52 protein-coding genes (2 of these 52 running past the window's edge) are annotated in these 57671 nt (G+C 59.1%); 31 read left to right on the plus strand and 21 right to left on the minus strand.

The window, feature by feature from the left end:
- Positions 1-748: the start of a phosphoenolpyruvate synthase gene (gene ppsA, locus B195_RS16550; protein WP_003441160.1), read on the minus strand. The gene continues 1628 nt to the left of window position 1, outside the view; only the first 748 of its 2376 coding nucleotides appear in the window; its start codon is at positions 746-748; the stop codon falls past the left edge of the window.
- A gap of 176 nt (positions 749-924) precedes the next feature.
- On the opposite strand from ppsA, the gene B195_RS16560 reads away from it, so the two are divergent.
- Complete coding sequence (locus B195_RS16560) at positions 925-1743, plus strand: pyruvate, water dikinase regulatory protein (protein WP_003441157.1); 819 nt, start codon at positions 925-927, stop codon at positions 1741-1743.
- 69 nt (positions 1744-1812) lie between these two features.
- Here the strand turns inward: B195_RS16560 and prpD are convergent, their stop codons facing one another.
- Complete coding sequence (gene prpD, locus B195_RS16565) at positions 1813-3297, minus strand: 2-methylcitrate dehydratase (RefSeq protein ID WP_003441141.1); 1485 nt, start codon at positions 3295-3297, stop codon at positions 1813-1815.
- A gap of 143 nt (positions 3298-3440) precedes the next feature.
- Entirely contained in the window at positions 3441-4379 is a 939-nt protein-coding gene (locus B195_RS16570) for an iron-sulfur-binding ferredoxin reductase (RefSeq protein ID WP_003441138.1), read from the minus strand.
- Positions 4380-4698: 319 nt separating this feature from the next.
- Between B195_RS16570 and B195_RS16575 the strand changes: the two genes are divergently transcribed.
- The gene (locus tag B195_RS16575; protein WP_003441135.1) at positions 4699-6222 is read left to right on the plus strand and encodes a fumarate hydratase; all 1524 of its coding nucleotides are present in this window, start codon (positions 4699-4701) and stop codon (positions 6220-6222) included.
- A 132-nt stretch (positions 6223-6354) separates the two neighbouring features.
- Here B195_RS16575 and yiaY read toward each other — a convergent pair whose 3' ends face one another.
- Positions 6355-7503 (minus strand): L-threonine dehydrogenase, encoded by a 1149-nt coding sequence (gene yiaY / locus B195_RS16580; RefSeq protein WP_003441132.1) that lies wholly within the window; start codon positions 7501-7503, stop codon positions 6355-6357.
- Between the two features lie 150 nt (positions 7504-7653).
- Between yiaY and B195_RS16585 the strand changes: the two genes are divergently transcribed.
- Entirely contained in the window at positions 7654-8679 is a 1026-nt protein-coding gene (locus tag B195_RS16585) for a DUF4917 family protein (protein WP_003441129.1), read from the plus strand.
- 40 nt (positions 8680-8719) lie between these two features.
- Here the strand turns inward: B195_RS16585 and B195_RS16590 are convergent, their stop codons facing one another.
- Positions 8720-9262 carry a helix-turn-helix domain-containing protein gene (locus tag B195_RS16590; RefSeq protein WP_003441127.1) on the minus strand — a complete coding sequence of 181 codons (543 nt, stop codon included), beginning with the start codon at positions 9260-9262 and terminating at the stop codon, positions 8720-8722.
- Positions 9263-9411: 149 nt separating this feature from the next.
- Here B195_RS16590 and B195_RS16595 point away from each other — a divergent pair, with 149 nt between their 5' ends.
- Together B195_RS16595 and B195_RS16600 are read left to right on the plus strand one after the other, a co-directional pair.
- Positions 9412-10194: an aldolase gene (locus tag B195_RS16595; RefSeq protein WP_003441123.1), complete on the plus strand. Its 783-nt coding sequence runs from the start codon at positions 9412-9414 to the stop codon at positions 10192-10194.
- Positions 10195-10225: 31 nt separating this feature from the next.
- Positions 10226-11113 (plus strand): dihydrodipicolinate synthase family protein, encoded by an 888-nt coding sequence (locus B195_RS16600; RefSeq protein ID WP_003441121.1) that lies wholly within the window; start codon positions 10226-10228, stop codon positions 11111-11113.
- Positions 11114-11213: 100 nt separating this feature from the next.
- On the opposite strand, the gene B195_RS16605 is transcribed toward B195_RS16600, so the two are convergent.
- Positions 11214-11546 carry a YegP family protein gene (locus B195_RS16605; protein ID WP_003441118.1) on the minus strand — a complete coding sequence of 111 codons (333 nt, stop codon included), beginning with the start codon at positions 11544-11546 and terminating at the stop codon, positions 11214-11216.
- A 174-nt stretch (positions 11547-11720) separates the two neighbouring features.
- Here B195_RS16605 and B195_RS16610 point away from each other — a divergent pair, with 174 nt between their 5' ends.
- From B195_RS16610 to B195_RS16620, 3 genes are all read left to right on the plus strand, one after another.
- Positions 11721-12260 (plus strand): RNA polymerase sigma factor, encoded by a 540-nt coding sequence (locus B195_RS16610; RefSeq protein ID WP_003441114.1) that lies wholly within the window; start codon positions 11721-11723, stop codon positions 12258-12260.
- On the plus strand, positions 12257-13195 hold the full coding sequence (locus B195_RS16615) for a FecR domain-containing protein (RefSeq protein WP_003441111.1): 939 nt from the start codon (positions 12257-12259) through the stop codon (positions 13193-13195). Before B195_RS16610 ends, B195_RS16615 begins: the two co-directional genes overlap by 4 nt.
- Before the next feature lie 115 nt (positions 13196-13310).
- Positions 13311-15857 (plus strand): TonB-dependent receptor, encoded by a 2547-nt coding sequence (locus B195_RS16620; RefSeq protein ID WP_037001426.1) that lies wholly within the window; start codon positions 13311-13313, stop codon positions 15855-15857.
- Between the two features lie 82 nt (positions 15858-15939).
- Here the strand turns inward: B195_RS16620 and B195_RS16625 are convergent, their stop codons facing one another.
- The 6 genes from B195_RS16625 to B195_RS16650 all read right to left on the minus strand — a co-directional run bounded on the left by B195_RS16625 (position 15940) and on the right by B195_RS16650 (position 20324).
- Entirely contained in the window at positions 15940-16245 is a 306-nt protein-coding gene (locus tag B195_RS16625) for a ribbon-helix-helix domain-containing protein (RefSeq protein ID WP_003441106.1), read from the minus strand.
- 15 nt (positions 16246-16260) lie between these two features.
- Positions 16261-16842: a DJ-1/PfpI family protein gene (locus B195_RS16630; protein ID WP_003441103.1), complete on the minus strand. Its 582-nt coding sequence runs from the start codon at positions 16840-16842 to the stop codon at positions 16261-16263.
- Between the two features lie 116 nt (positions 16843-16958).
- Positions 16959-18176 (minus strand): SAM-dependent methyltransferase, encoded by a 1218-nt coding sequence (locus B195_RS16635; RefSeq protein WP_003441101.1) that lies wholly within the window; start codon positions 18174-18176, stop codon positions 16959-16961.
- A 107-nt stretch (positions 18177-18283) separates the two neighbouring features.
- Positions 18284-18898 (minus strand): TPM domain-containing protein, encoded by a 615-nt coding sequence (locus B195_RS16640; protein ID WP_003441098.1) that lies wholly within the window; start codon positions 18896-18898, stop codon positions 18284-18286.
- Positions 18899-18926: 28 nt separating this feature from the next.
- The gene (locus B195_RS23200; RefSeq protein ID WP_003441095.1) at positions 18927-19667 is read right to left on the minus strand and encodes a YgcG family protein; all 741 of its coding nucleotides are present in this window, start codon (positions 19665-19667) and stop codon (positions 18927-18929) included.
- A gap of 48 nt (positions 19668-19715) precedes the next feature.
- Entirely contained in the window at positions 19716-20324 is a 609-nt protein-coding gene (locus B195_RS16650; RefSeq protein WP_003441093.1) for a LemA family protein, read from the minus strand.
- 265 nt (positions 20325-20589) lie between these two features.
- On the opposite strand from B195_RS16650, the gene bglX reads away from it, so the two are divergent.
- The 5 genes from bglX (at position 20590) to codA (ending at position 30562) form a co-directional block, all read left to right on the plus strand.
- A complete protein-coding gene (gene bglX, locus B195_RS16655) occupies positions 20590-22881 on the plus strand; it encodes a beta-glucosidase BglX (protein ID WP_003441090.1) in 2292 nt (763 codons plus the stop codon).
- A 697-nt stretch (positions 22882-23578) separates the two neighbouring features.
- Positions 23579-26452, plus strand: coding sequence for a ribonucleoside-diphosphate reductase subunit alpha (locus tag B195_RS16660; RefSeq protein WP_003441086.1), 2874 nt, complete (start codon positions 23579-23581; stop codon positions 26450-26452).
- Positions 26453-26838: 386 nt separating this feature from the next.
- Positions 26839-28104, plus strand: coding sequence for a cytosine permease (gene codB / locus B195_RS16665; RefSeq protein WP_003441082.1), 1266 nt, complete (start codon positions 26839-26841; stop codon positions 28102-28104).
- On the plus strand, positions 28101-29324 hold the full coding sequence (locus B195_RS16670) for a PucR family transcriptional regulator (protein ID WP_003441067.1): 1224 nt from the start codon (positions 28101-28103) through the stop codon (positions 29322-29324). The genes codB and B195_RS16670 overlap by 4 nt, the downstream gene beginning before the upstream one ends.
- Positions 29321-30562 carry a cytosine deaminase gene (codA, locus tag B195_RS16675; protein WP_003441064.1) on the plus strand — a complete coding sequence of 414 codons (1242 nt, stop codon included), beginning with the start codon at positions 29321-29323 and terminating at the stop codon, positions 30560-30562. The genes B195_RS16670 and codA overlap by 4 nt, the downstream gene beginning before the upstream one ends.
- 172 nt (positions 30563-30734) lie before the next feature.
- On the opposite strand, the gene flgE is transcribed toward codA, so the two are convergent.
- From flgE to B195_RS16705, 6 genes are all read right to left on the minus strand, one after another.
- A complete protein-coding gene (flgE, locus tag B195_RS16680; RefSeq protein WP_003441061.1) occupies positions 30735-32063 on the minus strand; it encodes a flagellar hook protein FlgE in 1329 nt (442 codons plus the stop codon).
- A 20-nt stretch (positions 32064-32083) separates the two neighbouring features.
- The gene (flgD, locus tag B195_RS16685; RefSeq protein ID WP_003441059.1) at positions 32084-32809 is read right to left on the minus strand and encodes a flagellar hook assembly protein FlgD; all 726 of its coding nucleotides are present in this window, start codon (positions 32807-32809) and stop codon (positions 32084-32086) included.
- 15 nt (positions 32810-32824) lie between these two features.
- Positions 32825-33268 (minus strand): flagellar basal body rod protein FlgC, encoded by a 444-nt coding sequence (gene flgC / locus B195_RS16690; protein WP_003441056.1) that lies wholly within the window; start codon positions 33266-33268, stop codon positions 32825-32827.
- Positions 33269-33271: 3 nt separating this feature from the next.
- Positions 33272-33679, minus strand: a complete 408-nt coding sequence (gene flgB, locus B195_RS16695; RefSeq protein WP_003441054.1) for a flagellar basal body rod protein FlgB — start codon at positions 33677-33679, stop codon at positions 33272-33274.
- A 245-nt stretch (positions 33680-33924) separates the two neighbouring features.
- Entirely contained in the window at positions 33925-34752 is an 828-nt protein-coding gene (cheR, locus tag B195_RS16700; RefSeq protein WP_003441051.1) for a protein-glutamate O-methyltransferase CheR, read from the minus strand.
- Between the two features lie 13 nt (positions 34753-34765).
- A complete protein-coding gene (locus tag B195_RS16705; protein ID WP_003441049.1) occupies positions 34766-35728 on the minus strand; it encodes a chemotaxis protein CheV in 963 nt (320 codons plus the stop codon).
- A gap of 160 nt (positions 35729-35888) precedes the next feature.
- Between B195_RS16705 and flgA the strand changes: the two genes are divergently transcribed.
- From flgA to B195_RS16725, 4 genes are all read left to right on the plus strand, one after another.
- Positions 35889-36557, plus strand: coding sequence for a flagellar basal body P-ring formation chaperone FlgA (gene flgA, locus B195_RS16710; protein WP_235972521.1), 669 nt, complete (start codon positions 35889-35891; stop codon positions 36555-36557).
- A gap of 151 nt (positions 36558-36708) precedes the next feature.
- Positions 36709-37035 (plus strand): flagellar biosynthesis anti-sigma factor FlgM, encoded by a 327-nt coding sequence (gene flgM / locus B195_RS16715; RefSeq protein ID WP_003441043.1) that lies wholly within the window; start codon positions 36709-36711, stop codon positions 37033-37035.
- Positions 37036-37094: 59 nt separating this feature from the next.
- Positions 37095-37562: a flagella synthesis protein FlgN gene (locus B195_RS16720; RefSeq protein ID WP_029612370.1), complete on the plus strand. Its 468-nt coding sequence runs from the start codon at positions 37095-37097 to the stop codon at positions 37560-37562.
- A 92-nt stretch (positions 37563-37654) separates the two neighbouring features.
- Positions 37655-38392, plus strand: coding sequence for a flagellar brake protein (locus B195_RS16725; protein ID WP_003441037.1), 738 nt, complete (start codon positions 37655-37657; stop codon positions 38390-38392).
- Positions 38393-38493: 101 nt separating this feature from the next.
- Here the strand turns inward: B195_RS16725 and B195_RS16730 are convergent, their stop codons facing one another.
- Positions 38494-39825 carry an MFS transporter gene (locus tag B195_RS16730; protein WP_003441035.1) on the minus strand — a complete coding sequence of 444 codons (1332 nt, stop codon included), beginning with the start codon at positions 39823-39825 and terminating at the stop codon, positions 38494-38496.
- A 99-nt stretch (positions 39826-39924) separates the two neighbouring features.
- The gene (locus B195_RS16735; RefSeq protein WP_177412990.1) at positions 39925-41166 is read right to left on the minus strand and encodes a glutamine synthetase family protein; all 1242 of its coding nucleotides are present in this window, start codon (positions 41164-41166) and stop codon (positions 39925-39927) included.
- A 406-nt stretch (positions 41167-41572) separates the two neighbouring features.
- Between B195_RS16735 and B195_RS16740 the strand changes: the two genes are divergently transcribed.
- From B195_RS16740 to B195_RS16790, 11 genes are all read left to right on the plus strand, one after another.
- Positions 41573-42583, plus strand: a complete 1011-nt coding sequence (locus B195_RS16740; RefSeq protein WP_010655882.1) for a LacI family DNA-binding transcriptional regulator — start codon at positions 41573-41575, stop codon at positions 42581-42583.
- A 149-nt stretch (positions 42584-42732) separates the two neighbouring features.
- Positions 42733-43575 carry an inositol monophosphatase gene (locus B195_RS16745; RefSeq protein ID WP_003440998.1) on the plus strand — a complete coding sequence of 281 codons (843 nt, stop codon included), beginning with the start codon at positions 42733-42735 and terminating at the stop codon, positions 43573-43575.
- 116 nt (positions 43576-43691) lie between these two features.
- The gene (locus B195_RS16750; RefSeq protein ID WP_003440995.1) at positions 43692-45068 is read left to right on the plus strand and encodes an MFS transporter; all 1377 of its coding nucleotides are present in this window, start codon (positions 43692-43694) and stop codon (positions 45066-45068) included.
- 208 nt (positions 45069-45276) lie between these two features.
- Positions 45277-46002, plus strand: coding sequence for an oligogalacturonate-specific porin KdgM family protein (locus B195_RS16755; RefSeq protein ID WP_178092389.1), 726 nt, complete (start codon positions 45277-45279; stop codon positions 46000-46002).
- A 37-nt stretch (positions 46003-46039) separates the two neighbouring features.
- Complete coding sequence (locus B195_RS16760) at positions 46040-47344, plus strand: histidine-type phosphatase (protein ID WP_003440989.1); 1305 nt, start codon at positions 46040-46042, stop codon at positions 47342-47344.
- Between the two features lie 150 nt (positions 47345-47494).
- Complete coding sequence (locus tag B195_RS16765; protein WP_003440986.1) at positions 47495-48787, plus strand: histidine-type phosphatase; 1293 nt, start codon at positions 47495-47497, stop codon at positions 48785-48787.
- Positions 48788-48904: 117 nt separating this feature from the next.
- On the plus strand, positions 48905-49840 hold the full coding sequence (locus B195_RS16770; protein WP_003440985.1) for a LysR substrate-binding domain-containing protein: 936 nt from the start codon (positions 48905-48907) through the stop codon (positions 49838-49840).
- A gap of 142 nt (positions 49841-49982) precedes the next feature.
- Entirely contained in the window at positions 49983-51437 is a 1455-nt protein-coding gene (gene tcuA, locus B195_RS16775; protein WP_003440983.1) for an FAD-dependent tricarballylate dehydrogenase TcuA, read from the plus strand.
- Positions 51424-52581, plus strand: coding sequence for a tricarballylate utilization 4Fe-4S protein TcuB (tcuB, locus tag B195_RS16780; RefSeq protein WP_003440982.1), 1158 nt, complete (start codon positions 51424-51426; stop codon positions 52579-52581). The genes tcuA and tcuB overlap by 14 nt, the downstream gene beginning before the upstream one ends.
- 47 nt (positions 52582-52628) lie before the next feature.
- The gene (locus tag B195_RS16785) at positions 52629-53930 is read left to right on the plus strand and encodes an MFS transporter (RefSeq protein WP_003440980.1); all 1302 of its coding nucleotides are present in this window, start codon (positions 52629-52631) and stop codon (positions 53928-53930) included.
- An 86-nt stretch (positions 53931-54016) separates the two neighbouring features.
- Entirely contained in the window at positions 54017-54268 is a 252-nt protein-coding gene (locus B195_RS16790) for a hypothetical protein (protein ID WP_003440978.1), read from the plus strand.
- 9 nt (positions 54269-54277) lie between these two features.
- Here the strand turns inward: B195_RS16790 and B195_RS16795 are convergent, their stop codons facing one another.
- A complete protein-coding gene (locus B195_RS16795) occupies positions 54278-55039 on the minus strand; it encodes a FadR/GntR family transcriptional regulator (RefSeq protein WP_003440976.1) in 762 nt (253 codons plus the stop codon).
- 238 nt (positions 55040-55277) lie between these two features.
- Here B195_RS16795 and B195_RS16800 point away from each other — a divergent pair, with 238 nt between their 5' ends.
- From B195_RS16800 to B195_RS16810, 3 genes are all read left to right on the plus strand, one after another.
- The gene (locus tag B195_RS16800) at positions 55278-56018 is read left to right on the plus strand and encodes an SDR family oxidoreductase (protein WP_003440974.1); all 741 of its coding nucleotides are present in this window, start codon (positions 55278-55280) and stop codon (positions 56016-56018) included.
- A 110-nt stretch (positions 56019-56128) separates the two neighbouring features.
- Positions 56129-56977, plus strand: a complete 849-nt coding sequence (locus B195_RS16805; RefSeq protein ID WP_003440970.1) for a fumarylacetoacetate hydrolase family protein — start codon at positions 56129-56131, stop codon at positions 56975-56977.
- A gap of 14 nt (positions 56978-56991) precedes the next feature.
- On the plus strand, positions 56992-57671 hold the 5' portion of the coding sequence (locus B195_RS16810; protein WP_003440967.1) for an L-fuconate dehydratase. Its footprint extends 598 nt past the window's final position; only the first 680 of its 1278 coding nucleotides appear in the window; it begins with the start codon at positions 56992-56994; its stop codon lies beyond the right edge, outside the window.

Here is a 57671-nt window from a genome sequence, read left to right on the forward strand (position 1 = left end):
TCGCCGGGCGACCGGCTTCCAGAGTCTGCTTGTGGACGTAGAACTCGTCCGGGTTGACCGCGCCCTGCACAACGGTTTCGCCCAGGCCGTAGGCGCCGGTGATAAACACTACATCACGGAAACCCGACTCGGTGTCCAGGGTGAACATCACACCCGCGGTGCCGGTTTCGGAGCGCACCATGCGCTGCACACCTGCCGACAGGGCGACCAGTTTGTGGTCAAAACCCTGGTGCACGCGGTAAGAAATCGCACGATCGTTGAACAAGGAGGCAAATACCTCTTTGGCCGCACGGATCACGTTCTCGACACCACGGATGTTCAGAAAAGTTTCTTGCTGACCGGCAAAGGAGGCATCCGGCAGATCTTCGGCGGTGGCCGAGGAGCGCACGGCAACAGCCATGTCCGGGTTGCCCTGGGACAAGGTTGCGAAAGCGGTACGGATTTCTGCGTTGAGCTTTTCCGGGAACTCGGCTTCCATGATCCATTGACGGATCTGGGCACCGGTGCGGGCCAGGGCGTTCACGTCATCGACATCCAGCGCGTCCAGCGCCGCATGAATCTGATCGTTCAAGCCGCTCAGCTCAAGAAAATCACGATATGCCTGGGAGGTGGTGGCAAAACCACCGGGAACCGAAACACCAGCGCCTGCAAGATTACTGATCATCTCGCCGAGGGATGCGTTCTTGCCCCCCACATGCTCTACATCATGGACGCCGAGCTTATCGAGGGAAACTACGTACTCTACCAAGGTGATCTCTCCACTAACTGTGTTGGAAAAGCTCAGGGCGCTGAATGCTCATCTGGGGGGCATCGCAGCGATTGTGGCCTGGACCTGGAAAATAAGTGACACTGCCGGCCATGTAGCGCGACAAATCGCACCTATCATATCCAACAATCGTCACCAGCTTAAGGCCCAAGGCGCAAATGAAACGATCTGCTTTCTTTATCTCCGATGGCACCGGCATTACTGCCGAAACCCTGGGCCAAAGTTTGTTGGCACAATTTGAAAATGTGACCTTCAGCAAGTTCACACGGCCCTATATAGACAGCGTGGACAAAGCGCGGGCAATGGTACAACAAATCGACAACGCCGCCGAAAAAGACGGACTTCGGCCGATTATCTTCGACACTATCGTCAATCAGGATATTCGCGAGATCCTCGCCACCTCCAATGGCTTCATGATCGATATTTTCTCCAGCTTCCTTGCACCACTGGAGCAAGAGCTGGATGAGCATTCCTCGTACTCGGTGGGCAAATCCCACTCCATCGGCCACAACTCCAATTACATGGAGCGAATCGAAGCCGTGAACTTTGCCCTCGACAACGACGATGGCGCCCGCACCCACAAGTACGACAAAGCCGACCTGATCCTGGTGGGCGTGTCACGCTGCGGCAAAACCCCGACCTGCCTTTATATGGCAATGCAATTCGGCATTCGGGCGGCCAACTACCCGCTGACCGATGACGACATGGAAAGCCTCAAGTTGCCGGCGGCCTTGAGCGCCCACAAACATAAACTCTTCGGCCTGACCATTGACCCTGACCGCCTGACCGCCATTCGCAACGAGCGCAAACCCAACAGTCGCTATTCAAGCTACGCCCAATGCGAGTTTGAAGTGCGCGAGGTCGAGTTACTGTTCCAGCGCGAAAACATTCCCCACATCAATTCCACGCATTTTTCGGTGGAAGAAATCTCGGCCAAAATCCTGGTCGAAAAAGGCGTGGAGCGACGTTTCAAATAACCCCGGCCCTTACTCTGTGGGAGCTGGCAAGCCAGCTCCCGCAATCATTGCTCTGGGGCTACAGCGGGTTTACATCACCAACAAATCCACAAATGTATGAACCGGTGTCGCCTCCAGCGCCGCCTGGTCCTTGCACAGCGCAAAAATCTGCTTGCAACGCTGGCCCACAAAGCGCGTCGCCAAATTGGCCTTGAACTTGTCTTCCAGCAACGGAATACCTTCGGCACGCCGCCGACGATGGCCAACCGGATACTCCACCACCACTTGCCCGGTGCTGCTGCCATCGCTGAAAAACACCTGAATCCCGTTGGCAATCGAGCGCTTGTCGGCCTCCAGGTATTCGCGGGTAAAACGCGGCTCCTCAACAATCACCATCTTCTCGCGCAACTGATCGATGATCGGATGCGCCGCGTGAAAATCATCCTCGTACTGCTCCGCCACCAAATTGCCAAAGGCCAGCGGCACAGCCGTCATGTATTGAATGCAGTGATCCCGATCCGCTGCGTTGGCCAATTTGCCCTGCTTGGAAATGATCCGAATCGCTGATTCGTGGGTTGTAATCACAATTTTTTCGATCTCATGCAGACGATCCTTGACCTGCGGATGCAAGGTTACCGCCGCTTCACAAGCGGTTTGTGCATGAAATTCGGCCGGAAAACTGATCTTGAACAGCACGTTTTCCATCACATAAGTGCCATAGGGCCGGGACAGGCTGAACTGACGCTGGCCTTCAGGCTTGAGCGCCAGATCCTTGTTGGTATGGCTGAACAGCACATCGTAAAAACCCCACTGCGGCGCCGTCAGCACCCCGGGAACCCCCATCTCGCCGCGCATCGCGATATCCGCCAGACGCACGCCACGACTCGACGCATCCCCGGCCGCCCAGGATTTTCGCGACCCGGCATTGGGTGCATGGCGGTAGGTGCGCAGCGCCTGGCCATCGACAAAGGCATGGGACAATGCCGACAGCAACTGCTCGCGGTCAGCCCCCATCAGCTTGGCGCAGACCGCCGTCGAAGCGACTTTCACCAACAGCACGTGATCGAGTCCTACACGGTTGAAGGAGTTTTCCAGGGCAATCACCCCCTGAATCTCATGGGCCATAATCATGGCCTCAAGCACCGCCCTCACCCTCAGCGGCGCTTCGCCATTGGCCACCCGCTTTTGCGACAGGTGATCGGCCACCGCCAGAATGCCCCCCAGATTATCCGAAGGATGACCCCACTCCGCCGCCAGCCAGGTGTCGTTGTAATCCAGCCAGCGCACGATGCAGCCGATGTCCCACGCCGCCTTGACCGGGTCCAGCCGCAACGAAGTGCCCGGCACACGGGCACCAAAGGGCACCAGCGTGCCCTCGACTATCGGCCCCAGGTGCTTGGTGCACTCCGGAAAACGCAACGCCAGCAAGCCACAGCCCAAGGTGTCCAGCAGACAGTGGCGGGCAGTGTTCAGGGCTTCGGGCGAAGTGATGGTGTAAGTCAGGACGTAATCGGCAATGTCCTGCAAGACGCGGTCATAGTCGGGACGATTGTTGAGGTCGACGTTGGCACTCATTGATAATTGCTCCAGTGCGGATAATTAAAAGGTGTGTTCCATCCTCAGGCTCGGCGTGATCATGCGGGTCTGGAGCGCCCGCTCAAGTAGGTTTCTACAGTCAGACAGCCTCCCACTGTAGAGGGCTTAAGTCGTACTTGCGTTCAGCTGCGGGTTAAAAAGGCGTCTGCCAGCAGCCGGTTGCGCGCCAGCCCCGCCAGAAACAAACGCTTGGCGAAGGCCTCGACACTGTCGGGGTGACCGCAGACCAAAGCATGGGTCTGGCGCGAATCCACCCTCAGCCCGGCCAGAAAGTCCGCTAACCGGGCACGTTCGACCCACTCGACCTGCAGATTTGGCTCAGCGGCCGCCAGCGCCTGCAGTTCAGCCTTAAGGTAGTGTTCAGCGGCATCCCGGGCCACATGGATCAGACGGATCGGCCCTTGATGGTCCTGACGCAGCGCCTCGCGCAGTACGCCATACAACGGCCCCAGCCCGGTGCCGGACGCCAGCAGCCAGAGCGGCTGCTCCTGCCAGTCGGGGTCGTAACGCAGGGCGCCGCCACGCAGCTCCCCCAACCGCAGCGGATCGCCAACCCGCAACTGACGTGCGGCGCTGACAAACTCACCGGCATGGGCGCAATCGAGGTGGAATTCCAGAAACCGCTCTTCATCCGGCAGGCTGGCTAGCGAATACGGACGCGCGACACCGCTGGCTGTCCACAACACCATATGCTGACCGGCGCGATAACGCAGCGAACGCCCGGGCAACAACCGCAAGCGCAACACCGTCGGGCTCAACCAGTCGACACTCAGCACCTCGGCGGGCAAGCCATCGCGGATCGGATCGAAGGCTTCAAGCTGCAAGTCCTCCACCACCTGACACTGACAGGCCAGGCGCCAGCCTTGTTCGCGCTGGGCGCGGCTCAATGCATCGGGCTTGAGATCGGCCGGCTCGCCACGCACACAACGCACCAGACAGGCATGGCAACTGCCGGCACGGCAGCTGTAAGGCACCGCCACACCGGCCTGATTGAGGCTATCGAGCAAATTGGCATCCTGGGGAACCGACCAGCGCCGGTCAGCGACGTGTAACTCGGGCACTTCATATGTCCTGTAAGAGATTCAGTGCTGCATGATAATCCGATAAGCCTGTAGCCGCTGCCTGCCACAGGCCGCGCAGCGGCCCCGAATGTGAAAAGCCAAGGTCCGGCGCAGCCTTCGCCAGCGGCTACAAATACCCCCGACCTTCGTTTATACCCCCCGCAGGTGTATCAAGTCGTACGCCGGGTTATACTGCCGCGCCTTTTTTGTACCGGCCCTCCGTGCCCGGTATGCCCAGCAAAGATGTTTTCGACAGACCGATAGACCCAGGTCGCAAACACCTTATTGAATGTTCCCGTCTTATAGAGGAGCGCGACCCATGACCGTGATCAAGCAAGACGACCTGATTCAGAGCGTTGCTGACGCCCTGCAGTTCATTTCCTACTACCACCCCGTGGACTTCATCCAGGCCATGCACGAGGCTTACCTGCGCGAAGAATCGCCAGCGGCCCGTGACTCGATGGCGCAAATCCTGATCAACTCGCGCATGTGTGCCACCGGCCACCGCCCGATTTGCCAGGACACCGGCATCGTCACCGTATTCGTGCGTGTGGGCATGGATGTGCGCTGGACCGGCGCCACCATGGGCCTGGACGACATGATCAACGAAGGCGTGCGTCGCGCTTACAACCTCCCGGAAAACGTCCTGCGGGCTTCGATCCTGGCCGACCCGGCCGGTGCTCGTCGCAACACCAAGGACAACACCCCGGCAGTTATCCACTACTCCATCGTTCCGGGCAACACCGTGGAAGTGGACGTAGCAGCCAAGGGCGGCGGCTCCGAAAACAAGTCGAAAATGGCCATGCTCAACCCGTCCGACTCGATCGTTGACTGGGTACTCAAGACCGTTCCGACCATGGGTGCAGGCTGGTGTCCACCGGGCATGCTCGGCATCGGTATCGGCGGCACGGCTGAAAAAGCAGCGGTAATGGCCAAGGAAGTGTTGATGGAATCCATCGACATCCACGACCTGATCAAGCGCGGCCCGTCCAGCCGTATCGAAGAGATGCGTATTGAGCTGTTCGAGAAGGTCAACCAGCTGGGCATCGGCGCCCAGGGCCTTGGCGGCCTGACCACCGTGCTCGACGTAAAAATCATGGACTACCCGACCCACGCCGCTTCCTTGCCGGTGTGCATGATCCCGAACTGCGCGGCCACCCGCCATGCGCATTTTGTGCTCGACGGTTCCGGCCCGGCCGAACTCGAGGCACCACCGCTGGACGCCTACCCGCAAATCGTCTGGGAAGCAGGTCCATCGGCACGCCGTGTAGACCTGGACACCCTGACCCCGGAAGACGTGCAAAGCTGGAAGCCGGGCGAGACCGTTTTGCTCAACGGCAAAATGCTCACCGGTCGCGACGCTGCGCACAAGCGCATGGTCGAAATGCTCAACCGCGGCGAAACCTTGCCGGTCGACCTCAAGGGTCGCTTCATCTATTACGTGGGCCCGGTTGATCCGGTCGGCGACGAAGTAGTGGGGCCTGCCGGTCCGACCACAGCCACGCGGATGGACAAGTTCACCCGCCAGATCCTGGATCAGACCGGCCTGCTGGGCATGATCGGCAAATCCGAGCGCGGCCCGACCGCTATCGAAGCGATCAAGGACCACAAAGCCGTGTACTTGATGGCGGTTGGCGGTGCAGCGTATCTGGTGGCTCAAGCCATCAAGAAATCCCGCGTAGTCGCCTTTGCCGAACTGGGCATGGAAGCGATCTACGAGTTCGACGTAAAAGACATGCCGGTTACCGTGGCTGTCGACAGTAAAGGCGAGTCGGTGCACATCACCGGCCCGGCAATCTGGCAGAAGAAAATCAGCGAAAGCCTGGCCGTTGAAGTGCAGTAAGCCCTTCTAAGCCAGACACAAAAAAACGGCCGGGTTAATCACCCGGCCGTTTTTTTATGCCACTTCACTGTAGGAGCGAGCTGGCTCTCGAGCTTTTCGTTGCTGCGCTAAAAAGTGCGCTCCTGCAGGATGTTAAAACGCGTTACGGAAGATTTCTTCAATCTGCCCCTGATCTGCCTTGCGCGGGTTGGTAAAACCACAGGCATCTTTCAGCGCGTTGGTTGCCAGAATCGGGATGTCATCCAGCTTGGCCCCCAGATCCCGCAGCCCCGCCGGAATTTCAACATCCTTGGCCAGGGTCCGAATCGCCGCAATGGCTGCTTGCGCACCCTCCTCCGGACTCAAACCCCGTACATCGGCGCCCAGCGCGTGGGCCACGTCGGTCAGGCGAGCCGCACACACATGAGCGTTAAAGGTTTGCACATGGGGTAGCAGTACCGCGTTGCACACCCCGTGCGGCAAGTCATAGAAGCCACCCAACTGGTGCGCCATGGCGTGCACAAACCCCAGCGACGCATTGTTGAACGCCATGCCCGCCAGGAACTGCGCGTAGGCCATGTTCTCCCGGGCGGTCAGATCCTTGCCGTCGGATACTGCCTGACGCAAGTTCTGACTGATCAGCTCCATGGCTTTAATTGCACAGGCATCGGTAATCGGGTTGGCCGCCGTCGACACATAGGCTTCAATGGCGTGGGTCAGCGCGTCCATACCGGTCGCAGCCGTAAGCCCCTTGGGCATTGCCACCATCAGTTGCGGGTCGTTGACCGACAGCAGCGGTGTTACGTTGCGGTCGACAATTGCCATTTTCACATGGCGCTCTTCGTCAGTAATGATGCAAAAACGCGTCATCTCACTGGCCGTACCCGCCGTGGTGTTGATCGAAACCAGCGGCAGTTGTGGTTTGGCCGACCGATCGACGCCTTCGTAATCACGAATATGCCCGCCGTTGGTGGCGCACAGCGCAATCCCCTTGGCACAGTCGTGGGGCGAACCGCCGCCCAGCGAGACAATAAAGTCGCATTGATGCTGCTTGAGGACCTTCAGGCCCGCCTCTACGTTGCCAATGCTCGGGTTCGGCTTGGCGCCGTCGAAAACCACCGAATCGATATCCTGCAAGCCCAGCTTTTCTGCGATCAGCGTCGCTACCCCGGCCTTGGCCAGCCCGGCATCAGTCACGATCAGCGCCTTGCGAAACCCATAATTGCGAATCGCGCTCATCGCTTCATCCAGACAACCGTTACCCATTATGTTCACGGCGGGAATAAAAAATGTGCTGGTCATGGCGAGTCCTCTAAGGCGGGGTGCAGCCCGCGACGCTGAATAAATCCATGTGCATAGCTTCAACCTGTTTTGGTACACCAATGTTGATCTGGCTCAACACTTGAGCGTGATAAAGTCCTGCTTTGCCCCCGCCTTGAGACGATATTTGCCATGACCCCCTTCCAGGAATTTGATGCAGAACTAGAAGACTGGAATGCACTGAGCACCGGCACAGCGTGCAGCGGACTGCTGATTGGTAACGGCGCAAGCATGGCCGTGTGGCATGACTTTTATTACGACTCGCTATTCGAAAAAGCCAAAAGCGTCGCCGAAAAGCCCCTCAGCCAGACCGAACTCAGCGTGTTCGAAGCACTGGGTACGCGCAATTTCGAGCACGTGTTAAGTGCACTCAAAACCGCAAGCAAGGTCAACAAGGCCCTGGCCATCAACTCGGCTTCGCCGCGCAAACGCTACTACGCCATCAAGGAAGCCTTGATCAACAGCACCCAGGACGTACATATCCCCTGGCGCCTGATGCAACCCGAAACCCTGGCATGCTGGAACCAGGAGCTGGCGCGCTACGCCACGGTGTACTGCTCCAACTACGACCTGCTCACCCCCTGGGCTGTGATGCAGGCGCCAAAACAGTTCAATGACTTGTTCGACAGCCCCGGGGCTACCTTCGAACTGGGTGCAGCACTGGGCAAGAGCAAATCCACCCGCGTGCTTTACCTGCACGGCGGCCTGCACTTGGTGAAAAACCAGGAAGGCAAGGCGCGCAAGATCAACGCCACACCACCCGTGCTGCTAAGTAACTTCGCGATTAATCACTCGATCAGCGCCCTGGACGATGTGCCGCTGTTTGTCAGCGAAAGCAACAGCGACGACAAGCGTAAATCCATTCGTCACTCAGATTACCTGTCGTTTTGCCATGAACAGTTGATGACCCACAAAGACAGCTTGTGCATCTTTGGTCACAGCCTGGGAGAGCAGGATCAGCACCTGATTGATGCCCTGCGCCAGGCGCCGCTGAAAACCCTGTGGATCTCGATTTACCCGCGCAACGAAGCCTTTATCCGCTTTCAGAAGCACCACTACGCGGCGCTATTTGCAGACAAAAAGCTGACATTACGCTTCTATAATTCGAAAACCCACCCGCTTGGCTACACCAGGCACTCGGTGCCGGTGGAGGTCTGAATCCGTTCCCCTCCCGCAACGGGAAAAGGGCCCGCAATCCCTAGTCATTCCTGCTATTGACCACCACCAGCAACTGCGCCTGAACCTGCCCCACCGAACGTAAACGGTGGGGCTTTTGGGCGTTGAAATGCAAGGCATCGCCCTTCTGCAAAATGACCCGCTCAGTCATGAAGTCCACCTCTACTGCCCCCTCATGCACGAACAAAAACTCTTCGCCCGCATGCTCCTTGAAGCTGGGATCGGCGAATTCGAAAGGGGGGAACATCATGAACGGCAACAGGTTGCGCTCGCTGACCTGATGCGCCAGCACTGCATAACCGGGTGACTGCCCGGTGCCCGACAGCAACTGGCGCTGATCACTTCTCACCAGGCTGTAGTTGTCCAGCCGTGCGCTGTCCTCCGAGAACAGCTCCTCGACGTTCACATTCAGCGCCCTGGCCAATTTAAGCGCCGCGGCGATCGACGGCGTATTAAGCCCGCGCTCAACTTTGGACAGGTAACTCTTGGTCATGCCGGATTTTTCGGCCAGCACCTCAAGGGTAACGCCCAGTTTTTTTCTGAGTAATTTCAAGCGGATAGACATGTATAGCAATTAATCCATCAAAGGAGACGCGGGTTTCTCTTGCCAATGACACTTTGTGTCATATAGCCTCTTAAGTGTCATATGCGCTGCCCCGCCACTTTCCAGGCTACGGGGCAGGCAATCCGGCAATCACTGCAAAGGACACCGACATGGCCAAGACATTAGCACTCCCGAAAGAGCAGCTGGTCAAGCAAGCGCTTGTACAGATGCAAAATACGCTGGCGGATAATACGTGGACTGACCGGCAAAAGCTGGCCCTGACCTGCCGCATCCTCTTTGAAAACGGCCACGACTCTGGTCTGGCCGGGCAAATCACGGCTCGCGGGCCACAACCCGGCACCTATTACACCCAACAACTGGGCCTGGGATTCGACGAAATAACTGCCGGCAATCTACTGCTGGTCAATGAAGACCTGGAAGTACTCGAAGGCCACGGCATGCCGAACCCGGCCAACCGCTTTCACAGCTGGGTCTACCGCGCCCGCCCGGATGTGAACTGCATCATCCACACTCACCCGACCCACGTAGCCGCACTGTCGATGCTGGAAGTGCCGCTTGAGGTGTCGCACATGGATCTCTGCCCGCTGTACGAAGACTGCGCTTTTCTGCAAGGTTGGCCGGGGGTGCCGGTGGGTAATGAAGAAGGTGAAATCATCACCCGGGCGCTGGGCGCCAAACGCGCGATCCTGCTCTCGCACCACGGCCAGTTGTCGAGCGGGGCCAGCATCGAAGAAGCCTGCGTGATCGCGCAACTGATCGAGCGCGCCGCCAAGCTGCAACTGCTGGCGATGGCGGCCGGCACTATCAAACCCGTCGAGCCGGCGCTGGGTCGCGAAGCCCATGACTGGATCAGCCGTCCTAAACGTCACGCTGCCGCATTCAATTACTACGCCCGGCAAAACCTGCGTCGTCATGCCGATTGCCTGAACTGAGCCCACCTACCTGTTGAAACGGAGATACTTCATGTCGACCTCAAACATTCACGGCATCATCGGTTACACCATCACCCCGTTTACCGCCGACGGCGAACAGATTGACCTGAGCGCACTGGGACGCTCCATCGACCAACTGATCGACAGCGGTGTTCACGCCATTGCCCCCCTGGGCAGCACCGGCGAAGGCGCGTACTTGAGCGACGCCGAATGGGATCAAGTCAGCCAGTTCACCCTGGCCCATGTCGCCAAAAGGGTACCGACCATAGTCAGTGTGTCCGACCTGACCACCGCCAAGGCTGTGCGGCGCGCGCGCCTTGCCGAGCAATATGGCGCCGATGTGGTGATGGTCTTGCCGGCCGCCTACTGGAAACTCAGCGAAGCCGAAATCCTCGCTCACTACCGCGCCATTGGCCACAGCATCAGCACTCCGATCATGCTCTACAACAACCCGGCCACCAGCGGTACGGACATGTCGGTCGAATTGATCCTGCGCATTTTCAATGCGGTTGAAAACGTCACCATGGTCAAGGAAAGCACCGGCGACATTCAGCGCATGCATCGCCTGCAACAGCTGGGCGAGGGGCAGATCCCGTTTTATAACGGTTGCAACCCGCTGGCACTGGAAGCGTTCGCGGCCGGAGCCAAAGGTTGGTGTACGGCTGCACCGAACCTGATTCCGGCACTCAATCTGGGGTTGTATGAAGCGGTACTGGCCAACGACCTGAAAACAGCCCGCGAGCTGTTCTATCGCCAATTGCCACTTCTGCAGTTCATTCTAAAAGGTGGCTTGCCCGCAACTATCAAGGCAGGCCTGCGCCTAACCGGCATTGAGGCTGGAGACCCGCGCCTGCCGGTATTTCCACTGTCTGAAAGCGCCGTTTCACAATTGCAGCAAATCTTGAAAATCCTGCGCTGACGCTCCCGCAACACCCGGCCTGCTGCCGAAAATGACACTGATGTTTTGCCCTTGAAAACCCAGTGACACCTTCGCCAGCAGGCTCAAACCAACGGGGTCATCAAAACTTTTCTTTGATCTGCGTGGTCGGCCCGTTGGTTTTGACGCTGGCTATGCCTTTGTCCCGTGCCGCCTCGGCGCTGTACTGCTCGCTGGTACCAATGATCTGGTGATTCGCCGCCTTGAGGTTGAAGTACGGCTTGCCGTCTTTGGCGACCTTCTTCTCATAGCGCTCATCATGGGGGCTATTGGCCTGCACCGAGGCAATCCCGGCTTTGGCCGCCGCCAGGGTGGTGTAGTGCTCACTGACCAGAATCGTTTCGGCGTTTGCCGCCTTCAAGACAAAACGGAACTGTCCGTTGCTGGTTTTGCTCAACTCGTACCAACCTGACATAACCACTCTCCTGCTGTAGTAGGGATTTTTCCCTTCTTCAGTAAAGCGGCCACAGGGTATTTAGCCATTTATCCGCCGCAATAAGCGCAAAGATGAATTTCCAGCGAGACAAATAGCAATAATTCTCGATACCATTCGCGACTTGTTTGCATCGCTGCATCCTTAAGGATCTTCATGTCCCGCTTCAAACCTGACCCGCCAGTGGCCGAATCCTTGCGTGAGTTCTACACACAGATTCTGCACTTCCTGCGCAAACGCACGGACAACGCCAGCGATGCAGCTGACATGACCCAGGATGTATTCACCCAATGGCTGGGTTATCAGGACCGGGCCAAAGTCGAGCAGCCGCGGGCCTTTCTGTTCCAGATGGCGCGCAATCTGTTACGCGATCACTGGCGTCGCCAACAGGTACGCCAAGCGGTGCACAGCGAACAGAGTGCGGGTCAACCCGAGCCCCTGACCGACGAGAGGGATGAGCCGATGGCTGGCGCACAACGCCTGCAATATCTCGAGCAACTCAAAGCCGTGCTCGCAGAACTCTCGCCCAGACGCCGCGAAGCCCTTATGCTGCATCGTTTTGAAGGCTTGAGTCAGGCGCAGATTGCCGAACGTATGGGGATCTCCGTCAGCATGGTGGAAAAGCACATTGCCTTTGCCTTGCTTCACTGCAAGCGACATTTACAACGGGACAGCGGCAAGGAGCAGCCACAATGACCCCTTTTCAAATGACCGCTCACGAGAGCATCGACGCACAGGCGGCCACCTGGTTTGCGCGTAATCGCAATCAACCCGACAGCAATTGCCGCGAGCAATTCAACAGCTGGAAGGCCGTCCCTGCCCATGCCCGGGCATATGCCGAATTTGAGTCTCTGTGGGCCGATCTCGGCGAACTCAAGCAGTTGAATAAACCCGTGCCCCTGCCCCGGCGCCGTCGCTCAGTGCTTGCCCTGGCAACGGCCGCAGCAGTGTTATGCGCCGTGTTTGCACTCAATATCGGTACCCCGGTACAGCTGCATCAACAACAGATCGCAACCCAGAGTCAGGACGCAAAAACCGTCAGACTGCCCGACGGCAGCACCTTGACCGTCAATGCCAACACCCGTTTGCGCATCGACTTCAGCGCCAGTCAGCGGGACATCTATCTGGATCGGGGCCAGCTCTATATCGAAGTGGCCGCCAATAAGGAACAGCCGCTGGTGGTACACGCCGGCCATGCGCGGGTACGGGTCGTCGGCACAGGTTTTGATGTGCGCCGCAGCCAGCGTCAATTGGTGGTGAGTGTCGCCCACGGGCAAGTCGCGTTTATCCCCGATGGCAAGTCGGCCGCCTTGCTGGGCGCCTCACAGCGTGCCACTTACGACTACGCCAAAGGCTCGCTTGAGGAGCAAAGTCTCAGCCCGGGTGAAGTGGCTGACTGGCGCAGCGGGCATCTGTCCTTTCGCAATCGTGAACTGGCCAGCCTGGTGGACGAGCTGGACTTATACCGCCCCGGGGTGATCGAGCTGGCAGACGGCCCGCTTGGCCGCTACAAGGTCTCGGGCAATCTGGATGTCAGTGACCCCTTGGCGCTGGTCAAGGCTTTACCCGCGCTGATCCCGGTGAAAAATCACCTGCTGGATAACGGAAAAATCCGTATCGAGCCCCGCTAAAAAACATATGCGAATATTTTTCATTCGCATATGTGGTTTTCTCTTTGTGCCGCGTCTTCCTTCGGTCTGCTAACGCATGTCTTTTTTGGCCTTTGTTGCCGCACCGGGGGATTTCATGTTTCGCGCACCACATCACTTCTCGCACTTGTGCACACGTACTGGATTGCTCGCTGCGTGTATGGCGGTCAGCCTGCACGCCCATGCCGAATCGATCCAGTTGCAACTGCCGGCGCAATCGCTGGCCAGCTCATTGAGTGATGTGGCACAGCAGGCAAAAATCCAGCTGCTGTTTGACGAAGCCTTGTTACGCAATGTACAAGCCCCGGCCCTAAGTGGCACTTTCAGCCCGCAAGAGGCGATCAACCGGTTGCTCAAAGGCACGGATTTCAGTCTGATCCAGGTCGACCGCACCTATGTTGTGCGCCCCCGGGAAGAAGGCATCACCACCAGCAACAGCCTGGAGCTGGGCGCGGTCAGCGTGGTGGGCAACGGCAACGAAGTCGACTCCAGCAACGTCGGCAAGTCGACCATGACCCAAACCGAAATCAACAGGTATCAGGCCAATAACATTCCCAGCCTGCTGGCCACCTTGCCGGGCATCAACCTCGGCGGCTCCCTGAAACCGGGCGGCCAGACCATCAACATCTGGGGCATGGGCGAAGCCGAAGACGTCCAGATGACCGTTGATGGCGCGACCAAAAGCGGTTTTGAGCGCTACAAGCAAGGCACGATCTTCATCGAACCTGAACTGATCAAACGCCTTGCAGTCGAAAAAGGCCCCCACGATTTCCGCACCGGCAATGGCGGTTTTGGTGGCGTCGTGCACATGGAAACCAAAGACGCACCGGACCTGCTGGAAGAAGGCAAAGACCTGGGCGCCATGCTCAAGTACGGTTACAGCAGCAACGACCATCAACAGGTCTACAGTGGCGCCGCCTACGGCCGGACCGAGGATGGCCGCGCCGATGCGCTGGTGTACTACACCAAACGCGACGGCGATGACATGAAGCTCGCGGATAACATGCCCAACCCCGGCAATGTCTACCCGGTGAACCCCTTGCGCCTGCCCAATACGGCCCAGGACCTGGATGCGCAACTGCTCAAGCTCAACCTGCACCTGACCGACGAGCACAGCGTCGCAATGTCCTACTCGCAATCGAACAACCACTTGTGGGTCCCGTTCTCGGCTGTCAGCTACCCGGCGCCGCCGAGCCAGGCCAACATCGATAAATACGGTTACGACATTGCTTCGCAGCGCTACCTGTCCACCCGTTCGACCGTCGACACCACCTGGTCGGCCAAATACAACTACGAGCCCATCGATAACCCTCTGCTTGATCTGGAAGTGAAGTACTCGCACTCCAACACCGAGCAGACCGACGAGCGCGGCGAACAGGCCTTCATCCAGCCCACCAGCGGCGGGCGCAAGATGGAAACCGGCTACACCGATGACATGCTCCAGATCGAAAACATCAGCCTGTTTGCCACCGGCCCCCTGGACCATGCAGTCACCACCGGCGTGCAGTTTCGCAAGCATGAACGCGATGTGAACATGTGGATGCCGGGCAAGACCTACGAAGTAGAAAAATACAACTATGGCCATTACCAGCCAGGCTTTATGCCCGCCGGCAAGGTGGACACCAACAGCTTTTATATCCAGGACGCCATCACCCTCGGTGATTTCACTCTGACGCCGTCGATGCGCTATGACCATGTTCGAAATCGTGGCCAGGAGAACGATGCGCCCTACTACAACCACCTGGAACTGGGCCATGACTACAGCGCCAAAACCTACACCGGCTGGTCGCCGCGCCTGTCAGCGTTCTGGAAAATAACCCCGCAGACCGCCCTGTTTGTCGACTACAGCAAAACCTGGCGCGCCCCGGTGATCGACGAACAGTACGAAGTCCAGGCCATTGGCGGCCGAACGTCCACCAGCCTCGGCCTCAAACCGGAGCGCATCACTGGCTGGCGCGGGGGCAATATCACCACGTTCGATCAGATCTTTGGCGACAGCGACCACGCACTGATCCGCACCACCCTGTTCAGCAACAAGATCGACGATGAGATTTTCAAAGCCACGGGCGTGGGTTGTGCAGCGCAAACCGCGTCAGGCGGCATGACACAAGACTGCGGCCCCAACATGCCGAACTACCGCAACATTGGCAGCGTGACCATCAAGGGCTTTGAGATCGAAAGCTTCTACGAGGCCACTTACCTCTTCGGATCGCTGTCGTACGCATGGATGACCGGCAAACACCAAGGCGCCTACACCAATCCCTGGGGCCCCGACGTATGGGCCCGAGATGTTCCTGCGCCCAAGTGGGTGGCCGTACTGGGCACGAAAATTCCGGCCTGGGATGCCCGAATCGGCTGGAAAGGCGAGTTCGTGCGCAAGACTGACCGCTTGCCGAGCGATAACTACTACAGCAGCGATATCAGTGCCCTGGGCGACCGCTACTGGGACCACTACGACAATGACGGCTACAACGTACAGGGCCTGTTTGCCAACTGGAAACCGACTCAGCCCTACCTCAAAGGCACCGAGGTCAACTTCACGGTGGATAACCTGTTCAACAAGAGCTATCGCCCGATGCTCAGCGGAGAAAATGCCTACAGCCAGGGCCGTAACGCCAAAGTCAGCGTGACCCGGTTCTTCTAAAACTGCAGATACCTCGCACACCGACCTCAGGACAGCTTCGCCACCGGATGCAGCCTGTCGGCAGCGGCTACAAGAGAGTGGCTCAACCCTGCTTGCGCCCCACCAAATTCAATTCCGGCGCCTGCACCCGGCGCTGGCTCAGGTAGCGGCTGCAACTTACCCGCAGGAACGAGGCGAAGTTGACCACTTCGCCCCGATAATCCATCACCTCTTCGTAGAGCTTGGCCACCAGCTGGTTGGTGGTCATGCCATCGGTTTCAGCAATCTCGCTGAGGATGTCCCAGAACTGGTTTTCCAGGCGCAAGGTGGTGACCACGCCGCAAATACGCAAGGAGCGCGAGCGCGACTCGTAAAGAATCGGATCGGCTTTGACATATAGCTCACACATGGTCGCACCCTCTTCTTACAAGGTAATGGTCGTACCCAACAACCCAAGAAACGCCGCCAGCCAGGCAGGATGCGCCGGCCACGCAGGCGCCGTCGCCAGGTTGCCTTGCACATGGGCCTTGGTCACGTCGATATCAATGTAAGTACCGCCGGCCAATCGCACTTCCGGGGCGCAGGCCGGGTAAGCACTGCACTCGCGGCCTTGCAGCGTTCCGGCAGCCGCCAGCAATTGCGCGCCATGGCACACAGCAGCAATTGGCTTACCGGCCTTATCGAATTCACGAACCAGTTCCAGAACCTTTTCGTTCAACCGCAGGTATTCCGGAGCTCGGCCACCTGGTACCACCAGCGCGTCATAGTCACTGGCCCGGACTTTGTCGAAATCGAAATTCAGGGCGAATAGATGACCCGGCTTCTCGCTGTAGGTCTGATCGCCCTCGAAGTCATGAATCGCCGTGCGAACGGTCTGCCCCGAGGTTTTGCCGGGGCACACTGCGTGAACCTGATGACCCACCATCAACAGCGCCTGAAACGGCACCATCACTTCGTAGTCTTCAACGTAGTCGCCAACCAGCATCAGAATTTTTTTCGCCGCCATGGTGAGTTCTCCTCCGGGGTAAGCCTTGGACTGATAAGAGTAGCCAAGGTACCCCCTGAGGGCCCACGCGGGTAATAGCCAGGTACTACGTGCCCGCCCGCAGGCTTGTTACAGGCCTACTTCAACAAACCGTCCGCCTGCAGCAAGGTTTCCAGGCAGTGCTCCTGAATGTTGTAAAACGCCTTGAGCTCCTGGATTTTCACCAGCAACTGCGCCGGGTCCAGGGGTTCGTCGCGTTTTACCGCGAGGATCATTTTGTTTTTGTTGGTGTGCTCCAGGGAAATGAACTCAAACACTTTGGTTTCATATCCGCAGGCCTCAAGGAACAGTGCACGCAAGCTGTCGGTGACCATTTCGGCCTGCTGGCCAAGATGCAACCCGTATTGCAGCATCGGCTTGAGCAGCGCCGGGCTCTGGATCTGCAGGCGAATCTGCTTATGGCAGCACGGCGAGCACATGATGATCGCCGCCCCCGAACGAATGCCCATATGAATCGCATAGTCGGTGGCAATGTCACACGCATGCAGGGCGATCATCACGTCAATCGGGGTCGGCGCAAAGCTGCGTACGTCACCATGCTGAAAGGACAGGCCCGGGTGCTCCAGGCGCTGGGCGGCGTTGTTGCACAGCGTGACCATGTCTTCACGCAGCTCAACCCCGGTGACCACACCTTCAGCCTTGAGGCTGTGACGCAGGTAATCGTGAATGGCAAAGGTCAGGTAACCCTTGCCCGAACCGAAATCCACCACCTTGACCGGTTGATCGAGCTTGAGCGGCGAGTTGCTCAAGGCGTGGGAAAACACCTCGATGAATTTGTTGATCTGCTTCCACTTGCGCGACATCGCCGGGATCAGTTCTTGCTGCTTGTTGGTGACCCCCAGATCCGCCAAAAACGGCCGGGTCAGGTCCAGGAAGCGATTTTTCTCACGATTATGCTCAGCCGAAGGCAGTTCACGCTCCTGCTGGCTTTTACCTTTGAACAGCGAGCTTTTGCCCTTTTTGCTGTATTCCAGCTGCACTTCGTCGGTCAGGGTCAGCAAATGCGCGTTTTTAAACGCTTCAGGCAACAGCCCGGCGATATTGGCCACGCCCTCTTCAAGGGGGAAGTTCTTGGTGATATCGCGGGTTTTGTAACGGTACACAAACGACAGACAAGGCTGATCCTTGACCGTGACTTGCTTGATGATGATCCGCTGCAGCTCGGCCTCTGGCCCGACATACTTGGCCAGTACCAGTTTGATAAAGGAGTTCTGGGCCAGGCCGGTTTCCAGCAAGTGCAAAAATTGCGCACGATGATCCGGCACAGACGGGGCGGTGGTAGCAGTCACTGACATTGAAAAAGGTGCCTCGGGGGATGCAGGAGGGGGAATCTGAAAAGCAATGGCGGCTATTTTAGGCGCGTTCGCCGCCAGGGGCACGGGGTTATTTCAGCCAGCGGCGATTACAACATCACCAGCCGATTGGGCAATTGATTGCGCGGATGGGTTTTCGGCACATGCCGCTCCAGCAGTTCGGCACAGGCATCGATGCAGGAAATAAAGCCTTCAGCCGTATGACCCAATGCCACACGGCGCGTGAAATCACTGACGATGCTGCCCCAATCGCTGTCGTCCAGATGTTGCGATATCCCTTCGTCCACCAGAATTTCGACATAGCGCTCGGCTTCGCTGACAAAAATCAGCACGCCGGTGCGGTCCCGGGTGTGATGCAGTTTTTGTTCGAGAAACTGTCGCCGGGCAAGATTGCTCGCGCGCCAATGCCGAATGCGCGGCGGGATCAAGCGGGTGGTGATGGCCGGCAGACGAAAGATCAGGCTGAGGAAGACGAAGCAGGCCCACTGCAACATCAGCAAGCCGTAAATCTGCAGACCGCCGATCAAAAAATGCACCAGAGCGGGTACCACCAGGGCGATCAGGCTGGCCCATAACAAGGGGATATAGCTGTAATCATCCGCGCGCGGCGCCAGCACGGTGACAATTTCGGCGTCGGTACGCTGTTCGGCGCGGGTTACCGCGTCGGCAACCTGCTGTTGTTGCTGTGGGGTAAGTAAAGCCATGAGTGTCGATGCCCGTTAAATAAGTGAATTACCAGCCGCCGGAAGCTCCGCCGCCGCCAAAACTGCCGCCGCCACCCCGAAAGCCGCCACCGCCTGCGCCACCGAAGCCCCCGCCACCGAACCCGCCGGAGCGGGTGCCACCGCCGCCGCCCGAGTTGCAAATGCCGTAAAACTGGCAGACAGCCACGACCACAACGAACAACAGAAATAACAGCAACACCACACCGGGGTGCTCGGTCATCAAGTCACTGCCATCGCCCTGCCCGCTGGCGTAGGCCGGCTCAGGCACGGGATCGCCACCCAACACTTGCAGGATCGCGGCAACACCGTCGCTGATGCCCTGGCTGAAGTTACCGGCTTTAAAGGCCGGGGTAATGATCTGATTAATGATGACCGAGGATTGCGCATCGGTCAGGCGGCCTTCCAGACCGTAGCCGACCTCGATCCGCAGTTTGCGGTCATCACGCGAGACGATCAGCAGGGCGCCGTTGTTTTTATCCTTTTGCCCGATACCCCAGGCCCGGCCCAACTGGTAGCCGAAATCCTCAATGGGAGTCCCTTGCAGATCCGCCACCGTAACCACCACCACTTGCTCGCCGGTGGCTTTTTCGTGGGCTTCCAGTGTTTGCGCCAGTTGCTGGCGTGTGGCGGGGTCGAGCATCTGCCCGTCATCCACCACCCGCCCGCTCAGCGTCGGAAAAGTGAGTGCCTGTGCGGTGGCTATAAATAGCCACAGCAACAGACCCAAACCCGGTTTTGATACGCGCATCAGCACCTCGGCAGCTTGCCCCCCAGTAAGTGCAGGGTCAGGCGGTGGTTAGAACTTCACTTCCGGGGCTTTGTCGGCATCCGGTGCGGTGGCCTCGAAAGTCGGGCGAATCGGCAAGTCGCTGTACATCACGGCATGCCACAAACGGCCGGGGAAGGTGCGGATTTCGGTGTTGTAACGTTCAACTGCCTGGATGAAGTCGCGACGGGCCACGCTGATGCGGTTTTCCGTGCCTTCAAGTTGCGACTGCAAGGAGAGGAAGTTTTGATTGGACTTGAGGTCCGGATAGCGCTCGGACACCACCATCAGACGGCTCAAGGCTCCGGTCAGCTGGTTCTGTGCATCCTGGAACTGTTTGAGTTTTTCCGGATTGTTCAGGGTGCTGGCATCCACCTGGATCGACGTTGCCTTGGCCCGTGCCTCAATCACCGCGGTGAGGGTCGCCTGCTCTTGCCTGGCCGCACCTTTGACCGTTTCCACCAGGTTGGGGATCAAGTCGGAACGCCGCTGGTATTGGTTCTGCACTTGCGACCAGGCCGCCTTGACCTGCTCGTCCAGGGTCGGAATGGTATTGATCCCGCATCCCGCCAGCAGACTGCTCAACGCCAGCAGCGCGATGACTTTCCAGCCCGAGGACCTAACGCTTTGTAATTCCATGCTTGTGACGCTCCGAAATAACCCGATTGAGTTTATTGACCGCATACCCTGTGGAAAAACTCCCTCACCGTGACTGAATATCTCCCGGCAACACTGGATTGCTGGTAGCTAATCAGCTAAAAGACTGCCTGCCATGTGGGAATACTTACCTTAACGATAGGGTAATTTTTAAGTTAAGTAGTCCTTACATCCCCCACAGAACAATATCGCTTCAAAAGCGCGGGCCATCCCTCGCTTTAAGAGAGCGGCCGCGTAGAAGAATGTCATGAGAAATATGTATTTGCTGGGCCTGGCCCTTAGCCTGGCCAGTCACTCGGTTTTAGCCCAGAACCCGCCGACACCGCTCCCGCCCAAAGATGTGTTTGTGGCTGATCTGCTCAAACAAATGACGGTCGATGAAAAGATCGGCCAACTGCGCCTGATCAGCATCGGCCCGGAAATGCCCCGCGAGATGATTCGCAAGGAAATCGCTGCAGGCCGTATCGGCGGCACGTTCAACTCGATCACCCGCGCCGAAAACCGTCCGATGCAGGATGCCGCTCAACGCAGCCGCCTGAAAATCCCGATGTTTTTTGCCTACGACGTGATTCACGGCCATCGCACCATTTTCCCTATCAGCCTGGCCCTTGCCTCCAGCTGGGACATGGACGCCATCGGCCTGAGCGGCCGGATTGCCGCCAAAGAAGCCAGCGCCGACGGTATTGACCTGACCTTCGCGCCGATGGTCGACATTGCCCGCGACCCGCGCTGGGGGCGCACCTCGGAAGGTTTTGGCGAAGACACCTACCTGGTATCGCGCATTGCCAAAGTCATGGTCCACGCCTATCAGGGAGTTTCACCCGCCCTGCCCGGCAACATCATGGCCAGCGTCAAGCACTTCGCCCTGTATGGCGCAGTGGAAGGCGGCCGGGACTACAACATCGTCGACATGAGCCCGGTGCGCATGTACCAGGACTACTTGCCTCCGTACCGCGCCGCAATTGATGCCGGCGCTGGCGGGGTGATGGTGGCGCTGAACTCGATCAATGGTATCCCGGCCACCGCCAACATGTGGTTGATGCAGGATCTGCTGCGCAAGGACTGGGGCTTCAAAGGGGTCGCCGTCAGCGACCATGGCGCGATCATCGAGCTGATCAGGCACGGCGTCGCCAAGGACGGGCGCGAAGCCGCCAAGCTGGCAATCAAGGCCGGCATCGACATGAGCATGAACGACAAGGTCTATGGCGAAGAATTGCCGGGCTTGCTGAAGTCGGGCGAAGTGCCACAAAGCGATCTGGATAATGCGGTGCGCGAAGTGCTCGGGGCCAAATACGACATGGGTCTGTTTGCCGACCCGTACCTGCGGATCGGCAAGGCCCAGGACGATCCGGCCGATGCCAACGCCGATAGCCGCCTGCACCGGCGCAAAGCCCGCGAAGTGGCGCGCAAGAGTCTGGTCCTGCTGAAGAACCAGGACCAGACCCTGCCACTGAAAAAACAGGCACGCATCGCTCTGGTGGGCCCGTTGGCCAAGGCACCGATCGACATCATGGGCAGCTGGGCGGCCAATGGCCAGCCGGCGCAATCGGTCACCGTGTTTGACGGCATGCGCAACGCACTCGGCCAGCAGGGCACGCTGATTTATGCCCGGGGCGCCAACATCACCGACGACCAGAAAATCGTCGACTATCTGAACTTCCTGAACTTCGACAGCCCGGAAGTGACCAACGACCCGCGCCCGGCCCATGTGATGATTGACGAGGCGGTCAAGGCGGCGCAGCAGGCCGATGTGGTGGTGGCTGTGGTGGGCGAGTCGCGGGGCATGTCCCACGAGTCGTCGAGCCGCACCAGCCTGGACATGCCAGCCAGCCAGCGCGCCCTGATCACCGCCCTCAAGGCCACTGGCAAGCCGTTGGTGCTGGTGCTCATGAATGGCCGGCCGCTGTCGATCGACCTGCAACAGCAGCAGGCCGATGCCGTGCTGGAGACCTGGTTCAGCGGTACTGAAGGCGGCAATGCCATTGCCGATGTCCTGTTCGGCGACTACAACCCCTCCGGCAAGCTGCCCATCACCTTCCCGCGCTCTGTGGGGCAGATTCCGACCTACTACAGCCACCTGAGCATTGGCCGGCCCTTTACCCCGGGCAAGCCGGGTAACTACACCTCGCAGTACTTCGACGAGGCAAACACCCCGCTGTACCCGTTTGGCTATGGCCTGAGCTACACCGATTTCAGCCTGTCGGCCGTCAGCCTGTCCGCCAAAACCCTGAAACCCGGGGCATCACTGACCGCCAGCGTGACCGTGAAAAACACCGGCAAGCGCGATGGCGAAACCGTGGTCCAGCTCTACCTGCATGATGTCGCCGCCTCCATGAGCCGGCCGCTCAAGGAGTTGAAGGACTTCCAGAAAATCATGCTCAAGGCCGGAGAGCAGAAAGTCGTGCAGTTCAACATCGACGAGAACGCGCTGAAGTTCTACAACCCGCAATTGAAATACGTCGCCGAGCCCGGTGAGTTCGAGGTGATGATCGGCCTTGATTCGCAGAACGTGCAGCAAAACAGCTTCCAATTGTTGTAATTTCCCGCATCTGCCGCAAAGGTCAGCCAAGGCCTTTGCGGTGTCTTGAAACACCAATATCCCCTTGACCTTTCCTATCTTTGCACGCGCCTGAAAATGCGTTCGGACAGCGCTGTTTTTTGTGGTAGGGTTCGCGCCCTCAAAATTCAGTCCGGGGCGTTTAATCCGGCAAAATTTGGTGACAAACGGTCTGAAGCCTAGCCCATGGGGCCTACACGGTTTTTTACGCTTTCATACACAAAACACGCAGTGATTCAAGCCAAGATCCTACGTTGCAGAGACTCGGCAAAACGCATATCTTGTATCTATTCGGCCAAACAACCCCACATATAGGGTTTTAGGCCAAAAACCCAACACAACTCAGACGAGAATTTCAAGTCCTTTTCTCGCGCCTGTCGGGTTTGAGTAAACACGCTTTTAAAGTCCAAACCGCGCATGCGGATGGCAGCCGGTTTCCAGCGTAAAAGCCGGAAAGCGGCCCGGGTGTTGCAGTAAAAATACTGTCACCCATCAGGAACAGGATTTGCGCCGGTACGCGCAACGCCAGGACTTCGGCACGGAAGCGGCTTAACCCCCCTTTCTGTACGTCCCGAAGTTGTTATACCCGGCTTGATCGTCGGTTGTAGTGCTTCAGGACGGAACGGTGGGCCCCCAAAAGGTGCCCAAACAAACATAGAGAATGTGGAGACACCCCCCCATGCAAACCGACACAACTCGCGAGAACTCGCAGGGTTCCGATTCAAATCTGGATCTGTCTGCGACCGCGCCAGGCCAATTGCGCGTGATCAAACGTAACGGGACTGTTGTTCCTTACACCGATGACAAGATCACCGTCGCCATCACCAAAGCGTTTCTCGCAGTTGAGGGTGGCAAAGCTGCCGCCTCGTCCCGCATTCACGACACTGTTGCGCGCCTGACTGAACAAGTCACCGCGACCTTCAAGCGTCGCATGCCATCGGGTGGCACCATCCACATCGAAGAAATCCAGGACCAGGTTGAACTGGCCCTGATGCGCGCCGGCGAGCAAAAAGTGGCTCGCGACTACGTGATCTACCGCGATGCCCGCTCCAAGGAGCGTGCTAACCGCGCCCCGGCCGAAGACACTGTCCAGGCTCACCCGTCGATTCGTATCACCCGCGCTGACGGCACGTTCGCACCTCTGGACATGGGCCGCCTGAACACCATCGTCACCGAGGCCTGCGAAGGTCTGGCAGAAGTTGACGGCGACCTGATCCAGCGCGAAACCCTGAAAAACCTCTACGACGGCGTAGCCCTGAGCGACGTCAACACCGCCCTGGTGATGACCGCCCGCACCCTGGTAGAGCGTGAGCCAAACTACTCCTTCGTAACCGCTCGCCTGCTGATGGACACCCTGCGTGCCGAAGGCTTGAGCTTCCTCGAAGTGGCAGAAAGCGCGACTCACCACGAGATGGCCGATCTGTACGCCAAAGCCCTGCCGGCCTACATCGCCAAAGGTATCGAGTTCGATTTGCTGAACCCGGTGCTGGCGACCTTTGACCTGGAAAAACTGGGCAAGGCGATCAACCACGAGCGCGATCAGCAGTTCACCTACCTGGGCCTGCAAACCCTGTACGACCGTTACTTCATCCACAAGGATGGCGTGCGTTTCGAACTGCCGCAGATCTTCTTCATGCGCGTGGCCATGGGCCTGGCAATCGAAGAGAAGCAAAAAGAAGACCGTGCCATCGAGTTCTACAACCTGTTGTCGTCCTTCGACTACATGGCTTCGACTCCGACCCTGTTCAACGCCGGCACCCAGCGTCCACAGCTGTCCAGCTGCTACCTGACCACAGTTCCGGATGACCTGTCGGGCATCTACCACGCGATCCACGACAACGCCATGCTGTCCAAATTCGCCGGTGGCCTGGGCAACGACTGGACTCCGGTACGTGCACTGGGTTCATGGATCAAGGGCACCAACGGCAAATCCCAGGGCGTGGTCCCGTTCCTCAAGGTAGTGAACGATACCGCCGTAGCCGTTAACCAGGGTGGCAAGCGCAAAGGCGCTGTCTGTGCCTACCTGGAAACCTGGCACATGGACATCGAAGAGTTCATCGAGCTGCGCAAGAACACCGGTGATGACCGTCGTCGTACCCACGACATGAACACCGCCAACTGGATCCCTGACCTGTTCATGAAGCGCGTCTTCGATGACGGCCCGTGGACCCTGTTCTCGCCATCCGAAGTACCGGACCTGCACGACCTGACCGGCAAGGCCTTCGAAGAGCGTTACGAGTACTACGAAGCCCTGTCCCAGTACCCGGGCAAGATCAAGCTGTTCAAGACCATTCAGGCCAAAGACCTGTGGCGCAAGATGCTGTCCATGCTGTTTGAAACCGGCCACCCGTGGCTGACCTTCAAAGACCCGTGCAACCTGCGCAGCCCGCAGCAGCACGTGGGCGTGGTCCACAGCTCGAACCTGTGCACCGAGATCACCCTGAACACCAACAAGGACGAAATCGCGGTCTGCAACCTGGGCTCGATCAACCTGCCGAACCACATCAAGGACGGCAAGCTCGATACCGACAAGCTCAAGCGCACCATCGATGTAGCCGTACGCATGCTCGATAACGTAATCGACATCAACTACTACTCGGTGCCACAAGCCCGCAACTCGAACTTCAAGCACCGTCCGGTCGGCCTGGGGATCATGGGCTTCCAGGACGCGCTGTACCTGCAGCACATTCCATACGCCTCGCAAGCGGCCGTGGAATTTGCCGACAAGTCGATGGAAGCGGTCAGCTACTACGCGATCCAGGCGTCCTGCGACCTGGCAGACGAGCGTGGCGCTTACGAGACGTTCCAGGGTTCGCTGTGGTCCAAAGGCGTACTGCCACTGGACTCGCAACAGATCCTGATCGAACAGCGCGGCCAGAAGTACATCGACGTTGACCTGAACGAATCCCTGGATTGGGCACCGGTTCGCGCCCGTGTTCAGAGAGGCATCCGTAACTCCAACATCATGGCCATCGCACCGACCGCCACCATCGCCAACATCACTGGCGTATCGCAGTCGATCGAACCGACTTACCAGAACCTGTACGTGAAATCGAACCTCTCGGGCGAATTCACCGTGATCAACCCGTACCTGGTTCGCGACCTCAAGGCCCGCGACCTGTGGGACTCGGTCATGATCAACGACCTGAAGTACTACGACGGTTCCGTGCAGCAGATCGAACGCATCCCGCAAGAGCTTAAAGAGCTGTATGCCACTGCGTTCGAAGTCGACACCAAGTGGATCGTTGACGCCGCCAGCCGTCGTCAGAAGTGGATCGACCAGGCTCAGTCGCTCAACCTGTACATCGCCGGCGCTTCGGGCAAGAAGCTGGACGTGACCTACCGCATGGCCTGGTACCGTGGTCTGAAAACCACTTACTACCTCCGTGCCCTGGCCGCGACCAGCACCGAGAAGTCCACCGTCAACACCGGCAAGCTCAACGCGGTGTCCAACGGCAACAACAGCGAAGACGTGGTTGCCGCGCCTGCCGGTCCTGCACCGGTGCCAAAGGCTTGCGCCATTGACGAGCCGGATTGCGAAGCTTGCCAATAAGCTGAGCCGTCAGACGGCTTGACCGCCTGACCGAAACCCCCGTTAAACCCTGGTAACAGTTGGGTTTAACGGGGGTTTTTTTATGGGCAACACACCCGCGTCCAGCGCTGGCAAGCCGGCTCCCACAAGGAGGTCACCAGCCCGTTGTCGGAGCCGGCGATTGGCCATAAGCACCCACAACGGTGCATCAGCGCTACAAAATGAATCACTCTGCACACCTCTGCCCGCCAATCCCCTTCAAATATGTTCAACCTGAACACCGACCTCTATGCCCTCTGCCCGCTTTTTTCTGTTTTGACATCTGGCCCGAAACAGGCCCGCTTATTGCTCTAGCCCCAGGGTGCCACTGACCACGGCCCTACCCATTCGAGGCGGAGAAATACAACATGAGTGCACCCGGCGAATTTCCTTTAAGCGAAGCCCCGCGTTCTGCACGCAAGGGGCTGCTATCGATTTCCATGGTGTTGTTCAGCTTCACGTTCTTTACCGGCACCATGTTCGCCGGCGGCAAACTGGGCATGGCGTTCAACTTCGTCGACATGCTGTGGATTGCGGCCATCGGTAACAGCCTGCTGGCCCTGTATGCCGCCGCACTGGCGCTGATTGCCGCCCGCAGCGGCCTGAATACGGTATTGATGGGGCGTTTTTGCTTTGGCGAGGCCGGCAGCCGTCTCTCGGACTTTCTGCTGGGTTTTGCCGAGCTGGGCTGGTTCGCCTGGGGCACGGCCACCGTGGCCATCGTACTGGTGAAAATGCTCGGCCTGGCTGAAGGCTTCACCTGGCCGCTGATGGTGTTTTTCGGGCTGGGTTTCAGCATCACCGCGATTATCGGCTACAGAGGGCTGGACGTGCTGTCGCGGGTCTCGGTGCCGCTGATGTTTGTCCTGTTGATCGTGTCCATGTACATCGCCACCCGCCATGTCGGCGGCTTCAAGGGCCTGGCAGCGGTAATCCCCCACGAAGCAATGACCTTCTCGGCCGCCATCACCATGGTCTTCGGCACGTTCGCCAGCGGCGCGACCCAAGCCACCAACTGGACCCGGCTATCGCGCACCGGGCGGATTGCCGTCATCGCCAGCGTGGTCAGTTTTCTGCTGGGCAATGGCCTGATGATAGTGGCCGGCGCATGGTGCGCCATGGTCTATCAACAGGCCGACATCGTCAGCGTGATGATGCTCCAGGGCCTGTCGTTCGCCGCGGTAGTCATGCTGTGCCTGAACCTTTGGACGATCCAGGGCCCGACCATCTACAACGTGTCGGCGGCAGCCTGCCATCTGGTGCGCAGCGAACGGCGCCGCACCATGACCCTGATCGCCGCTGCCGTCGGCGTGGTGCTGGCCATTGGCGGCATGTATGAAATGCTGATCCCGTTTCTGGTGCTGCTGGGCTCGATCATCCCGCCCATCGGGGGCGTGATCATGGCCGACTTCTGGTATCGCCATCACGGCAAATACCCGACGCTGGCCAGTGTGAAACTGCCGCGCTACAACGTCCCGGGCCTGACCGCCTACGCCTTCGGCGCACTGCTGGCCTACTGCTCACCGTGGATTGCGCCGCTGGTTGGAATTGCCGCTTCCGCCGCGTGCTACATCCTGCTGCTGGAAATCAGCCGCCGGCGTGCCGTGCTGCCCGTCGTGCAGGAGGACATTTGAGCCTCACGGTTGCAGAAATTCTGGGGCTGGCCGGCCTGGAAGAAATGACCCTGCGCGCCGGTGCCTGCAACCTGCAACGCAACGTGCGCTGGCCCTACGTGGCCGAGAACGAAGGCCTGAGGCAATGGGTCATGGGCGGCGAACTGGTGTTCGTCACCGGCATCAACCATCCCCGGGACGAGGCCAACTTGCTGCGTCTGGTGCACGAAGGCGACGCCAGCGGCATTGCCGGGCTGGTGATCCTGACCGGAGATGCCTTTATTCAGCGTATTCCGGACTCGGTCATAGCTCTGTGCGAGGAATACGGTCTGGTGCTGATCGAACAGCCGTACTTGCTGAAGATGGTTATTGTCACGCACCTGATCGGCACGGCGCTGGTACAAATGGGCCAGACCAAGCGTTCACGCCACGACATTCTGGCGCAGTTGCTCAGCGGCGATTATCCGAGCCTGGCCACTGCCCGCCAGCGTGCGGCGCACTTGAAACTGCCTCTGGACGGCCCGCGACGCCTGGTGGCAATGCGGCTGTCGGCGGTCGGCGTGCTGTTCGACAACCATGCCCCGGATGCCGCAGAACGGTTATTGCAACAAACGCGACAGGCCGTACAGGATCATCTGGATATCTGGGCCCGTGCCCTGCCCCGCGCGCTGCCGGTCATCGTCCAGGGGGATCTGTTCATCCTGCTGCTGAACGAGGGCGAAACCATTCGCGCCGAACTGGGCTGCCTGTATCGCGACTTGCATGCCATGATCGGTGACATGGCGCTGTTCATGGGGGTGGCGAGCAAGGCAGAGGATTGCGGCCACTACCATCAGGCGCTGAACGAGGCGCGCCAGGCCCTGGATGTTGCAGAAAATCTGCGCCCGGCCAGCGGTTTCTGTGATTTCAGTGAGCTGGGGGTGCTGCGCCTGTTGCAGGCCATTGGCGAACGCTCGGTGATCGAGGCATTCGTGCAGCAGACCCTGGGTTCCATGATCGAGCCCCGGCGCAAGCAACCCCACAGCCTGCTTGAAACCCTGGACGCCCTGCTCCAGGAAAACGGCAATGCCCTGCAGGCGGCCCGGCGTTTGAACATTCACCGAAACACCATCAACCAACGGATACAACGCATCGAGCAACACAGCGGACAATCGCTCGATGACCCACTTTTCAGAATGAATGCTTCGGTTGCCCTCCTCGTGTGGCGCATGACCGAAGCCCAACGACAGGACCAAGCATGAACATCATCAATGCCACGCTACGTAAAACTCCAGGCCTGTATACGGTCAGCTGCGAGGGCGAGCGCATTAGCGCCATAACCCAGCAGTGCGCCAGTGTGATGGCGCAGGCGGGCGATATCGACGCTCAAGGCCAATTGCTGATCGCGCCCCTGGTGGAACCGCATATCCACCTGGATGCCGCCCTCACGGCGGGCCAGCCCGAGTGGAACCTGAGCGGCACGCTGTTCGAAGGCATCGAACGCTGGGCGCAGCGCAAGGAAACCATCACCCATGAAGACACCAAACAGCGCGCCCACACCACCATCCGCATGCTGGCCGAGCATGGCATTCAGCATGTGCGTACCCATGTCGACGTCACCGACCCGACGCTGGCTGCCCTCAAGGCGATGATCGAGGTCCGTGAAGAAGCCCGGGGGCTGATCGACCTGCAAATCGTCGCCTTCCCCCAGGAAGGAATCGAGTCCTACGCCGGCGGCCGTGAGTTGATGATCCGTGCAGTGGAGATGGGCGCCGATGTGGTCGGCGGCATTCCGCACTTTGAAAACACCCGCGAGCAAGGCGTCAGCTCGATCAAGTTTCTGATGGACCTGGCTGAGCGCAGCGGTTGCCTGGTGGACGTGCACTGCGACGAAACCGACGACCCGCACTCGCGCTTTCTTGAAGTGCTGGCCGAAGAGGCCCGGGTCCGCGGTATGGGCAGCCGGGTAACCGCCAGCCATACCACGGCCATGGGGTCCTACGACAATGCCTATTGCTCGAAACTGTTTCGCCTGCTCAAGGCTTCGGGGATCAATTTCGTTTCGTGCCCGACCGAAAGCATTCACTTGCAAGGGCGCTTTGACAGCTTTCCAAAACGCCGCGGCGTGACCCGCGTGGCCGAACTGGACCGCGCCGGGATGAACGTGTGCCTGGGCCAGGACTCGATCAAGGACCCCTGGTATCCGCTGGGTAACGGCAACATTCTGCGGGTGCTGGATGCGGGTTTGCACATCTGCCACATGATGGGCTTCGAAGACCTGGCACGTTGCCTGGACCTGGTCACCGACAACAGTGCCCGCACCCTCAACCTTGGCGAGGGTTATGGCATCGCCGTCGGCCGGCCGGCGAACCTGGTGATACTGGACGCCGACAGTGATTACGAAGCAGTACGCCGCCAGGCCAAGGCCCGGGTCTCGATCCGTGCCGGCAAAGTGCTGATGACCCGGGTACCGGAGCGGGTTGAATTCAACAGACCCTGAAGCCATTGTGGGAGCTGGCTTGCCAGCGGTACAAACGACGCGGTACAGCTGCAACACCGCACCGCTGCAATCGCCAACAGGCTGGCTCTCACAATCAGTAGCAAGCCCCCTGCTTCAACAACAAAAAGCCCCGGCATTGGCGTGCCGGGGCTTTTTGTCGTGCTGCCCGCTATCAGGTCATCTGAATAATGGTCTGCATGATGGTGCTTTGGGTCGAGATGGTCTTGGCGTTGGCCTGGTAGTTGCTCTGCGCCTTGATCAGGTCCACCAGTTCACTGGTCAGGTTGACGTTGGAGTCTTCCAGCGAGTTGGACTGGATCGCGCCCAGGCTGCCGACCTTCGGCGCATCGTAGCCGGCCAGGCCCGAAGCGAAAGTCTCTTTCCAGGCAGTACCGCCCGCCGGCTGCAGGCCTTGTTCGTTGGTGAAGCTGGCCAGCGAGATCTGGCCAATGGCACGGCTCTGGTTGTTGCTGAAGTTGGCGAACATCACGCCTGAACCATCGATGGTCAGGTTGTTGATCTGGCCGGTAGCGTAGCCGTCCTGGGTTGGCGGGTTGCGCGAGGTGTCGGTGTTGTACTGGGTGGTACTGGCCATGTTGATGCCAAAGCCGTCATCTTTGGCCTTGGCGCCGTTGGACACCCATGCACCATTGACGGTTGCGCCAGGCATCCAGTCCGCGACAGTCAAAGTGCTGCTGATGATGTCCGGGCCTCCGGCAACCGGGTTCGGCGTCGTGACGCTGACCAGGGCACCGGTCGAATCGAAACTCATGGTCGAGGCCACCGGATCTTTGGCGCCGGCGCCGCTGACCGGGCTGCCATCAGGGTTGCGGCCGTCGATCAGGGTGTAGGTCTTCCAGGTGTTGGAACCGGTCTTCACCATGTACTGATCCATCGGGTGCGGGTTGCCCTGGGTATCGTAGACGGTGGTGTTGAATTTTTTGCTGTAGCTGGCGGTCTCGCCCGGGTCGAACTTGTTCACGACCTGATCAATAGTGTCGGCATTGGAGTTCAGGTTGATCGTGGACTCCACCGAGCCGGTCGGCTTGGGCGCCAGGTTGGAAGTATCGATACGCAGGTCGGTCAAGGTGCCGTTGACGATATTGCCGTTGGCATCCACGCCATAGCCCTGCAAGCGCGACGTGCCGTCTGTGCTGGTCACGTAACCGTCCTTGTCGGACTTGAAGGTCCCGGCGCGGGTGTAGCTCAGGGAGCCATTGTCACTGAGCACGAAGAAGCCGCTGCCGGAGATGCCCATGTCCAGCAGGTTGCCGGTGTTATTGATCGCCCCCTGGCCAAAGTTTTGCGAGACCGCCGCCAGGTTGACGCCGCTGCCGACCGTCTTGCTGCCGATCCCCAGCTTGCTGGCCGAGTAGATATCGGCGAACTCGGCACGGGACGCCTTGAAGCCGGTGGTGGCGACGTTGGCGATGTTGTTGCCGGTAACGTCAAGTTGCTTGTTGGCCGCATACAGGCCGCTAAGGCCGATATTGAATGACATGTGTCTCTCCTTGGGTCGGCTTAGAGGCCAATGGTCTGGACTTTGGATATGCCAATGCTGCCCAGGCCTGCGAGGTTGAGCATGATTTCACCGCCGGTCTTACTCAGGGTCACGCTGTTGACCGTGGCTGGCAGGTAGGTGGTGAGCGCGGTAGTGGTCGTGTCGGTTTTACTGGATGCGGTAAAGGTGTAGTTACCCTTGTCCAGCAACAGGCCGTCGTCATCCTTGCCGTCCCAGGTGAAGTCGACATTGCCGGCTTTCTGGGTGCCCATGTCGATGGTCCTGACCACCTCACCGTCCGCATCGGTAATAGTGATGGTGGGTTTGGAATCGGCATCCTTGACCACCACGGTGCCGTTAAACGGCTTGCCGCTGGCGGGGTCGACATAGGCTTCGCCGGTTTGCACTATCACCGAACGGCCCACCAGCGACGACGCCTGCAAGGCTTGCGACGACTGCAGGCCACCCGTGATGGAATTCACCGAATCGTTCAGGGTGGTGATGCCCTCCAGGCTGCTGAACTGCGCCAGCTGGGCAACGAACGCCGTGTTGTCCTGCGGGTCCAGCGGGTTCTGGTTTTTCAGCTGGGTGACCAGCAATTGCAGGAATGCATCCTTGCCCAGGGAGCTACTGCCGGCAACGGCCTTGGACGCCCCGCCCAGGCTGGTGTCGGTGGTCGTGGTCCGGGCCGAGTTGGCGAGTACCTGATTAAGGGTCGGGCCGCTGGTGGAATCGGTCACACTCATTTGCGTCGTCCCTTATCACTGACCGAGGGTCAGGACCTTCTGCATCATGGTTTTGGCGGTGTTCATCATTTCCGCGTTGGTCTGGAACGAACGGCTGGCAGAAATCATGTCAGCCATTTCTTCAACCACATTGACGTTGGGGTAGTACACGTAGCCCTTGGCGTCGGCAGAAGGATGGCTGGGCTCGTAACGGGCCTGGAGCTCGCTCTGGTCCTCGACCACACCCAGCACCTGCACGCCTTTGCCGGCACCGTCCTGGTTCTGGAACAGTGAACCGTCGGTGCCGTTTTGCGCGCCCTGAAACATGGTGGCAAACACCGGGTGCCGCGCGCGGTAAGTCTGGTCGATGCTCGACGACACGGTATCGGCGTTGGCGATGTTACTGGCGACGGTGTTCAGGCGCGTGGTCTGCGCGCTCATGCCACTACCGGCGATATTGAAAACACTGGCTAGAGACATGAATTACTCCCCGCGCAGGGCTGACATCAGCCCTTTGAATTTGCTGTTGAGCAAAGTGAAGCTGGCCTGGAAGTTGACCGCATTCTCTGCGTAGTTCGACTGTTCCAGCTGTGCATCCACCGTGTTCTGGTCAATCGACGGTTGCATCGGCACCCGGTACTGCAGTGACTCGTCGCCACTGCTCAGGCCCTGGGCTTCGATGTGCCGGCCGTTGGTCTTGTTCAACGCAAACGTGCCGTTCTGGTTTTTGTCACTTTGTGCGGCGAGCACGGAGGCAAAATCCAGGTCCCGAGCCTTGTAGTTCGGGGTATCGGCATTGGCGATATTGTTCGCCAGCACTTCGGCCCGCTGTGCGCGGAAGCCCAGGGCCTGTTCGTGGATACCGAGCGCTTTATCGAAGCTGATGCTCATGTCGGGAAACCTTTGTGGGCTGACCTGAACGCAATTCAGGCTTTATATGACATGAACTGAGCAAACCCCGTGCCAATTACCTAAGGCCCATATTTCAGGGCTTTGCAGGGAGATGGGGCGCGGCAATGTCATAAAAGCGGCAATGCCTGACCGCTGACTGCCGTTTTTCTGCCGCCCCCTCCCTGCTCCTGCAGGGAAAGATTGGCAGGCATAAAAAAGGAGCCGTACAAGGGCTCCCGTTTTGCTTACTTGGCCTGGTAAATGATCCCCGGGCTGCATTGCACCATCTGGTAATGATCCGGCAAGCCATTAAGCGCTTCGGAGGCCCCCAAAAACAGGTAGCCGCCCGGCTTCAAGGTGCTGTGAATGCGCAGCAAGATGTCTCTCTTCACTTCAGCCGAAAAATAGATCAGCACGTTGCGACAAAACACGATGTCGAACTTGCCAAACCCGGCGTAGCTGTCCAGCAGGTTGAAGGAGCGGAACTCGACCCGGCTCTTGATTGCCGCTTTGAGCACCCAGCGCCCGGGCCCTTTGGGGTCGAAATAGCGCTGCAAGCGCTCTTGCGACAGACCGCGACCAATCGCCAGGTTGTCGTATTCGCCGGTTCTGCAGGTATTGAGCATCAAGCTGGAGAGGTCGGTGGCCACAATTTGCACCCCGGCTTTCAACTGTCCCGGATTGCTGCGCTCAAACTCGTCAATCGCCATCGACAGCGAGTAGGGTTCCTGCCCCGAAGAGCACGCCGCCGACCAGATACGCAGACGCTGACCGGGACTGGCCTTGATCTGCTCGGGCAGGACTTTGTTCTTCAGTACTTCATAGGGGTAGGTATCGCGAAACCACAGGGTTTCGTTGGTGGTCATGGCATCGACCACCTGCTCGCGCAACCCGCTGCGGGGCTGGCTCTGAATGCGCTGAATCAGCTCGCCCAGGGACTTGATCCCTTGCTGCTCCATCAGCTTGTTGAGACGACTGGAGACCAGGTACTGCTTGTTCTCACCCAGCAAAATGCCACAGGCTTTTTCCAGGAAAACCCGGAACTGTTGAAAATCCAAATTAGCCGTCGACAAATGATCGCGCCTCTTAAATCGTTTTGACCGCCAGGGATGAACCCTGGCTATGGTCTGCTGCTTTGATCCGGTCTACTACCCGGGATGCCAGGTCATCGGGGCGAAACTTGGCCAGGAAGTCATCGGCACCGACTTTCTTGACCATCGCCTGATTAAATACACCGGACAATGAAGTATGCAGAATGATGTGCAAATTTTTCATGCGTGGATCGTTACGAATCTCGGCGGTCAGGGTATAGCCGTCCATTTCCGGCATCTCGATATCCGAAATCATCATCAGAAGCTCTTCGGCCGGGTCCTTGCCCTCACCCGCCATGTTGCGCAGGTAGTCCAGCGCCTGACGGCCGTCGTTCAGCGATATCACCTCGACCCCGACCGTTTGCAGGCAACGGGCAACCTGTTTGCGCGCCACCGACGAATCATCGACCGTCAGCACCCGCAAAGACAGCGCTCTGGCTTGGGTTTCGACATCTACCACCCCCTGGGAAATGGTTTCCGGCGAAGGCGAAACTTCAGCCAGAACCTTTTCCACATCGATGATTTCCACCAGTTGCTCGTCCAGTCGCGTCACAGCCGTCAAGTAATGGTCGCGACCGGCACCCTTGGGTGGCGGATGAATGTCTTCCCAGTTCATGTTGACGATACGCTCGACCGAACGAACCAAAAAGCCCTGGGTCTTGGTGTTGTACTCGGTGATGATGACAAACGGGCTGCTTTGATCTTGCAGGGGACCCGACCCGGTGGCCATTGCCAGATCGAGAATCGGGATGGTCGCCCCGCGAATATTCGCCACTCCACATACCACTGGATGGGATTTGGGGATCATTGTCAGCTTGGGGCATTGCAGCACTTCCCTGACTTTGAACACGTTGATCCCGTACAGCTGTGGCCCGTCCAGACGAAACAACAACAGTTCAAGGCGGTTTTGCCCTACCAGTTGAGTGCGCTGGTTAACCGCATCCATCACCCCGGCCATACTCAGCTCCTGTTAAAACTTTAAGTTACGACACACATTGCCCGGCAAACGGCACGGGCTTTGCTATTTATCTGCCATGAACGCTAAAACGACAAAATCCTGCCACGTGCCGCGCTGCTGTTTCAGCCTGCTTGCGGCCTTGTGCCTGACGGTTATCGGCATGCCGTCCCACGCCGATGAATTCACATCGCCTGATCAGCTTATCGGCGTGACCCAGGGCTTTCTTGAATTTACCGTCGAAGACTACCTTGCCACTGGTCAGATCGAGGGCCGCTATCAAATCCAGGTCAACAACCTCGACCCCCGGCTGCGCCTGGCCTGGTGTGACAAGGAATTGACAGCCAGCCTCGAGAGCCCGGCCCAACCCATGGGCCGCGTCATTGTGCGCGTACGCTGTGAAGGGCTCTCACCCTGGACCATCTTTGTTCCGGCACAGGTCAAACTGTTCCGCGATGTCGTCACCGTGACCCACCCCCTGCAGCGCGGCATGGTCATCGACTACGCCGATGTCACCCTGCGCGAGCGCGATATCAGCCTGATCAAACAGGGCTACCTGACCGCGACCGAGCTGGCAGTGGGGCAAAAGCTGCTGCGGCCCATGGTCACTGATCAGGTGCTGACCCTCACCCATCTGGAGCAGGCTGCGGCCGTGCGTAAAGGCGATCACGTGGTGATCAGCGCACGTAGCGGCACATTAAGTGTCAAGATGCCCGGCGAGGCCCTGTCTGATGGTGGCCTCAGCGAACAGATCCGGGTTAAGAACCTGAACTCCAAGCGCGTCATCCGGGCACGGATTACCGCACCGGGCCAGGTTGAAGTAGCACTCTAGGAAAATTGGCATCAGTTTCGCGACTTTCCTACACTGTGCCTTGACGCAGGTCAGTACCGACAAGCAGTCAGCCATGATTAATCGCGCCTAAAGTTTTCCCGGATTTGGCCGAAAACATGGCAAGCGTCCAAATACCCAGAGGTTTTTCGTCATGGTCATCGACTTTAGCCGTCTCAACAGTGCCCCGCCCTTAAGCGGCAGTACCCGCAGCAATGCCAACCAGGAAGCGGGTAGCGCCACGCAAGCGGCCCCTGCAAAAAAACCTGAACAAACCAGTGTCAGCGCCCCAAGCGGTGAATCTGTGCACCTCAGTCAAGAAGCTCAACAGTTGCAGAAAATCAGTGACTCGTTGCGTGACCAACCGGTGGTCGATAAAAATCGGGTTGCCGAATTGAAGCAAGCCATTGCCGATGGCAGTTATAAAGTCGACAGCAATCGGGTTGCCGGCAAACTGCTGAATATAGAAGCTGAGCGCTAGGCCCACGGCCAGTGCCAGGCTTTTGGACGCTTAACACCCATGAGCCCGACATGCACAACATCCACGATGAAAATTTGCTGCAACTGATCAATGACGATCTGGCACCGGCCGAGCAACTGCTCGGCCTGTTGCAGGACGAGTCCATTGCCCTCAAAAGCCGCGACATGCGGGTGCTGGAAAATATTCTGGCGCGTAAACAGTCGCTGATCATCCTGCTTGAACAGCATGGCCGCCGACGCAGCGAGATACTGGCAAGCCTGGGCTTGACCACCAACCGCCGCGGCCTCGAAAGCCTTGCCAGCCACTCCAGCGTGGGCGAGCAATTGCTGACACAGAGCGATCTGCTGAACCAGTTGCTGGCCCGGTGCCAGGCAGCCAACCTGCTAAACGGCCAATCGATCCAGACGCAACAGGCGATCACCGCCAATCAGTTGCGCATCCTGCACGGCGGCGAAGCGCCTTCGCTGTATGACGCCCGCGGCTCGACCTCAATGCTGGATAAACCCCGCGCTTACAGCCAGGCCTGAACCTGCACGGTCACGCTATCTAGACACGCAACACAATGGCAAAATGCCACCCCCCTGCGTGTTGCTGTTTATTGTCCGGAGACCGCTGAACCGTGTTCGATTCCCAAGATGCTCCGCAGCCACCCAAGGTGCTTTCCACACCTTTGGAAGTGGCCTCCAGCCTGCGCATGCTGCAAGAGAGCCATGACCCGCTGATTATTACGTTCCAGGACCGCATCCAGCGCTTCCAGAGCTATGTGGTCGAAGTGGATCGTGAGGGCAACTCCATGGCCCTGGACGAAATGATCCCCCGTGACGGCGAGCGTTTTCTTCAGGACGGCGTACCGTTTCGAGTTGAAGGTTTCCATGAAGGCGTACGCATCGCCTGGGAATGCACCAGCCGCCTGACCATTGACGACGCCCATGACCACCGCTGCTACCGCACCGCCCTGCCGGGCGAAGTGCTGTACCACCAGCGGCGCAACGCATTTCGCGCGGCGCTCAAACTGGCCAATCTGGTGAATGTCGATGTGGCGGGCGAAAAGCTCAAGGCGCCGCTCAAGGGCAAGCTGCTTGATGTATCGGCCACGGGCTGCAAATTGCGCTTCGAAGGCAATATCGGCGAGAGCATGCAGCTGGGCCAGGTGTATGAGCGCTTCAGTGCCGCCCTGCCCTTCGGCGCCATGACAACGGCCGTGGAGTTGCGCTACCTGCATTTTGAAGAGCGCCTCAACGTCACCTTTGCGGGCCTGCGGTTTCACAACATCAGCGGGGCTGTGCAGCGTCAGGTCGAGCGTTTTGTCTATCAACTGCAGCGCGAAGCGCGCCAGTTCGATAAAGACGACTACTGATAAGCCTGTAAAAAAGAAATAAACCTGTAGGAGCGAGCTTGCTCGCGAGCTCTTCAAAGAGAGATCAAAAGCTCGCCCCTACAGTCAGTTCGCTCCTGCCTTCAGGGCTCAGGCCTGGTTTCAGGTTCTGAATGCCCGGTTTCAGGCTCGGGTTCAGGCTCCGGCGCGATGTTGTCCACCATCTGATCCTGCACCACCTGCTCATCCACCCGCGGGTCAAGCGCTGCCACCAGCGGTGAGCTGGACATGCTGTCAGGCATGGCAACGTGATGCAGAGGCGCATCGTCGACCTGGTGCAGGTTGGTGACCGCATTCGGCCGTATGCGCCAAACCAGCAGTAACCCCGCAACGCTGAAAAACGCGTAGAGCATATGGCTGCCAAACAGTTTCATCAGCACCCCGGTCACCAGAGGGCCGATGCTCGCGCCAATGCCGTAGGTCACCAGCAGCATGGCGGTCAGCGAAACCCGGCGCTCGCCTTCAATGTGGTCGTTGGCAAACGCCACAGCCAGCGGGTAAATACAGAACTGCACCAGCGCACTCAGGCAACCTGCTGCAAACAACACTTGCAGCGGCACTGAAGGCAGGATTGCCAGCGGCAATGAAACCACCGCCAGGATCAAGGCAAAGATCCGGATCAGCAAAGGCCGGTCATAACGGTCCGACAGCCAGCCCAGCGGCCACTGCACCAGCAGGCCGGCGAAAATGCAGCAGCCCATATACAGGCCGACCAGTTCGGTGGACAGCCCTTGCTGCGACGCATACAGCGGCGCCAGGCCGTAAAAGGAGCCGACCAGCGAGCCGGCGCCCAGTACCGCAATCAATGACTGCGGTACCCGTTTCATAAAAAATTTCGGGTCCATCGGTGCCGGGTGCAGCGGCGCCGGGTGAATCCGCCGGGTCATGGCCACGGGCACCAGGCACAGGGCAAAACACAACGCCACCAGCATCAGCAATTCAGGGCCCAGGGCCGGATGAATCACCAGTACAAGCTGGCCGAGTACCAGACCCAGGTAGGAAGCGATCATGTACAGACTGAACACCACCCCACGCTGCTTGGCATCAGCCTGCTCGTTGAGCCAGCTTTCGATGACCATGTACTGGCACATCATGCCCAGACCGACGATCACCCGCAGCAGCAACCATATCGGCAACCAGTCCGTCAGGCCGTGGCACAGTACTGCTGCCCCGACGATACCGGCGCAGGTGGCATAGGCCCGGATATGACCGACACGGGCAATCAGCCGGTGACCGATCTTGCCGCCCAGCACCAGACCAAAATAGTTGGCCGCCATCAATGCGCCGATCCACAAGCCGTCGACATCGTCGGCAGCCAGGCGCAGGGCAAGATAGGTGCTCAAAAGCCCCGAGCCGATCAACATCATCAGCGAAGCAAAATACAGGGCGCGAAAAGACTTCCAGATTTGGTGCATGGCGTTCCGTGCAGCTCCGTGTGCGGGCCGCCGGCAATCCTTCGATAGCCGGCGGCCACAGTGTCAAACGCTCATGCCAAGTGGCAGGCGCTTGAACGATTAAGCCTGAGCCGCCAATACACGACGCTCCCAGGGGGTGATTTCATCATAGAAGCTGGTGAGTTCCAGGGTCTTGGACGCAATGTAACCTTCGATGAACTCCTTACCGAACAGTTCAATCGCCAAGTGACTGCGTTTGAGACGCTCAAGGGCGGCATGCAAGGTACATGGCAGGGACAAAGAATCCGGCACTTCGAATTCACCCTGGATCGCAGCCGTCGGCTCCAGCTCGTTTTCAATCCCGTACAGGCCCGCCGCAAGGCTCGCGGCAATCGCCAGATAGGGGTTGGCGTCTGCCCCCGGCAAGCGGTTTTCGACCCGCCGGGCGACCGGTGAACTGGCCGGAATCCGCAACCCTGCGGCACGGTTGTCATGGGACCAGCAGGCATTGTTCGGCGATGCATAAGGGTGGCACAGGCGCTGATAGGAGTTGACGTTCGGCGCAAACAGCGCCGTAAAGTCAGCCATGCCCGCCTGTTGTCCGCCGATAAAATGACGGAAGGTAGCGGTCGGCTGCCCCGCCTCATCGCTGAACACATTACGTCCGCTGCCCAGTTCCACCACACTTTGGTGAATATGCATCGAGCTGCCGGCCGTGTGCGCCAGGGGCTTGGCCATGCACACCACGGTCAGGCCATGTTTGAGTGCGACTTCTTTAAGCAGGTGCTTGAACAAAAAGGTCTGGTCGGCCAGCAGCAGCGGATCGCCATGCAGCAGGTTGATCTCGAACTGGCTGACGCCCATTTCGTGCATGAAGGTGTCACGGGGCAAGCCCAGTGCCGCCATGCACTCATAGACTTCATTGAAGAACGGCCGCAGACCGTTATTGGAACTGATGCTGAACGCCGAAAAACCGTCTTCGCGACGACCGTCCAGACCCACCGGCGGACGGAACGGCTGGGTCGGATCGGGGTTGGGCGCGAACACAAAGAACTCAAGCTCTGTCGCCACCACCGGCGCCAGGCCGCGAGCGGCATAACGGGCGATGACCGCCTTCAACTGGCCACGGGTCGACAAACGCGAGCTTTCACCGCTGAATTCATCCGCGTCGCAAATGGCCAGCGCCCGGGGTTGCTGGCTCCAGGGCAAGGGATAGATGTGGGCCGGGTCAGGCACCAGTGCCAGATCGCCATCATCGCTGCCGTAAAAGCGCGCCTCGGGATAACCGCCCATGATGCATTGCAGCAACACCCCCCGGGCCATTTGCAAACGCCGCCCTTCGAGGAACCCCGCTGCAGTCATTACCTTGCCCCGGGGAACGCCGTTCAAATCGGCAGTCACACATTCAATCTCGTCAATGCCGGTCAATCGCTGTGCGAGAGAGCGCTGGTCATCGGTCGTCATGACACTTTCCTTGTTGTGGTACGGGCCGCGAACGGCAATCCGTACAAAATACGCACCACCCGTTCGGGATTTCAAGCAGTCGCCGAACAATTCCTGGAATACCCTCGTAGTCGCTGCCGAGGAACGAGGGCTGCGATAAGGGCCCCAGGCCTTCAGATGTTCAGCTCGCTGAATCTGCCCTCGCAGTCTTTGTTCCTTGGCAGCGACGACGTAGAGCGTGATAGCGCGAAAAAACGCCGATACCTATGCAACGGCAACACAAGCCATTAGGGTGGCGATTCTATTTTTCTTCGCAGTGCCCGGCATGCCTAAAGACGACACTCACTTGATCACCGCCCACGACGTCGCGCGCCATGCCGGAGTCTCCCGCTCAGCGGTTTCACGCACCTTCACCCCGGGCGCCAGCGTGTCGCCGCTTACCCGCGACAAGGTCATGGCTGCGGCCCGGGCCCTGGGTTACCAGGTCAATCTGATCGCCCGCACCATGAACAAGGGCTACAGCAATTTCGTCGGCGTGGTCACCGCAGGTTTTGAAAGCCCGTTTCGGGCCAGCCTGCTCAGTCCGATCACCGAGGCGCTGAACAAACAGGGGTTGATGCCACTGTTGATGAACGCCGATGACCCGCGGCAACTCGAACAGTCACTGCACGAACTGCTCAGCTACCAGATTGCCGGGGTGATTCTGACCTCGGCATCACCGCCGCTGTCGGTGGTTCAGCATTACCTGAAACACCAGATCCCGGTGGCCATGATCAACCGCGGACACGAACTGGAAGGCGCCGAGGTAATCGGCAGCGACAACCGCGGCGGCGGCCGCCTGGCAGCGGCCACCCTGCTCGCGGGTGGCGCCAGACGCCTGGCCTTCATCGGCCAGGGGCAAAACAACTTCAGTAGCCGCGAACGCTGGGAAGGCTTTCGCGACCGGCTCGCCGAAGCGGGCCTGAGCCCGGTCGCGGTTCTGGATGCAGCGCCCAGCTATGACGGCGGACTTGGCGCCGTACAACAATTGTTCAGCGGCCGCGAGCGACCGGACGCCCTGTTCTGTGCCACCGACATGCTGGCCCTGGGCGCGCTGGACGGGCTGCGTTACAAGTTGCAGTTATCGGTGCCGAACGACGTGCAAGTCATAGGTTTCGACGATATTCCCCAGGCTGCGCACCTGGCCTACAACCTCACCACCCTGCGCCAGAACAGCAGTGAACTGGCAAAAAGCGCGGTAGCCGCAATTGTCGCCCGTCGCAAAAATTTTCAGCACTGTGGCCTGCACGGCTCTATTGCGGTGTCTCTGGTTCGTCGCGGCAGTACAGTGGAATAATTGTTTTATTTTTATGTTGAATTGAATTTTTGTTTCGTGTTGTATTAGCCCCAACAGTGAATCGCCCCCTGCCCGCCCCAAGGCAAAAAGGTCCATTCACTTTTTTTAAACAGCAGATTGCACACGTGTGCAATCCAAGGAAAAAAAGCATGCCGGCAACCCTCACTGCTCATCTGGACCTCGACCCAAACCAGCCGCTGGCCCTCGAACATCGCTACCTGCAAGCCCAGCGCATCGCCGTACAGGCGGCGCAGCTGGGGCTTGAATACTATCGCCAGCGCGAAACCCTGGAAGTCGCGCACAAGGACGGTGTTGGCCAGGACGTGGTCAGCATGGCCGACCGCGAACTGGAAGATTTCATCAAGGGGCAATTGGCCCAACACTTCCCCGAAGATGGCTTTCTCGGCGAAGAAACCGGCGGCAGCGATTTGCAGGCACGCTGCATCTGGGTGGTCGACCCGATTGATGGCACCAGCTGCTTCGTCAACGGCCTGCACACCTGGTGTGTGTCCATCGGCTTGCTGGTGGATGGCGTGCCCAGCCTGGGCGCCGTGGCCGACGCCAACCACGACGAACTATTCCATGCCTGCAAAGGCCTGGGCGCCTACGTCAACCAGACCCCCATCGTGGTCAACCCGGCTGTCGATCTGACCCTGGGCGTAACCGGGGTCGGTACCTCCCATCGACGGGGCAAGGAACACTTTCTGCCATTCATCAAACAGCTGCTGGATGAAGGCGGAATGTTCATTCGTAATGGTTCGGGTGCATTAATGATCGCCTACGTCGCCGCCGGGCGCCTGCTCGGTTACTACGAAACCCATATCAACAGCTGGGATTGCCTTGCCGGTCTGGTACTGGTCAGCGAAGCCGGCGGTCAATGCAGTGACTTTTTAAAGGACCGGGGCCTGATCGAAGGCAACCCGCTACTGGTGGCCGCGCCTCAGCTGTACCCGGCACTGGCCCGTATGATCGGGCCTTCTCTGAACAGCTGACTGCTGTGGCAGCGGGCTCAACCCGGCAGGTCAGATCAATCAGGCTGTACCGGACAGATCCAGAAAAGGTTTTACAAGCAGGCCCCTAGAAAAACAAAAACAGGAAATCTTGCGCCATGAAATCTCTACTCAATGCCTTCAAGGCTGCACCTGCCCGCGAGGGTATCCCCAGCCAGGACATGCAAAGGTTCAGGGTTTTGCGCTGGCAGACCTTTATATCCATGTCACTGAGCTACGCCTTGTTCTACGTGTGTCGCCTCTCGTTCAACGTGGTCAAGCCGGCACTGGTATCGAACAACATTCTGAGCCCCACCCAACTGGGCATCATCGGCTCGGCGCTGTTCTTCGCCTATGCCATCGGCAAACTGGTCAACGGCTTTCTGGCCGATCACTCCAATGTGCGCCGCTTCATGATGCTGGGCCTGCTGCTCAGCGCCATCGTCAATGCCTGCATGGGCATGACCACCAACACCATCATTCTGACCCTGATCTGGGGCCTCAATGGCTGGGCCCAATCCATGGGGGTCGGGCCGTGCGTGGTCTCGCTGTCGCGCTGGTACACCGACAAGGAACGCGGAACCTTCTATGGCTTCTGGTCGATTGCCCATAGCCTGGGCGAAGCCTTGACCTACGTGGCCGTGGCCGCTGTGGTGGTGACCTGGGGCTGGCAGTTCGGCTACTGGCTCGCCACCCTGATGGGCCTGGCGGGGCTGGCCCTGATTTACTTTTTTATGGCCGACTCGCCACAAAGTTGCGGCTTCCCCCCGGTACAAGCCCCTGAACCCCATGACAAGACGGGGCCGAGCATCTTCGGCAAACAGCTGGAACTGCTGAAAAACCCGGCCCTGTGGCTGCTCGCCCTGGCCTCTTGCCTGATGTACATCGGGCGCTATGCAGTGATTTCCTGGGGCGTGTTCTTCCTGGAAAACGCCAAGGCCTACAACACCCTCAGCGCCTCGACACTGATCTCCATTACCGGGGTTTTCGGGATTATCGGTACCGGCCTGAGCGGGCTGATTTCGGACCGTTTCTTCAACGGCAAGCGCAATGCCCTGGCGATGATCTTCGGCTTGATGAACACCGCGTCGCTGGCCGCATTCCTGTTCGTTCCGGCCGGCCACTATTGGCTGGATGCTACGGCCATGATGTTCTTCGGTCTGTCGATGGGGGCTCTGCTGTGTTTCCTCGGCGGCCTGATGGCCACTGACATTGCCTCCAAAAGCGCTTCCGGTGCTGCGCTGGGCATGATCGGTATCGCCAGCTATGGCGGCGCTGCAGCAGGTGAAATTCTCACCGGCGTACTGATCGAGCACGGCACTACGGTGTTGAGCAATGGCAGCAAGGTCTATCAATTCCAGACCCTGTCGATCTTCTGGGTCAGTGCCTCGCTGATCTCGGTGCTCATGACCGCCCTGTTTGCCCTGTATATCCAAAAGCGCACACAACCGCCTATGGGTAAAACAGCAGCCTTTGCTGAACCGGCAAAGATTTAAACCGCTCTTGATCCTGAAACAAAAAGTGACATATACCTGCAACATTCATCCCGCATAGTTGGCGACTGGCCAGCAAGGAGTTGTGTGTTTCCCAAGAGCAATACCGCCGTGTCTTGGAACTAACAACAACAATAAACGAGCAAACAAGATGACCTATCCATTGAATGAAGCCCTGAACACATCTTTTTTTTCGCCGCGGAATGCACACGTGTGCAAACCCGGTCGCTACAACGGTCTGATCGCCGCCCTGTGCTTCACCGCACTGGAAGGCGCGCTCATGCTGATGCCCACTGCGTCCCACGCACTGGATCTGGACTACCAGCATCAGTACAACGAAAAGGATCGCGACCACACCGACAAGGTGATGATCACCCAGGCCCTGGACAATGGCCTGGCGTTCTCCTTCCAGATGGTTGCCAGCCCCGCAGTCAAGGAAAACGGTCAGCCCGGCCAGCCGTTTGAACACATGACCAAGGATTCCCTGAAAGGCAAGGTCAAGTATTCACACAAACTCACCAAGCGCCTGAAGTTCAAACCCAAGTTCACCTACTCCCAGGGCAAGGATAAAAAGTCCTATAAACCGGCGTTCAAGTTCCCCTACGAGTTGAACAACAGTTTTTCCGTGATCCCCGGTTACTACTACAAGGTCACCACCTATAAAGATGACGGCAAGGAAAGCAAAAGGGACAACGTCTGGTCATTGGGCGGCAAGTACCGAACCGACCGGATGTCCATCGGCATAGCGCGCAAAGAGATTTACAGCAACCAGATAGCGTTTGACGGCAAGAAGCGTAACTACAGCAACAAGTTCGTCATCGACTACAAAGTGACCCACCGGTTTATTCCTTACTTTGAAGTGGCCGACGTGTACGTCGACAAAGACACCGACGAGCGTCAGGCCCGCTATCGCGTGGGCTTTAAATACAAATTCTGATCGCGCGCCCCCTGCAACCCCCTCCAGGAGACTGTGAATGAACGTTTCTCTTTCGACCCTTTTTCGCCTCAGCGGCCCGCTGCTGACGGCGGCCCTGAGCATCAGCGCCCCCCAGATTGCCCACGCCCAGGACAACGGCCACTACGTACTGGAAAAAGCCGTGCAGGTCAGCCGCCACGGCGTACGCCCGCAGACCGACACGCAAAAACTGGTGGACGCCACCCGGCGCCAGTGGCCCACCTGGCTGGTGCGTGACGGCGAACTCACCGGCCACGGCTATCTGGCAGCCAGCCTGATGGGCGCCTGGCAGGCCGGGCACTATCGTCAGGCCGGGTTGCTCCCGGCGGGTTGCCCGGACACCACCACGGTGTACACCTTGTCCAGCCCCAAACAGCGTACCCGCGCCACCGCTGGCGCATTGCTCGACGGCATGTTCCCCGGCTGCGGACAAAAGGCCCTGGCCAGCACGGAAAAACTCGACCCGCTGTTCCAGACCGACAAGATGGACTTTGCCCGCATCGATCCGGTGATCGCCAAAGGTGAAATCCTCAAGGCCCTGGGCGGTGACCTGCAGGCGGCGAAGGCCCGACTGCAACCGGACCTGGACCTGCTCAAGGCCGCAGCCTGTATCGAAGGCAAACCATGCCCGTTCTACGAAGCCGAATGGGTGCTTAAACAGAATGATGAGGGGCGTCTGAAGATCAAGGGCCTGGACAAGGCGTCATCCCTGGGCGAAACCTTTCGCCTGCAATACAGCGAAGGCAAACCTTTGTCCGAAGTCGCTTTCGGCCATGCCGCCAACGCCAAACAGGTGATGGCCCTGACCCGACTGCACCGCGCCAAGTACGACTTCGTCAATGACACGCCGCACATTGCCAAACGCGGTGGTTCGCAGTTGATGAACCAGCTGCTGCTGGCACTGGAACAAGGCACCGCACTGGAAAAATCCGACCCGCTGGGCAATCCGCCCAAAGCCCCGTTACTGGTGATTGTCGCCCACGACACCAACCTCTCGCACTTGCGCACCATGCTCGGTTTTCACTGGGCCCTGGGCGAGTACCAGCCCGGCAATATCCCGCCCACCGGCACCCTGGCCTTTGAACGCTATCGCGATACCAACAGTGGCGAACGCTTCATCAGGACCACCTTCGTGACCCAGTCACCGGATCAGATCCGCAACCTGACCCCGCTGACCGGCAACAACGCGCCGCTGCAGGTGGACTTCGAACAGCCCGGCTGCAAGAAAACCGCGGTTGGCACCCTGTGCCCGCTGGAGAGTTTTGCCAGCAACCTGAGCAAAGCCATTGACCGCACAGCGATGACCACAGCGCGCTACCCATAAACCCGCAGGCTGCGATGGGGCCGGACAGAGACGAAGGTCCTTGGGCCCTTATCGCAACCTTTGGCAGCGACTACAGGATTCACCGTACTTGAGTCATTAGCCGACTAGACTCTGCGCCCATTGTGTCCAGGAAGACTAAAAGGAAAACCCATGAAGACCTCGCTCTATGCCAGCCTGCTGCTGGCCGGCATGCTCAGCCCGCCAGCCTTTGCCCAAACGCCATCCAGTGACGGCTACGTCCTGGATAAAGTGGTACAGGTCAGCCGCCACGGAGTCCGCCCGCCTACCGAGTCCAATGAAAAACTGCTCACCAGCGTCACCCAACGCCAATGGCCGACCTGGCTGGTGCCCCTGGGCAACCTGACCGGTCACGGCTACACCGGCGCCGTGGAAATGGGCCGCTACCGGGGCCAGGTGCTGCGCACTGCCGGGCTGATCCCCAAAGGCTGCCCGGACGCCAGCCAACTGCTGGTCCATGCCAGCCCCCTGCAACGCACCAAAGCCACGGCCCAGGCCTTGCTCGACGGCATGTTCCCCGGTTGCGGTTTCCAGCCGACCTACGTTGCAGGCAAACAGGACGCCCTGTTCCAGGCCAATGAAATGCCATTTGCCGCACTCGACCCGGACAAAGCCAAGGCCGGCATATTCAAAGCCCTGGGGGGCAGCATCGAAGCCGCCCAGGCACGCTACAAACCCTATGAAGAAAAACTCCGGGAAGTGGCCTGCTTGCCGGGTGCTGATTGCCCGTACGGCAAACAGCCCTGGGTGCTCGAAGAAAATGCCAAGGGCCGCTTCTCGATCAAGGGCCTGAGCGCCGGGGCCAACATGGGCGAAGTGTTCCGCCTGGAGTACAGCCAGGGCCTGCCGCTGGACAAGGTCGCCTTCGGTAATGCCCGCACCCCGGCCGAAGTGTCGAGCCTGATGGTACTGACCAAAGCCAAATACGACTTCCTCAATGACATCCCCTATATCGCCAGCCGTGGCGCATCCGAGCTGATGAACCAGATTTCCCTGGAGCTCAAGCAAGGCACCTCCTTCGCCAAAAAAGATGCCCCAGGCACCCCGCCCGATGTACCGCTGATGCTGCTGGTGGCCCATGACACCAACATCTCGTACCTGCGCACCATGCTCGGCTTCGGCTGGAAACTGGGTGACTATCTGGAAAACAACATCCCGCCGGTGGGCACCCTGCAGTTCGAGCGTTACCGGGAAGTCAAAACCGGCGAGTACTTTTTGCGCATCGCCTTTGAAGCCCAGTCGATGGATCAGATCCGCAACCTGACCCGGCTGGACGGCGCCGAAAAACCGCTCAAGGGTGATTTCGCCAGCGCCAAAGACTGCCGCAAAACCAGCGTCGGCCTGCTGTGCCCGCTCAAAGAGGCGCTGCTGAAAGTCGATCAGAACATTGATCCGACCGCGCTCACGCCTTACAGCTTCCAATAACCGGCGGCCTGGGGTAAAAGTCGCTTTCTGCGTTGAACCCGGGATGGGCACAATAGCGGCGCGACTCGCCAGGCATTTCCCGGCGTCTGAATCAGCATTTGAGGGGAGCGGTATCGTTTGGAGTTGAGGCAACTGCGCTATTTCGTAAAGATTGTTGAACTGGGCAGTCTTGGACGTGCCGCCCTGGAGCTGGAGGTCGGGGTTTCGGCCCTGAGCCAGCAAGTCTCCAGGCTCGAAAACGAGCTGTCGACCCGCCTGCTGAATCGCACCTCCACCGGCGTCACCCCCACCAGCGCCGGTGTTGCCTTTTTACATCACGCCCAACTGACCCTGCGTCAGGCGGAAAACGCCGTGATGGCTGCCCATCGCGGCCGTATGAGCGGGTACGTCAGCGTCGGCCTGGCCCCGACCACGGCTACCGTGCTCGCGCTGCCCTTGATCAATGCGATGCGTGAGCGCTATCCGGACATTCAGTTGCATCTGGTGGAAATGCTGTCGGGCCATTTGGCCACGCAGCTCAATGCCCGCCAGATCGACCTGGCCATCCTGTTTCAGCTCGAAGGCGGGAAGCGCTGGAGCATCACCCCCCTGCTGGATGAAAAACTGTTTGTCATCGCCTCACCCCAATTACCCAATGCTCCTCGCGGTGATGGCGTGCAGATAGCCGATCTGGGGGGCTTGCCGCTGGTGATGCCGAGTTCGCAACACGGGCTGCGTTCAACCTTGATGACGGCCTTTGAGCGGTCGGGGATCACCCCCAATATCGTGATGGAAGTCGACGGTCTGGCAATCTTGATGAACGCCGTGCGGGCCGGGCATGCCGCCACGATTCAACCCGGCGCGGCAGCGGCGCTTAAAGGCGAGTCCGGGCTTTCACTGGTGCAAATCACTGATCCCCATGTGGGCCGGCGTAATCTTCTGGCGACCCTGGCCGATGACGAACTGTCCCCGGCGGCGCTGGCCACGCGGCTGGTGATGGTAGAGGTGGCAAAAAAACTGGTGCTCGATCAGCAGTGGCCCGGCGCAACCCTGGTTGAAACCGCCAGCGGCTAGCAACCCGAACCGGCCAACCCTTTAATAAAACTAAACACCCCGCGTCGAATCCCGTCTTTCGGCGCTTTGCGCTGTCACCTACCTTCTCCCTCCTTTGCAAGGCGCACTTTGCTCCGGCTGCCTTGGGAACCGAGGAGAAATAATGATCGATGTACTCATCATAGGTGGCGGCAATGCAGCCCTGTGTGCCGCACTGATGGCTCGGGAAGCCGGCGCCAGCGTCATGCTGCTTGAAGCCTCGCCCAAGGTATGGCGAGGCGGCAATTCACAACACACGCGTAACCTGCGCTGCATGCACGATGCTCCTCAGGATGTGCTGATCGATGCCTATCCCGAAGAGGAATACTGGCAAGACCTGCTGAAGGTCACCGGCGGTATCACCGATGAGAAGCTGGCCCGAATCGCCATTCGCGCGTCGTCCACCTGCCGCGACTGGATGCGCTCCCACGGCGTGCATTTTCAACCGCCGCTATCAGGCGCGCTGCATGTGGCGCGGACCAACGCCTTTTTCATGGGCGGCGGTAAAGCCCTGGTCAATGCTTATTTCCGCAGTGCCGAACGCCTGGGCGTCGAGATCCGCTACAACACGCAAGTGACCGACATTGAGCTCAAGGACGGCAAATTTATCGCCGCCCACATTGGCGCCCATGAGGTTGATGGCCAGGCCGTGGCCGCGCAACGTATTGAAGCCCGGGCCTGCGTACTGGCAGCTGGCGGCTTTGAGTCCAACCGCGAATGGCTGCGCGAAGCCTGGGGGCAGAATGAACGGGGGGAATGGCCTTCGGACAACTTCCTGATCCGTGGCACACGGTTCAACACCGGTATCCTGCTGCGCCGCATGCTTGATCACGGTGCTGATGGCATCGGCGATCCGACCCAGGCGCACATGGTCGCCATTGATGCTCGCGCCCCCCTGTATGACGGCGGTATTTGCACGCGCATCGATTGCGTATCCCTGGGTGTGGTCGTCAACCGTGACGGCGAGCGGTTCTACGATGAGGGCGAAGATTTCTGGCCCAAGCGCTATGCCATCTGGGGACGGCTGGTGGCGGGTCAACCGGGTCAGCAGGCGTACTCGATCATCGACCAGCAAGCCATCGGTCGCTTCATGCCGCCGGTCTTCCCCGGTACCCGGGCCAACACCCTTGAGGATCTGGCCCGCCAGTTGCAGCTGCCCCAGGCTGCGTTCGTGAAAACCGTGGAGGACTACAACCAGGCCTGTCACGTCGGCACCTTCGACCACACCGCGCTGGACGATTGCCACACCCGGGGGCTGACCCCGGCCAAAACCCATTGGGCACGGCCGCTGGTGCAACCACCGTTCTATGCCTATCCGCTCAAACCGGGCGTTACCTTCACCTATCTGGGCCTTGCCACCGACGAAACCGCTGCCGTGCATTTCAATGGCGAGCCCAGCCCCAACCTGTTCGTTGCCGGCGAAATGATGGCCGGCAACGTGCTGGGCAAGGGCTACACCGCGGGTATCGGCATGGCCATCGGTACTGCGTTCGGGCGTATTGCCGGCGTCCAGGCCGCCGCCTCCGTGGGCTATGGCCCTTCCTCCACGATATCGGAATCTCGACATGCAACTGTTTGATCCCAAGGCATCCGGCGAATTGATCCCGGTATTGAACCTTGATGAAACCGAAGTCCAGCGCCAGCTGGCGATCTGCAACTCCTGCCGTTACTGCGAGGGCTTCTGCGCGGTCTTTCCGGCCATGACCCGGCGTCTTGAGTTTGGCCAGGCCGATATCCACTACCTGGCCAATCTTTGCCACAACTGTGGTGCGTGCCTGCACGCCTGCCAATACGCAGCTCCCCACGAATTCGCAATCAATATACCCAAGGCCATGGCCAAGGTACGCCTGGACACCTACGCCGAATACGCCTGGCCCAAGGCCCTGGGCACTTTGTATCAGCGCAACGGCCTGACCCTGGCTCTGGCCACTGCGGCGGGGCTGACGCTATTTCTGTGCCTCATGCTGCTGGTGATGGGCAATCTCTTTACCGCTATGCCCGGGGGCAATTTCTACGGAATTTTCCCGCACAACACACTGGCATTGATGTTCGGGCCGGTGTTCGGCTTTGCAGTGCTTGCCCTGACCCTGGGCGTACGCCGCTTCTGGCGCGATGTATCACCTGCCAGTGCCAGCCTGGGGCTTAAAACCTCAGCAGCCCTTGAAGCGACGTCCAGCGTTGCCCGGCTCAAGTATCTGGACGGCGGGCATGGCGAGGGCTGCAACAATAGCGACGACGCTTTCACCCTGTGGCGTCGGCGCTTCCACCACCTGACCTTCTACGGCTTCCTGCTGTGCTTCGCAGCGACCGGCGTCGCCACCCTCTATCACTTTGTCCTGCACTGGTCGGCTCCGTATCCCGTGTTCAGCCTGCCCGTGATGCTGGGGATTGTCGGTGGACTTGGCCTGCTGGTCGGCCCCGCCGGGTTGTTGTGGCTGAACCTGCGCCGTCATCCGGATCAGGGCGACGAGCAGCAAAAACCCATGGACCGCGGCTTTATCGCACTGCTGCTGTTGATCAGTGCCAGCGGCCTGGCGTTACTCGCCCTGCGTGAAACCAGCGGCCTGGGGCTGGCTCTGGCGATCCACCTCGGCCTGGTCATGGCGTTCTTCCTGACCATGCCGTACAGCAAATTTGCCCACGGCATCTTCCGCAGCGCAGCACTGCTCAAATACGCCATCGAAAAGCGCCAGCCAAACCCGATTAACGCGGCAAGCGACTGACACCAGAAGCACTCATTCCAATAACAATATCCAGCAAGACGGTAGCCATGATGAAAACAACAACAGAAACAAGCCGCAAAAAGGGGTCCAAGCTGGGCGCCATTTTGCGGGTCACCAGCGGTAACTTCCTCGAACAGTTCGACTTCTTCCTGTTCGGCTTTTACGCCACCTATATCTCCAGGACCTTCTTTCCGGCGACCAGCGAATTTGCCTCGCTGATGATGACCTTTGCAGTCTTTGGCTCCGGCTTTTTGATGCGCCCGCTGGGCGCCATCATTCTGGGTGCCTACATCGACAAAGTGGGGCGGCGTAAAGGGTTGATCGTAACGCTGTCGATCATGGCCGCAGGCACAGTACTGATCGCACTGGTGCCGGGCTACGCCAGCATCGGCATTGCCGCACCGGTTCTGGTGTTGCTGGGACGGCTGCTGCAGGGATTTTCTGCGGGTGCAGAAATGGGCGGTGTTTCGGTTTATCTGGCTGAAATCGCCACACCCGGGCGTACCGGTTTCTACACCAGCTGGCAATCAGCCAGTCAGCAGGTGGCGATCATTCTGGCCGCCGCTCTGGGATACTCGATCAATACCTATATGGAGGCATCCGAAATTGCCGCCTGGGGCTGGCGCATTCCGTTCTTCATCGGCTGCGCGATTATCCCGTTCATCTTCGTCATTCGCCGTTCGCTGGAAGAAACCGAAGACTTCAAAGCCCGACGCCACCATCCGAGTACCCGTGAAGTGTTCCGCTCCATGCGTGATAACTGGCGGACCGTACTGGCGGGCGGCCTGCTGGCTTCCATGACCACTACCACCTTCTACCTGATCACGGTCTATACCCCGACCTTCGGCAGAACCGTGCTCAACCTGAGCACCACCGACAGTCTGGTGGTGACCCTGTTCGTCGGCCTGAGCAACTTCATCTGGCTGCCCATTGGCGGTGCGCTCTCCGACAAGATCGGCCGTCGGCCCTTGCTGCTGGGCATTTCCCTGCTGTGCATGCTGACCGCCTACCCGGCCATGCACTGGCTGGCCGAGGCCGCGAGCTTTGAACGGCTGCTCATCGTGCTGCTGTACTTCTCGTTCTTCTTTGGTCTGTACAACGGCGCAATGGTGGCGGCCCTGACCGAAGTCATGCCGCAAAACGTGCGGGTGGTGGGGTTCTCTCTGGCCTTCAGCCTGGCTACCGCGTTGTTCGGTGGCTTTACCCCGGCTATCTCGACCATCCTGGTGCAAACCACCGGAGACAAGGCATCACCTGCGTTCTGGCTGATGTTCGCGGCCTTCTGTGGGTTCTGCGCAACGATGGCGCTCTATCGTCAGCATAAAGCGCCGGTGCTCAACGCGGCATAAGCAAATAGCCGTGCCCCCTGTGTAGATACGCTCACGTGAGATACATTGAGCTCGCATCTAATAACAACACTCCCACAGGGGGAAACTTGAACACTAATCAAAAGCTCAGAACTTTCGACCGTATCCGTGAAGCAGTACTCCCTGAATTTCGCGACCGGGTAGCTGAATACCTGGTGGTGTATGAAGAGGCATTGCACGAAGAACATGCACCTGTGGACGTCGTGCGCTCTACCGCAAATCAGCTCAGGGGCTATCTGCGCGGCCTGAACACCACCCGGGTACTGGGCATGGCTGATCTGGAAGAGCTGGACCGGCGTATCAGCGAATCCTGGCTGTGATCACGGCGCTTACTGAGCGCTGCGACTGAAAATCCGGATCACTTCATCCAGATGCTCCGCCATCGCCTGACGCGCAGCGGCCGGGTCATGCTGCTCCAGCGCCTGCAGCACTCGCCGGTGCTCATCTTCAGAACGATGGGGCATGTCACCTGAGCCGTAATGACTTTGCAGGCGCTGGAACATGCTGCCGTAACGATGGCCCAGCAGGTGCTGGATCATCAGCGCGTAGGCCGGGTTGTCCGAGGCCTGGGCGATACGGATATGGAACAGGCGATCACCGGGATGGGTGTGCGAGTCCTGGCGGTTGTCCTGCACGTTGCGCTCGAACGCTTCGCGAATGCCTGCCAGTTCTTCATCGCTGGCATTCACCGCCGCCAGTGCCGCGGCTTCGGGTTCGATCAGACGGCGCGCCTGGAGCAAGGCGAAGGGCGGGATCTCGGCACTGAAATCCACCTCGATACCCAGTTCGGGGTCCAGTTCTTTCCACTGGTTGCGCGTAACCTGGGCCATCACCGGTTCATTGGATACCGCTTGTACCGGCGGCTCGCATACCAGCACCCCGTTACCCACACGCACATCCACCAGACCAATCACTTCCAGCGCAATCATCGCCTCGCGCACAGAAGCCCGGCTCACCCCCAGCAACTTGGCCAGCTCGCGTTCGGCCGGCAAACGGCTGCCCGGCGGAAATTCTCCGCTGTCGATCAAGGCCCGCAACTGATCGGCGATCTGTCGATAAAGTCTTTGGTTATCAATAACTTGAAATGGCATCGTGAAATAAGCTCTGGTCTGGACAGCGTTCGACGAGCACTTTTGGGGGAAAAAGACCCTTGTTGATGCTTGAGGTGCGTGCTACAAAAGGCCCAATGGCCTGACCATTGAACGGATATTGTAAAGCGATCATAGCAAACCTTATCCCGATACTTGCGTGGTTTTGCCATTTGCTACGCCCACAATGGCCTGACCATTGGGCCAAAATAAAAATAATGAACTGCAACACGGAGCATCTATGGATCTTTCCGGCAAACGCGTGCTGATCACGGCCGCCGCCCAGGGCATTGGCCTGGCCAGTGTCCAGGCATACCTCGCCGCTGGCGCTGAAGTCTTCGCCGCCGACATCAATGCCGCCGCCCTCGACGCCCTCGAAGGCGCACACCCTGTTCTTTTAGACGTTACCGATGCCGGTGCCATCGAGCGCCTGGCCAGTGAGCTTGGCCCGCTGGATGTGTTGTTCAACTGTGCGGGTGTGGTGCACAGCGGCAATATCCTGCAGTGCAGCGAAAAAGACTGGAGCTTCGCCCTGGACCTCAACGTCACCGCCATGTACCGCATGATCCGCGCCTTCCTGCCGGGCATGCTGAGTAACGGCGGCGGTTCGATCATCAACATGGCGTCGGTGGCATCCAGCGTCAAAGGCGTGCCCAACCGTTTTGCCTACTGCGCCAGCAAGGGTGCCGTGATTGGCCTGACCCGTTCGGTGGCGGCTGACTTTGTGAGCCAGAACATCCGCTGCAACGCCATCTGCCCCGGCACCGTCGACTCCCCTTCCCTGCGTCAACGCATCAGCGAACAGGCCCTGCGCGAAGGCCGCAGTGTCGACGAGGTGTACGCCGCCTTCGCTGCACGCCAGCCCATGGGCCGCATCGGCAGCGCCGAAGAAATCGCCCAGTTGGCGCTGTATCTGGGTTCCAGTGCCAGCGGCTTCACCACCGGCACCGCACAAATCATCGATGGCGGCTGGAGCAACTAGCCCCTCTCCACACCTGTAGGAGCGAGCTTGCTCGCGAGCTGTTGATCTTGAAAAAAGCTCGCGAGCAAGCTCGCTCCTACAGGGACTTGATAATTGATAAAGGAATTTTCATGAAACTGCTGCGCATCGGTAACAAAGGCCAGGAACGTCCCGCCCTGCTTGATAACAACGGTCAATTGCGCGACTTGTCCGCCGTAATCCCGGATATCGCAGGCGACAGCCTCAGCCCGCAAAGCATTGCCCGCCTGCAAGAGATCGACCCATCGACCCTGCCGCTGGTACAAGGCTCGCCACGCATTGGCGCCTGCGTCGGCCAGGTCGGAAAGTTCATTTGCATCGGCCTCAACTACGCTGACCACGCCGCCGAAACCGGCGCCGCCATCCCGGCTGAGCCGGTGGTGTTCAGCAAGTGGACCAGCGCCATTGTCGGCCCCGACGACGATATCGAAATCCCGCGCAATTCCCGTAAAACCGACTGGGAAGTCGAACTGGGCGTGGTCATCGGCAAGGGCGGGCGCTATATCAGCGAAAGCGACGCCCTTGAGCATGTAGCCGGTTACTGCGTGATCAACGACGTGTCCGAGCGCGAGTTCCAACTGGAGCTGGGCGGCACCTGGGACAAAGGCAAAGGCTGTGACACCTTCGGCCCGCTCGGCCCGTGGCTGGTCACCCGGGATGAAATCGCCGACCCGCATCAGCTCGACCTGTGGCTGGAAGTCGACGGCAAGCGCTATCAGAACGGCAACACGCGGACGATGATTTTCCAGATCCCGAAAATCATCAGCTACCTCAGCCAGTTCATGAGCCTGCAACCCGGTGATGTGATTTCAACCGGCACCCCGCCCGGGGTCGGCCTGGGCATCAAGCCCGAGCCGGTGTACCTGCACGCCGGCCAGCAAATCCGCCTGGGCATCGCCGGCCTTGGGGAACAAAACCAACGCACCGTGAATGCCGAGTGACAGGGAGCTGCGCCATGACCACCATTACCGCCGTACGCGTTGAAGATATTCGCTTTCCCACATCGCAATCCCTGGACGGTTCGGATGCGATGAACCCGGACCCGGACTACTCCGCCGCCTATGTGATTCTCGAAACCGATACCCCGGGTCTGGAAGGCCACGGCCTGACCTTCACCATCGGCCGCGGCAACGAAATTTGCTGCGCTTCGATCAAGGCCCTGGCCAGCCTGCTGGTGGGCTTGAAGCTGGAGTGGATCGCCGAAGACATGGGGCGTTTCTGGCGCCACGTCACCAGCGACAGCCAACTGCGCTGGATCGGCCCCGACAAGGGTGCAATTCACCTGGCCACCGGCGCCGTGGTCAACGCCGCCTGGGACCTGTGGGCCAAAGCCGAAGGCAAGCCGGTATGGCGCCTGGTGGCAGACATGAGCCCCGAGCAATTGGTGCGCTGCATTGATTTCCGCTACATCACCGACTGCATCACACCCGCCGAAGCCCTGACCTTGCTGCGCGAACGCGCCCACGGCAAAGCCGGGCGCCTGGCACTGCTCGAAGCCAACGGCTACCCCTGCTACACCACCTCGGCCGGGTGGCTGGGCTATGCCGACGACAAGCTGCGCCGCCTGTGCCAGGAAGCGGTCGATGCCGGGTTCTCCCACGTCAAACTCAAAGTCGGTCACGACCTGCAGGACGA

Source organism: Pseudomonas sp. Lz4W, assembly GCF_000346225.2.
GTDB lineage: Bacteria > Pseudomonadota > Gammaproteobacteria > Pseudomonadales > Pseudomonadaceae > Aquipseudomonas > Aquipseudomonas paraversuta.

Bases quoted from the DNA above. Each gene is read 5' to 3' on its own strand.
- B195_RS16560 (WP_003441157.1), top strand. From the start codon at position 925: ATGAAACGATCTGCTTTCTTTATCTCCGATGGCACCGGCATTACTGCC.
- prpD (WP_003441141.1), bottom strand. From the start codon at position 3,297: ATGAGTGCCAACGTCGACCTCAACAATCGTCCCGACTATGACCGCGTC.
- B195_RS16575 (WP_003441135.1), top strand. From the start codon at position 4,699: ATGACCGTGATCAAGCAAGACGACCTGATTCAGAGCGTTGCTGACGCC.
- yiaY (WP_003441132.1), bottom strand. From the start codon at position 7,503: ATGACCAGCACATTTTTTATTCCCGCCGTGAACATAATGGGTAACGGT.
- B195_RS16585 (WP_003441129.1), top strand. From the start codon at position 7,654: ATGACCCCCTTCCAGGAATTTGATGCAGAACTAGAAGACTGGAATGCA.
- B195_RS16590 (WP_003441127.1), bottom strand. From the start codon at position 9,262: ATGTCTATCCGCTTGAAATTACTCAGAAAAAAACTGGGCGTTACCCTT.
- B195_RS16595 (WP_003441123.1), top strand. From the start codon at position 9,412: ATGGCCAAGACATTAGCACTCCCGAAAGAGCAGCTGGTCAAGCAAGCG.
- B195_RS16600 (WP_003441121.1), top strand. From the start codon at position 10,226: ATGTCGACCTCAAACATTCACGGCATCATCGGTTACACCATCACCCCG.
- B195_RS16605 (WP_003441118.1), bottom strand. From the start codon at position 11,546: ATGTCAGGTTGGTACGAGTTGAGCAAAACCAGCAACGGACAGTTCCGT.
- B195_RS16610 (WP_003441114.1), top strand. From the start codon at position 11,721: ATGTCCCGCTTCAAACCTGACCCGCCAGTGGCCGAATCCTTGCGTGAG.
- B195_RS16615 (WP_003441111.1), top strand. From the start codon at position 12,257: ATGACCCCTTTTCAAATGACCGCTCACGAGAGCATCGACGCACAGGCG.
- B195_RS16620 (WP_037001426.1), top strand. From the start codon at position 13,311: ATGTTTCGCGCACCACATCACTTCTCGCACTTGTGCACACGTACTGGA.
- B195_RS16625 (WP_003441106.1), bottom strand. From the start codon at position 16,245: ATGTGTGAGCTATATGTCAAAGCCGATCCGATTCTTTACGAGTCGCGC.
- B195_RS16630 (WP_003441103.1), bottom strand. From the start codon at position 16,842: ATGGCGGCGAAAAAAATTCTGATGCTGGTTGGCGACTACGTTGAAGAC.
- B195_RS16635 (WP_003441101.1), bottom strand. From the start codon at position 18,176: ATGTCAGTGACTGCTACCACCGCCCCGTCTGTGCCGGATCATCGTGCG.
- B195_RS16640 (WP_003441098.1), bottom strand. From the start codon at position 18,898: ATGGCTTTACTTACCCCACAGCAACAACAGCAGGTTGCCGACGCGGTA.
- B195_RS23200 (WP_003441095.1), bottom strand. From the start codon at position 19,667: ATGCGCGTATCAAAACCGGGTTTGGGTCTGTTGCTGTGGCTATTTATA.
- B195_RS16650 (WP_003441093.1), bottom strand. From the start codon at position 20,324: ATGGAATTACAAAGCGTTAGGTCCTCGGGCTGGAAAGTCATCGCGCTG.
- bglX (WP_003441090.1), top strand. From the start codon at position 20,590: ATGAGAAATATGTATTTGCTGGGCCTGGCCCTTAGCCTGGCCAGTCAC.
- B195_RS16660 (WP_003441086.1), top strand. From the start codon at position 23,579: ATGCAAACCGACACAACTCGCGAGAACTCGCAGGGTTCCGATTCAAAT.
- codB (WP_003441082.1), top strand. From the start codon at position 26,839: ATGAGTGCACCCGGCGAATTTCCTTTAAGCGAAGCCCCGCGTTCTGCA.
- codA (WP_003441064.1), top strand. From the start codon at position 29,321: ATGAACATCATCAATGCCACGCTACGTAAAACTCCAGGCCTGTATACG.
- flgE (WP_003441061.1), bottom strand. From the start codon at position 32,063: ATGTCATTCAATATCGGCCTTAGCGGCCTGTATGCGGCCAACAAGCAA.
- flgD (WP_003441059.1), bottom strand. From the start codon at position 32,809: ATGAGTGTGACCGATTCCACCAGCGGCCCGACCCTTAATCAGGTACTC.
- flgC (WP_003441056.1), bottom strand. From the start codon at position 33,268: ATGTCTCTAGCCAGTGTTTTCAATATCGCCGGTAGTGGCATGAGCGCG.
- flgB (WP_003441054.1), bottom strand. From the start codon at position 33,679: ATGAGCATCAGCTTCGATAAAGCGCTCGGTATCCACGAACAGGCCCTG.
- B195_RS16705 (WP_003441049.1), bottom strand. From the start codon at position 35,728: ATGGCCGGGGTGATGGATGCGGTTAACCAGCGCACTCAACTGGTAGGG.
- flgA (WP_235972521.1), top strand. From the start codon at position 35,889: ATGCCGTCCCACGCCGATGAATTCACATCGCCTGATCAGCTTATCGGC.
- flgM (WP_003441043.1), top strand. From the start codon at position 36,709: ATGGTCATCGACTTTAGCCGTCTCAACAGTGCCCCGCCCTTAAGCGGC.
- B195_RS16730 (WP_003441035.1), bottom strand. From the start codon at position 39,825: ATGCACCAAATCTGGAAGTCTTTTCGCGCCCTGTATTTTGCTTCGCTG.
- B195_RS16735 (WP_177412990.1), bottom strand. From the start codon at position 41,166: ATGACTGCAGCGGGGTTCCTCGAAGGGCGGCGTTTGCAAATGGCCCGG.
- B195_RS16740 (WP_010655882.1), top strand. From the start codon at position 41,573: ATGCCTAAAGACGACACTCACTTGATCACCGCCCACGACGTCGCGCGC.
- B195_RS16745 (WP_003440998.1), top strand. From the start codon at position 42,733: ATGCCGGCAACCCTCACTGCTCATCTGGACCTCGACCCAAACCAGCCG.
- B195_RS16750 (WP_003440995.1), top strand. From the start codon at position 43,692: ATGAAATCTCTACTCAATGCCTTCAAGGCTGCACCTGCCCGCGAGGGT.
- B195_RS16760 (WP_003440989.1), top strand. From the start codon at position 46,040: ATGAACGTTTCTCTTTCGACCCTTTTTCGCCTCAGCGGCCCGCTGCTG.
- B195_RS16765 (WP_003440986.1), top strand. From the start codon at position 47,495: ATGAAGACCTCGCTCTATGCCAGCCTGCTGCTGGCCGGCATGCTCAGC.
- tcuA (WP_003440983.1), top strand. From the start codon at position 49,983: ATGATCGATGTACTCATCATAGGTGGCGGCAATGCAGCCCTGTGTGCC.
- tcuB (WP_003440982.1), top strand. From the start codon at position 51,424: ATGCAACTGTTTGATCCCAAGGCATCCGGCGAATTGATCCCGGTATTG.
- B195_RS16785 (WP_003440980.1), top strand. From the start codon at position 52,629: ATGATGAAAACAACAACAGAAACAAGCCGCAAAAAGGGGTCCAAGCTG.
- B195_RS16795 (WP_003440976.1), bottom strand. From the start codon at position 55,039: ATGCCATTTCAAGTTATTGATAACCAAAGACTTTATCGACAGATCGCC.
- B195_RS16800 (WP_003440974.1), top strand. From the start codon at position 55,278: ATGGATCTTTCCGGCAAACGCGTGCTGATCACGGCCGCCGCCCAGGGC.
- B195_RS16805 (WP_003440970.1), top strand. From the start codon at position 56,129: ATGAAACTGCTGCGCATCGGTAACAAAGGCCAGGAACGTCCCGCCCTG.